Consider the following 57671-nt stretch of genomic DNA (forward strand, 5'->3'; position numbering starts at 1 on the left):
TTTCGTCTATGTGCCGCCGGGGGTGCGCTGCCCGATGGAGCTGTCGACCTATTTCCGGATCAATGCGGAAAACACCGGCCAGTTTGAGCGCACGCTGATCATCTGCGACAAGGAAGCTTATGTCAGCTACCTGGAAGGTTGCACCGCGCCGCAGCGCGATACCGCGCAACTGCACGCCGCGGTGGTCGAGATCGTGGTGCTGGACGATGCCGAGGTTAAATACTCCACCGTTCAGAACTGGTTCCCGGGCGACGAGAACGGCAAGGGCGGCATCTACAACTTCGTTACCAAGCGCGCCGATTGCCGGGGTGCGCGGTCGAAGGTGATGTGGACGCAGGTGGAAACCGGTTCCGCGGTGACGTGGAAGTACCCGTCCTGCATCCTGCGCGGCGACGACAGCCAGGGCGAGTTCTATTCCATCGCCATCACCAACAACTTCCAGCAGGCCGATACCGGCACCAAGATGGTGCATCTGGGCAAGAACACCCGCTCGCGGATCGTGTCCAAGGGGATTTCGGCGGGGCAGGCGCAGAACACCTATCGTGGTCTGGTCAGCATGCATCCCAAGGCCAAGAACAGCCGCAACTACACCCAGTGCGACAGCCTTCTGATCGGCGGCAACTGCGGGGCGCATACGGTGCCGTATATCGAGGTGCGCAACAACTCCTCTCGCGTCGAACATGAGGCGACGACGTCCAAGGTGGATGACGACCAGCTCTTCTATTGCCGCCAGCGCGGCATGGACGAGGAAGAGGCAGTGGCCCTTGTCGTCAACGGCTTCTGCAAGGAGGTGCTGCAGGCGCTGCCCATGGAATTCGCGCTGGAGGCCCAGCAGCTTGTCGCGATCAGCCTTGAAGGCAGCGTGGGCTAGGGCGCCGATGAATCCGTGGGAGAAGACAACCATGATCGTCACCACCACCCCCACCGTCGAGGGCAAGACCATCAGCGCCTATCACGGCGTTGTCGTGGGCGAAGCGATCCTCGGTGCGAACGTGTTTCGCGATATCTTTGCCGGGATCACCGACATCATCGGCGGGCGCTCCTCGGCCTATGAGCAGTCGCTTGCCGAGGCGCGGGAAACCGCCCTGCGCGAACTGGAAGAGCGGGCCGTCGCCAAAGGCGGCAACGCCGTGGTGGGCGTCGATCTCGATTACGAAGTCATCAACAACATGCTGATGGTGTCGGCCTCCGGCACGGCCGTCACGATTGCGTAAGGACCAGACCATGCTTGAAATCAAAAACCTCAAAGCGTCGCTTCAAGAAGAAGGCAAGGAAATCCTCAAGGGGATCAACCTGACGGTTGAAGCCGGCAAGGTGCACGCGATCATGGGGCCGAACGGCTCGGGCAAGTCCACCATGTCCTACGTCCTGTCCGGTCGTGACGGGTATGAGGTGACCGAAGGCACTGCGATGCTGGACGGCAAGGATATCCTTGAGATGGAACCCGAAGAGCGCGCCGCGGCCGGCCTGTTCCTTGCTTTCCAGTATCCGGTGGAAATCCCCGGGGTTGGCAACATGACCTTCCTGCGTACCGCGGTGAATGCCCAGCGTAAGGCCCGCGGGCAGGAAGAACTGGACGCTGCCGCCTTCCTGAAAGAAGTTCGGGCGAAGGCGAAAGACCTCAAGATCGATGCCGAGATGCTGAAGCGTCCGGTCAATGTCGGCTTCTCCGGCGGGGAGAAGAAGCGCAACGAGATCCTGCAAATGGCCATGCTGGAACCGAAGGTCTGCATCCTTGACGAGACCGACTCCGGTCTTGACGTGGACGCCATGAAACTGGTGGCCGATGGCGTGAACGCGATGCGCAGCCCCGACCGCGGGTTCCTTGTGATCACCCACTATCAGCGGCTGCTGGACCACATCGTGCCCGATATCGTGCACATCCTGTACAATGGTCAGATCATCAAGACGGGTGGCCCCGAACTGGCGCTGGAAGTCGAAAAGAACGGCTATGCCGACCTGATCGGGGAGGCCGCGTAATGGGATTGCCGCAGGCGAAACAGACCGCAACCGAAGCGCGGCTGGAGGTTCTGTCGCGGCCGGAGAACGCCGGCTGGACCAGCCTGCCGCGCTCTGCCGCCCAGGCGCGGGTCATGGCGATGGGCCTGCCTGCGCGGCGCGATGAATACTGGCGTTTCACCAACCCCGCCGATCTGATCGCGCCGTCCCCGATCCCGGCGCGCGTCGCCCCGCCGGTGGAGACGATGACCTTCGACACGATGGACCGGGTCAAGCTGGTCTTCGTGGACGGTGTATTCGATGCCGAGGCGTCGGACGATCCGGAATTGGCCGGGGTGGAGATCTCCCGCCTCGCCGATGCGCAGACGCAGGACATTCACTGGGCCTCGGCGCTCTATGGCACGCTGGAGGCGCAATCCCACGAACATGTGCACCGGCCGCTGGCGGCGCTGAACACCGCCTTTGCGACCGACGGCGTGCTGATCCGGGCGACGGGGCGGGCCGAAAAGCCGGTCAACCTCATCTACCTTCACAAGTCGGAGGCGTCCGACGCGATCCTGCACCACTGCATCCGGGTCGAGGAAGGCGCAGACCTGACCGTTCTGGAAAACGGGCCGGCCGCGGCGCGCTTCAACAAGGTGATGGAGATCGACATCGCCGATGGCGGTGCCTTCCACCATGTCCGCACCCAAGGCCGCGATCATGAGCGCAGGGCCGCGACGCATGTCTTCGCGCGACTGGGCAAGGAAAGCACCTTCAAGTCGTTCACCATGACCATGAACGGCGCGCTGACCCGCAATGAATGCGTGATCGAGTTCACCGGTGACAATGGGGTTGCCCATGTCGCGGGTGCCTGCATGGGCGATGGTACCTTCCTGCATGACGACACCGTCTTCATCACCCACGATGCGGAGCATTGCGAAAGCCGTCAGGTGTTCAAGAAGGTGCTGAAGAACGGCGCGACCGGCGTGTTCCAGGGCAAGATTCTCGTCCAGCCGGGCGCGCAGAAGACCGATGGGTATCAGATTTCCCAGTCTCTGCTTCTGGATGACGACAGCCAGTTCCTCGCCAAACCAGAACTTGAGATCTATGCCGACGACGTCGCGTGCTCGCACGGGTCCACAAGCGGCGCCATCGACGAGACGGCGTTGTTCTACCTCCGCTCCCGCGGGGTGCCGAAGAGTGAGGCACAGGACCTCATGGTGCTGTCCTTCCTTGCCGAAGCGATCGAGGAGATCGAGTCGGAAGAGATCCGCGAAGAGATCGTCGGACGCCTGGCCGCATGGCTGGGACGTCACCGGGGCTGACCTTGGCCGTCACCCGCGATATCGCCGCGACGTGGCGCGCACCCCGCGCCACGATCCGGCGGCTCTTGCAGGCAGGTCCGCGCGAAGACCGGGCCATCGTCTATCTGATGGTGGCCTGTTTCCTGATCTTCATCGCCCAATGGCCCCGCCTTGCGCGTGAATCCTTTCTGCATCCCGAGATTCCGCTAGAGGCGCGCCTGGGCGGCGCCCTGATGGCGTGGATGTTCCTGATGCCGCTCTTCTTCTACGGCTTTGCCGCCTTCAGCCACCTTTTGGCCCGTATGCTGGGTGGCAAGGGAACGTGGTTCGGGGCAAGGCTGGCACTGTTCTGGGCGTTGCTGGCGGTCTCTCCCGTGTGGCTTCTGCACGGACTTGTGGCGGGCTTCATCGGCGGAGGAATGGCGCTTTCGCTTGTCGCAACCGTCCTTGCGGTTGCGTTTCTGGCGATCTGGCTGTTGTCTCTGGCAGAGGCCGAGGCGTTCGGCCGTGCCTGACATACCGAGACATCCGCTCATGACAGACCCCCGCCCCTCTCTGCTTGCGCTGGCCCGTGACACGGTCAGCGATCCTGCCACCGGTGCAAGGCGCGTTCTGGCCCTTGCCCCCGGCGAAGGCGTCTTGTGGGAGGCGCTTGTGGCCATGGTCGCGGTCGGTGTACTGCTGAGCGAACTGAACAACTACCTGATCGGGTCTCCGACGGGGCTCGTCCCGCAGATGCTGGTGGCCAATCCACTCCTGACCGCGGTCAGCCAGTTCGGGCTGTTGGTCGTGGCAATCTACGCGATCCATTTCATTGGACGCGCGGTCGGTGGCACGGGGACCTTTGCCGGGGCCATGGCCCTTACGGTCTGGCTGCAATTCATCATGGTCTGCCTGCAGGTGGTCCAGATCGTGTTCCTGATCATAATGCCCCCCATTGCAAGCCTGATCGGGATTCTCGGCCTTGGCCTGTCTCTTTGGCTTCTCAGCCATTTCGTAGCCGTGCTTCATGGCTTTCCCTCGGTGCTGAAAACCTTCGTCGGTATCATCGCATCGACGGTGGGCATCGCTTTCGGCATGACCCTGATCATGACCATCCTTGGCATAACACTTGGCGGAGCCGTCTCCGATGTATGATGAAAAAGCACCGTTCGACGTGGAAAAGATCCGCGCCGATTTCCCGATCCTCTCGCGTGAGGTGAACGGCAAACCCCTTGTCTATCTCGACAACGGCGCGTCTGCGCAGAAGCCGCAGGTGGTGATCGATGCGGTGACCCGCGCCTATGCGGAGGAATACGCAAACGTCCATCGTGGCCTGCACTATCTGTCGAACCTCGCAACCGACAAGTATGAGGCTGTGCGGGGTATCATCGCGCGGTTTCTTGGGGCGGCGGATGAAGACGAGATCGTGTTTACCTCCGGCGCGACCGAGGGGATCAACCTCGTCTCCTACGCCTGGGCCGCCCCGCGGATGGAGCCGGGCGACGAGATCGTGCTGTCGGTCATGGAGCACCACGCCAATATCGTGCCGTGGCACTTCCTGCGCGAACGGCAGGGCGTGGTCCTGAAATGGGTGGATGTCGACGTCAACGGCAACCTCGACCCGCAGGCGGTAATCGATGCCATCGGCCCGAAAACCAGGCTGGTCGCCGTGACCCACATGTCGAACGTGCTGGGAACAGTCGTCGACGTGGCCTCGATCGTGAAGGGCGCCCATGACAAGGGCGTGCCGGTGCTGGTCGATGGCAGTCAGGGCGCGGTGCACCAGCCGGTCAATGTCGATGCCCTTGGCGCCGATTTCTATGTCATCACGGGGCACAAGCTTTATGGCCCCTCGGGGTCTGGCGCGATCCATATCAAGAAGGACCGGATGGCCGAGATGCGTCCCTTCCTTGGCGGGGGCGACATGATCCGTGAGGTGCACAAGGACATCGTCACCTATGCCGATCCGCCGATGAAGTTCGAGGCGGGAACCCCCGGCATCGTGCAGCAGATCGGTCTTGGCGTGGCGCTGGACTACATGATGGGCGTCGGGATGGAGGCCATTGCCGCCCATGAAAAGGCGATCACCGCCTATGCGATGGAGCGGCTTTCAGGGCTGAACTGGTTGCAGGTGCAGGGCCGGTCGGACAGCCGTGGCGCGATATTCTCCTTCGTTCTCGAAGGCCCCGCCCACGCCCATGACATTTCCACCGTTCTCGACAAGAAGGGCGTGGCGGTGCGCGCGGGCCACCACTGCGCCGGGCCGCTGATGGATCATCTTGGGATTTCGGCCACCTGCCGGGCATCCTTTGCGATGTACAACACCAACGCGGAAGTCGACAAACTGGTCGAGGCGCTGGAACTTTGTCACGAATTGTTCGCCTGATCGAGGTTCGATAGCGACTTGACCATGTCGCTTTCTGGCCTTTCCTGGCGCCCTTTGGTAACCTCCCCCTCAATCTGGAAACGCAGGGGGAAAGACCATGACGTCGCTGACCACGGCCGACGAGATTTCGGAAATTGCCTTCGGGTTCATGGGCTCGAAGGCGCTTTTCGCAGCCCTTGAGGCCGGCGTTTTCACCAGGATCGCCAAGGGAGCCTGCACGCCCGCCGCGCTGGCATCCGAGACGGCGCTTGAGGAAGATCGGGCGGAAACGCTTCTGACCGCGCTTGCGGGCATGGGGCTTGTGACGCCATCCGATGGCCGGTTCGAGAACTCCCCCGCGGCAGAGGCGTTTCTTGTGAAGGGCGCCAAGTACGACTTCGGCGACTACCTGCGCCTGCAGGTCGGCCAACAGATGTACGGCCTGCTTGATCAGATCGACGACGCGCTGACCGGCCGGCTGCCGGCGGAGGCCACGGCCTCCTATGCCGACTGGTTTTCCGACCCCGAGGAGGCACGGCTCTATTCAGAGTCGCAGCATGCCGGATCGCTTGGCCCTGCGCGCCAGGTGGTCAAACGGGTGGACCTGTCGGGCGCAAGGACGCTGCTGGATGTGGGGGGCGGGACCGGGGCGTTCGCGATCACCTTGTGCAAGGCCTTTCCCGACCTTTCCGCGACGATTGTCGATTTCCCGAACGTGGCGGTCCTTGGGCAGGACTATGTGGCAAAGGCCGGGCTGTCTGACCGCATCGCCTATGTCGAGGGCGACGCGTTGAAAACGGACTGGCCGCGGCAGCAGGACGTGATCCTGATGTCCTATCTCTTCTCCGGCGTTCCGGGCGAGGCGCATGATGGCCTGATCGCGCGGGCCTTCGAGCACCTGGCGCCGGGCGGCCGGCTGTTGATCCACGACTTCGTCGTTCACGCGGACCGCAGCGGGCCAAAGCTGGCCGCACTCTGGCAGCTTCAGCACACGGCGTTCACCCCTCGCGCGCGCTCGGTCGACGAGGCGTGGCTGGCCACGGCCCTGTCTGCCGCCGGGTTCGAACAGGTGGAGATCGGTCCGATGATCCCCGAGATGACGATGCTGGCGCAGGGTCGCAAACCGGCCTAGGCGCACGTCGAAACCGTTTGCGCCGCCCGTTTGATTCGCCTATGTAACACGGGCGGCACCCGTAGCTCAGCTGGATAGAGCGCTGCCCTCCGAAGGCTGATGTCAAGGGTCCGTTGTGTGAATGCGAGTAAAAATAAACGTTTTGGATCAGTGGCTTGCGGGTCTGCCGATCTTTGCTTTAATCCCGCGGAAAATTGAAGTAAGCACTGCGTAAGCAGTTTGCACCCATAGCTCAGCTGGATAGAGTGTCGCCCTCCGAAGGCGAAGGTCGTAGGTTCGAATCCTACTGGGTGCGCCATTCCACAATTTTGCGACTGAAAACCCGCTAACACCTTGAATGGAAAGGTAGTTTTTGGGGTTCGAAGCCCCTCTTTCCGGCTATAGGCAACCGGCTCCAAAAAGGCCAGTCTGAGGACTGTTTTTTGCCATGCCAAGCCCTGCTTTTTCCAAATATTCCAAGGACTTGAAAGAAAGCGCAGCGCGAGTTCGAACGACTCCTCCAGGGTGTGCTTCGGCTTGCCGGTCGTCGCCAGCTTCTCCTGAGCCACCAGCTTCTCGCGCTCCAGTGCCGAAATCCGCTTCTCATAGGCGGCGATCACGCTCGCATTCGTGGATTCGACGATGCGGTCGAGCAGCGCATCGATTTGCTTCTCGATCTTGTGGATATCTTTACGGCGCGCTTTCACGTCCTCGTCGGCCCGTGCAAGACGCAGGTTCCAGATATCGGTGAACATGACCTTTGCCAGCCGGAACAGCTTTCTGGACGGCTCCAGACGCTTCAGCAGCGTCTCAAAATCGCCTTCCAGTTCATCGCGCCGGATCGACTTGCGATAGCTCGCGCAGCCCTTGGTCGGGCAGAGGTAATACGGGTGCTTCTTACCCGTCTTGCTCTTCGACCAGCAGGCCGTGAGCGGCTTGCCGCAGTCATCGCACAGGATGAATCCGCGCAGCGGGAAATCCGCACTGATGTCCTTGCGTGCCGGAGCCTTCGCCGTCCCGTTCAGACGGTCCTGAATCCGGGTGAAGGTCTCGAAACTGATCAGGGGCTCATGATGGCCCTTGCGCAGGGGCACCTGCCATTTCGGGGCTTCCAACATTCCAGCATAGACGGGCCGCGTCAGCATCTCGTAAACACGCTGGTTGCGGATTTCACCGCCCGGCAGGTCTTTCGGAAAAGCGGCTTGCCCCTCCAGAAAGCGTTTCACCTCCACCTGCGTCTGAAACCGCCCGCTGGCGTAACCCTCCATCGCTTCGGCCAGGATCGAGGCCACAGGTTCGTCGCGCACCAGCAGATTGCCGTGCTCGCGAGTCTTTTCGTAGCGATAGCCTCGGGGGGCCTGGAACACCCAATACCCCTTCTCGACTCGCGCTTTCATCTTCTGGACTGTCTGGCGTCGGTTCTGTTCACGCTCCAACTCGCCTTGCGCCGCGAAGACCGTCTCGACGAATTTCCCCTCCGGCGTATCTTCAAAGCGGAAATTCAGGCACTCGATCCGTGCGCCGCGGCTCTGAAACTCCCGCCGCAGCTTGATATGAAACTCGGTATCCCGTGCAAAGCGCTTGAGATCGTCGAAGATGACCACGTAGTCCTTGTCCGGCTGCGCCTCGATATAGCTGAGCAGCGCCACCATGCCGGGACGTTTCATGAAATCGCCGCCGCCGCTCACATCGTCAGGGAAGACGGCTTCGACGTCATAGCCCTTCTCGCTGGCATACTGGCGGCAGCGATGCTCCTGACTGTCGAGGCCGCCGCCCGAGAGCTTTTGCTTCGTCGAGGACACGCGGCAGTAAATGACAGCTTTCTGGTCTGTAACAGTTTGATTGAAATGTAACTCCTGCAATTCACCCATCCTTTCTGGCGGCCCGCACGCCCGCCAATGTGTTGAAATCCTCGCTCAAGGCGTTCTGGCCCGAGTCTACCCCATCCGAATCGCCTTGAGCGGGCCTATCAATCACGTTTTCGACTTTTCCACAGGCTTCTTGCACCGGGTGAACGCCGAAGCCGAGATCGGCGAAGTTCACAAGAATGCCCCACAGCGCCAGGATGATCGCATCCTTCTCTGCATCCGGCAGGTCCGGGTCATCGAAAACTTCCCGGTACTTTGCCATATCGATGCCGACGCTGCACATCGGCGTTGTCTGGAGCGCCAGACCCAATGCCGAGGCCAAGTCCGGCGTGCCGTCAAATGTCTTGTTCATCGTTCACCACCCTTTCTATGAACACGCGACGGAGTTGCCCGACATTTGGTCGGACCGTTGTTCGTCTCCGTCGCTCTCTCGAAGGGTTGCCCCGCGATACTCGCGAGGTGGGCCAATCAGATCAATGCTGCGCCGCACCATGAAACCCCGCGGTTCCTGCGGCTTTTGCCCATATCCCATTTTACCACGCCCCCGAATTATCATGCAAATTCACCTCTCATGCTCTGACCCCCGGTAGTCCCTGGCTGTCCCGAAATCCCGCTGCGTCTTGACCGCGCCGCTGCGGAATTCCGCCCGCATCCGGTTGATCCGGGCGCGGTGTTCGTCTTGTGCTGCCGCCCGCGCGGCACCGTCGATTGCCGGATCGTCGATATGCAGCTCTGGCGCGGGATCGCTGGGCTCGCGGGCCGACAGCCAATCAAGGCTTTCGCGCGTGCGGATGCCGTGCCCCGCCAGCTTGGCGGGATCGGGCAGACCCTCACGACGCCAGGTAGATTTCGGGTCTGCCGCTTGATCGAACGCCTTCTTCACCGCCTACCGGTCGCGGCCATCATCCCGGTCCCGCGTGCGGGACCGGCGCGGCGGCTCTTGTTCGTGCTGCGCCTCGCGAAGTCCGCGCACCCGGTCGTAGGATTGCTCGGCCAGCCGTGAAAGGCGCAACAGGTCGGCTCCGAAGAAGCTGTCGGTATCCCGAAGCTGGCCCTCCTGGTCGCGGTAGCTTCGGCGGAACTGCACGCTATGCGTGGTCCGGTCTTCGCGGGTATTCTCCCAGATCGAGGCTTTCAGGTTGCCATCGCGCAGCGTGTCGACAGGGCGGTTCTTCTGATTGCTCATTGCTCGCTCCTGTCCTCAGACTTCCACGTAGCGCTTGAAGGCCTGCACAAAGGCAGCGAGCGCAAGGCCGCCGACGAAGGCTCCGCCGAGGTAGCTCCCGTCACCAAAGGCGAGGCCGAGGGCAAAGACGCCCAGGAGAAGCCCCAGCACAAAATAATAGATACGCAGTAGAAGGCTTTGCTCGCGCTCGACCTTCACACCCCTGCGTGCACGAATTTGAGGTTTTCTCATAGTCTTGGTCTCCTTTCTCACTTGAGTTTCGGGCGATAGCCCTCGATCCACTGCCACTCACCGTTTTTGTATTGGGGAAGGTCCCGGTAGGCGTCCGGCACCGGTTCCCGGATTACGCACCGCCGCCGGTAGCCGAGCCGCGCACGAACGCGCACGCTCTCCTGGTCGCGGTCGAAATACGGATTGGGGCCGTAGAGGCCCGCGTAGTCGCGGCGCGTGTAATAGGGCTCCTTGTCCGCCAGAAACGGGCGCAGGCCGTAGCCGGAGGCCAGCACGAGCGCCTTGTTGTGGGGCATCGCCAGCACTTCGTCGGCGGTGAGCAAAGCGCGTGCCTGCTTGCGGATATGGCCGCGCTCATAGTCGAGGGCTCGCATGGCAAGGCCGGTGCGCACCGGATCGGTCCCGCCGAACAGGGCGGCATGAATAGCTTCGCGCTTGGCCCGCGCGGCGCGTTCCTGCGTCAGCGTATCGGCCACGCCGAGCGTTTGGTTGCCCAGCTTGGCGCTCAGATGTTGCGCGGTTTCCAGATCGGAAATCCCGCCGCCGAGATAGATTTCCACATCGGCACTGGCCGAAAGCGTCATCACGCCCGTGGGGCCGAGGTTCTTCCGGATTTGCCCGATATCCTGGTAGACGCAGAGCGGCGACAGGCCAAAGCCCCGGCCCACAGAATAGAACTCGGAAATCTCCGGGAAGCGCCCGAGCTGGGCGGCCTCATCGATCACCAGATTGACGGTCGGGGCGCGGGGCTTGCGCTGCTTGTAGGTCCGCAGGCCCGAGAAGAATGCGCGTATCAATCCCGCGCATTGCTCGGTCATCTCCGGCGGGATGACGAAGAAGACGAAGACGGGCCGCATGCTGTCCTCGCAGAGCACATCGAGCGTGAAATCTGCCTGCGCCGTATTCACCAGCGCCGCTTGCAGCAACGGATCGGCCATGAAGGCGAGCGCGTTGGTGATCTCGCTCATGACGGAATCGAAGGTGCGCCTGCTTTTTTCGGCCAGCTCGTTCATCTCGGCGAAGGCGACCCGGAGGTCCGGCTCGCCAAGCGCGGCCATGGACTCCGACATCTCCGCCCAGGCCTCCGGCGCGGCGTGGATCATGCCCACCAGTTCGAACAGGCTTGTCGGCGAGACGCCGCCATCGGCATGGACGAGGCCGCGTTTCAGCGGATCGAGCCAGTTCTGGGCCTTGTGCTCGAAGAACCGCGCCTCTCCGCCGCCGCTTTCCGGCAGCACGGTCCTTGCTGTACGGCGCGAGTCCGCCACCAGCGTCGGCGCAGTTGGCACCAGATGACTGAACAGCGAGAGCGTCTGACCGGTCACGGCATGGACGCCAAAAGGGTTGAACTCGTAAACGGCGGCACCGATGGAGGCGAAATACGGCTCCAGTACCGCGCGCAACTCGCGCTTCGGATCGAAGATCGCATAGCGCGGCGCTTCGCCGTTCCGCCCCGGCGCGCCGATGATATGGGAGAGCATGGTCGTGAACTTGCCGGAGCCCGCACCGCCAATCAGCAGCATTCCGGCCTGCTTGGAATGGTAGAGCTTGCGGCCCCTGTAAAACCCGGCAGGCACGCCGCCGCGCTTGCGAAAGGCGCGCAGGATTTCCAGCGTGGTCGCAAAGCGGGCCGAACCGAAGGGATTGTCGTGGGCAAAGCTCATGGTAATTCCGATGGAATGAGAGAGGGATCGACAGCCCCGCTAGAAGCGGGGCTGTCAAGGGTCTTCAACCGAAGAAGAAGATCAGGGCTGCGAAGAATACGCAGACCATGACGACCTTCCCGATAAACTCCACGACATGGTCCCAGAAGGTTTTGACCTCGTAGGTCCGATAAACGTCTCCGATTTTTTCCCGAACTTGTTTCGGCATGGCTTTCTCCTTTTCTGCCGGGTGAGTTAGATGAAACGGTAGGCGAGATAGATGCCTGCCGCGGTGAGCGCGAAGGCGATGCTGGCCCGTGCCGCGAAGAACACGAACGGGAAGCAGCAAAGCATCCACGCAATCTCGAGAAACTGGACGATGTCCGCCGGGTAGGACCGCCGGGCAATTCCGATCACATAGGGGATCGTCATTTCATGGAGCGTCGGGGCGAAAATCATCGCCAGCATGGCCGCCGCCGTTGTGGCAAAGCCCCCTTTCACCGAACTTCGACAAAATCCGGGGGAATCTGCGTGAGCGCGTTCAGCGCAGGTATGGGATTTCAATAGCTTAAGGCGCGCGAGGTGGGCAGTTCGGCCGAAGTCGTGTAGTTACACGTTATGATGTTTAAGACCCTATGAATGCGCCCAAACGTGCGATATCCTGCATGCCATGTTCACGCGCATCACCGAGAGCGGCGGGCGTCGCTATCTGCAGATTGTCGAGTCCTTCCGTAACGAGGCGGGCAAGCCCCGGCTGCGCGTCGTGGCCAATCTGGGGCGCGTGGACGGGATGAAGGATGGCCAGCTCGATGCGCTGATCCGGGGGCTCAGTCGCGCCGCGGGTCGGGTCGAGCCCGAGAAGGCCGAGATCACCTACGAGGCGGCGCGCAGCTATGGCGACGTCTTTGCCCTGCACGAGTTGTGGAAGGACCTTGGTTTCGATCATGCCCTCGGCCGTGCGCTGCGTTCCGGCAAGCGGAAAGTCGACGTGGAGGCGCTGGTCCGCGCCATGGTGTTCAATCGGTTGTGCGACCCCACAAGCAAGCTTGGCTGCCTGCGCTGGCTGGAAACGGTCGCGATGCCCGCGATGCCGGACACCGTCACGCATCAACATCTGCTCCGCGCCATGGATGCGCTGATGGACCATGCCGAGCGGGTCGAGATGGAACTGGCCAGACAAATCCGTCCGCTGGTCGATCGGGACCTGGCCGTGGTCTTCTACGACCTGACCACGGTGCGCATCCATGGCGACGGAGAGGTTGACGACGACCTCCGCGCCTATGGCATGAACAAGGAAACCGGTGGCATCGCCCGGCAATTCGTGCTCGGCGTCGTGCAAACCGCCGACGGCCTGCCGCTCATGCACACGGTCCACCCCGGCAATGTCGGGGAGACGAAAACCCTGCAGGGCATGCTGCAGACGGTGTTGCAGCGGTTTCCCGTGCAGCGTGTCATCCTGGTCGCCGACCGTGGCCTGCTCAGCCTTGAAAACATCGACGAACTGACCGCCCTGGCCGATCAGGACGACCGCAAGCTGGAGTTCATCCTCGCCGTCCCCGCCCGTCGCTATGCCGATCTGGTCGAGACCTTTCGGGGCCTTGCCTTCGACGAAGGCGGCCTGGCGGAAAGCAATTTTGCCGGCCATCGCCTGATCGTCGCCCATGATCCCGTTCGAGCCGCCGACCAATCCGAACGACGTCGCGCCCGCATCGCCGAACTTGAAGCCCAGGCCGAAAAGATGGTCGCCAAGCTCGATGCGCAAGACGACGGCCAGACGGCGCGGGGCCGCCGCGCCTCCGACCGCGGCGCCTATAGCCGCTTCACGCGCGCCGTGGCCGAGGCCGAACTGACCCGGTTCCTCAAGGCAGACCTGCAGGCCGACCGGTTCAGCTACAGCATCGACGAAGACGCCGTCGCCCGAGCCGAACTCTTCGACGGCAAGCTCGCCCTGCTGACCAATGCCCCCGACCTGACGCCGACCGCAACCGTGACCCGCTACAAGTCGCTGGCCGATATCGAACGCGGCTTCCGCGTCCTGAAATCCGATATCGAGATCGCCCCCGTCCACCATCGGCTGCCCGACCGCATCCGCGCCCACGCGCTGATCTGCTTTCTCGCCCTCGTCCTCTACCGCGTCATGCGCATGCGGCTGAAGGCAAAAGGACATGACGCCAGCCCACGAACCGCCCTCGACATGCTCGCGCGCATCCACCGCCACGAAGCCCGGATCGCCGACCGAAAGCTCGACGGCCTCACCACCCCGACCCCCGAACAACTGGACCTCTTCGACACCCTGAACCTGCCAAAACCCGCCTGATCACCCTCGCGTAGTTACATTTTGGCCAATCTCGCCATAACGATATCAATCACTTACGCGTTTTACTGGTGAACTTGAGTTTGCAGATCGCGGCCCGGCCCGCCTCGATGGCCCCCGTTCTGGTGGTGGTTTCCGAACATCGGTGTCTCCCGTCAGCTTGCAAGAGAGAGCATCCCCGATTTTCGGAGGCAGGTCTTTTATCATAAGTTTCAATATGCTATCAGATCAGTTCAAGAACCGTACAAGCCGGTTGAAGGGCGTCCCGAACAGTGGAACTCGCATTCAACAAACCCAATCTCGTGATGCTGATCCTGGTCGTGAATCAGTATCGCAGCGACGGCCTGTTCTGGAACGGGCTCATGGAAACCTTGAAGAGAGAGGAAGACGCCAACCGTCAACCCCATGAGCCTCTCACCCCTTCAAAAGGCACATGGTACAACTACTTCGGCAATATCAAAGCGGCTTTTCCGGACGGCTATTGCAAGCAGCCGGTTTCACAGGTCGCCCATGATTTCGTGCAGGCGCACCCCAAGACTGCGGACAAGTTCTTCCGAAAGTTCACACCGGGCACCTTCACCTGTATGCGCGATTTCCTGATCGAGCGCGGCTATCTGGGTGGGCATTCACTGGCCGAGAGCGTCGCCAGTGTTCCGGGCAGCCTGTATTTCTCGTTAATCGACTTTGTAAGGCCCAACATTGCGCCTGAAGGTGACCACAAGAGCCTTCCCGGCGTGTATCGCGTCTACCGGCCCTCTTTGACTGTTCCCGGCAAGATTCTTGTGAGCGCAGCCCGCATCACATCACGCAGTGATGGCACACTCTACTACGCCGAGCGCATGCATTTCCGGCCCAGCTATGGCTGGCGCGAACAGCATCTCGAAGGCTATGTGCTGGGGATGGACGGCAAGGCCTTTCTTCTGACCAAGGACGACAACACCAAGCTGTTGCAGTTCACAATAATGAAGCCGCTGGTCCGGGAGCCCGCCAGCGATGGGGTCTACCGGATAAGGGTCATGGCCGGATCGTACACCGGCTCCAGCCCGGCGCGGGAAAGCGGGCTTTATTCAACGGGGATTGTCATGGCGCGCGACAACCTTCGCACGATAGAGGATCATCCCGTCCATCGCTGGAAGATCGGGCATCTGAAGACCTTTGGGCTTCAGGAACGCCACGACGTACCGGAGCAGTTTCTTCGGTATCTTCGCGAAGAGATAAACTAGACATTTCCCAAGCGAAAAGGGTGTCAAAAATAGACCATAAAGCACCTTTTCACATTAGGAATACTATCTTATTGATTTCGCTTCAGAAAAATGCGAGTTTTACAGGATGTCAAACTAATGGATACGCTATGCGCGCAGAAACAAACGACTCAAAGAGATTAGTATATGCAGTGACTGCGCTATCTTTTTTGACGGGATGGTACATCGCTCAAGATTTTGACGAGGGAAAGCTCGCAGCTATATTCTCAGAGTCCGCTGCCGCAAAAAACAGAACAGCAGTCTTGGATTGGCTTGAGGTCGCTGGCGTTGATATTGATAATCGGCGTCAAAGCATGCTCATTAGTGCGGCAGAAAACGGCGCGGAAAACACCGCTGCGTGGTTACTCACTCGGTACAACTATAGCCAGGAACGGCTTGACGATAGCCTAATAAGGGCATCGGCTTCAGGAGATGCCGCAACGCTATCAGTATTAATTGAAAATGGCGCAGAAATTCATCATGGAAATGAGGCGGCGCTTAATACTGCCTTCGCGTACGGAAAGCCGAATAACATTAACATGCTGGCTGAGAGAGGCGCATCGTTTATTGCAATGAAGAGGTTTCATCTTCTTGACGACTGCAAGTACGCAAAGATGGTGAACAATGATATGGCGAAAATCTTCGGCGAAGAATTAGGCTGTCAATAGTCGCCCCAATAAGTCACCGTCTGCCACGATTCTTCATGGTTGCCCGCCTTACGGTTTTTGTATAAGATTGCACATGGATCACTACTTATCAGAGTGTGAGCTTGATGCTTCTTAAGCATACGGTTGCTATTTTCTTTTGCGCTTCCTTTCCGGCCATATCTTGTGCGGATTGCACCGGCTCTGAACGTGACCCCTTCGATAGGATTGGGGGCGGTGCCGATTTTCGTTATCGGTCAGACGCGAGAGAAGAAACGATCTACGATGGATCTAAGTCCTGTCAAATAGATTACGAGTTTTGCAACATCCGCGCCGAGGGATCCAAATCGAAACTCTCGTTTGCTTGGGTGGCAGCAGGCTTTGGTATGCTCAACGGTTCTCCATTGGCGCCAAGTACGTGCGCCTATTTTGTTCGGGACATCGAGGCAACTCAGGTAGTGCAAAACTCAGAGCTCCTGCTTTCAAAAGGTCGGACAACAATTCCCAGAACAATTGTCAACTGTAGGGGGGATGGTTCGTGCGGCGACGTTGAGGCAGAGAGAAAAGACCTTTCAAATTTTGAGTTGAAATCCAGCATTTACAGGCCGCATGGCGTTCTCCCTTTCAGGTTCCGTATGGAGTCGCAGCCATTCCAAGAAAGTATCCTTGTAAGTAGTAGCTGGCAGCTCCCCGCCATGACAGTTGGTCTTGTCCTGAGTGAAAGTGCATTCGAAAATGATTTGGGGGGCTTGGAATCTTCGTCCAGCACACCGGTGAGCGAAATTTTGATTTCCCTCGAACCGCTCGACAATGTTTTCGGTGATAATGCACGTTTTTTTGAGCTATTTACGGTTGAGGATAACGATACGTCTTCCGGGGAGTTTCAGTTTGCGCTTCCGAAAGAGGTCGCCACTGTAGAAGGTATCTGGTTTGTTGGAGTGTCAACAACGGGTGATATGGCTTTTTATATTGAGGTTTTCGGTGCCCGGCAGTGAATCAAGCGGCGGCGATAATAACGGCGCCAAGAAGGCGAGCAATTTGCCTATTGCTGCATTTGAGTTAGCGGCTTTCTTGGTGTCTCTATTCTTAGGTATAAAAACGTTCCACCAGTACCACTATTATCGGATGAGACCGTTTTCGAAGCACTTTGGTGGGTTGGTGTAGCTTCGGGGGGAGCTATTTCTGCCATATGCCTTTCCTTTAGCGTGAATTCATTTCGCCGCAGCATTGTATTTGCCGGTATTGGATCGGTTACACTTGCTGCGGTAATGCTTGTATATTTTTCTTTCTATGCTGATGCAGAAAATCATCTTCTTCTTGTAAGAGTTTTGTACGCCATTGCTGTTGGGTTAATAACTTTTGTTGCGGCGTGGAGTCTTCCGGTGATCAAGAATATATTTGGCTTTTAGCGCGAAGGGGAGCCCCTTTCAGAGTGCATTTCTATTGTGGGCCTTTTGATGTTGCAAATCTGATGCTTTAGCGCCGAACGCAAGATGTGTGTTGTACTACAACACATCTTGGCAAGGGAGCCCGCTGCGCGCTCCCGTTGCATCCCTCCGGCGCTTGGCTCTTCCAGGGCATGCGAACCCATTCCAGAGCCACATGGGAGACTTCGCTCTCCCAAACCCATCGATCCTTTCACTCAAGTTCACCAGTAAAACGCGTAAGTGATTGATATCGTTATGGCGAGATTGGCCAAAATGTAACTACGCGAGGGTGATCAGGCGGGTTTTGGCAGGTTCAGGGTGTCGAAGAGGTCCAGTTGTTCGGGGGTCGGGGTGGTGAGGCCGTCGAGCTTTCGGTCGGCGATCCGGGCTTCGTGGCGGTGGATGCGCGCGAGCATGTCGAGGGCGGTTCGTGGGCTGGCGTCATGTCCTTTTGCCTTCAGCCGCATGCGCATGACGCGGTAGAGGACGAGGGCGAGAAAGCAGATCAGCGCGTGGGCGCGGATGCGGTCGGGCAGCCGATGGTGGACGGGGGCGATCTCGATATCGGATTTCAGGACGCGGAAGCCGCGTTCGATATCGGCCAGCGACTTGTAGCGGGTCACGGTTGCGGTCGGCGTCAGGTCGGGGGCATTGGTCAGCAGGGCGAGCTTGCCGTCGAAGAGTTCGGCTCGGGCGACGGCGTCTTCGTCGATGCTGTAGCTGAACCGGTCGGCCTGCAGGTCTGCCTTGAGGAACCGGGTCAGTTCGGCCTCGGCCACGGCGCGCGTGAAGCGGCTATAGGCGCCGCGGTCGGAGGCGCGGCGGCCCCGCGCCGTCTGGCCGTCGTCTTGCGCATCGAGCTTGGCGACCATCTTTTCGGCCTGGGCTTCAAGTTCGGCGATGCGGGCGCGACGTCGTTCGGATTGGTCGGCGGCTCGAACGGGATCATGGGCGACGATCAGGCGATGGCCGGCAAAATTGCTTTCCGCCAGGCCGCCTTCGTCGAAGGCAAGGCCCCGAAAGGTCTCGACCAGATCGGCATAGCGACGGGCGGGGACGGCGAGGATGAACTCCAGCTTGCGGTCGTCCTGATCGGCCAGGGCGGTCAGTTCGTCGATGTTTTCAAGGCTGAGCAGGCCACGGTCGGCGACCAGGATGACACGCTGCACGGGAAACCGCTGCAACACCGTCTGCAGCATGCCCTGCAGGGTTTTCGTCTCCCCGACATTGCCGGGGTGGACCGTGTGCATGAGCGGCAGGCCGTCGGCGGTTTGCACGACGCCGAGCACGAATTGCCGGGCGATGCCACCGGTTTCCTTGTTCATGCCATAGGCGCGGAGGTCGTCGTCAACCTCTCCGTCGCCATGGATGCGCACCGTGGTCAGGTCGTAGAAGACCACGGCCAGGTCCCGATCGACCAGCGGACGGATTTGTCTGGCCAGTTCCATCTCGACCCGCTCGGCATGGTCCATCAGCGCATCCATGGCGCGGAGCAGATGTTGATGCGTGACGGTGTCCGGCATCGCGGGCATGGCGACCGTTTCCAGCCAGCGCAGGCAGCCCAGCTTGCTTGTGGGGTCGCACAACCGATTGAACACCATGGCGCGGACCAGCGCCTCCACGTCGACTTTCCGCTTGCCGGAACGCAGCGCACGGCCGAGGGCATGATCGAAACCAAGGTCCTTCCACAACTCGTGCAGGGCAAAGACGTCGCCATAGCTGCGCGCCGCCTCGTAGGTGATCTCGGCCTTCTCGGGCTCGACCCGACCCGCGGCGCGACTGAGCCCCCGGATCAGCGCATCGAGCTGGCCATCCTTCATCCCGTCCACGCGCCCCAGATTGGCCACGACGCGCAGCCGGGGCTTGCCCGCCTCGTTACGGAAGGACTCGACAATCTGCAGATAGCGACGCCCGCCGCTCTCGGTGATGCGCGTGAACATGGCATGCAGGATATCGCACGTTTGGGCGCATTCATAGGGTCTTAAACATCATAACGTGTAACTACACGACTTCGGCCGAACTGCCCACCTCGCGCGCCTTAAGCTATTGAAATCCCATACCTGCGCTGAACGCGCTCACGCAGATTCCCCCGGATTTTGTCGAAGTTCGGCGCCCCCAACCTCGTCGCGCTGCGCACCAAGGACGGGGTCGCCTCGCTTTCCGATCTCGTCCGCTCCTCGCTGCGTCTGCGCCCCGACCGCATTCCCATCGGCGAGGTGCGCGGGGCCGAGGCGCTGGACCTCTTGAAGGCCTGGGGCACGGGTCATCCGGGCGGCATCGGCACGATCCATGCGGGCTCGGCGCTCGGGGCCCTGCGCCGGATGGAGCAGCTCATCCAGGAGGCGGTCGTCACCGTGCCGCGCGCTCTCATCGCCGAGACCATCGATCTCATCGCCGTCCTCTCCGGGCGCGGGGCCAACCGCCACCTCGCCGAGCTCGCCTGCGTCGAGGGGCTGGGACCGGACGGCGATTACCGCATCTCCCCGGCGGCGCCGCCGACCGGGATGGAAACTGAAACAGGAGACCCTTCATGACCCGACCGCTTCACCGGCTGCGCGCGCAGGCCGCGCACGCCGTCACCTACGCCACCGTCACCCTGATGCTGGCCGGACCCGCCCGGGCGGCAGGCTCCTCCATGCCCTGGGAAGCGCCGCTGCAATCGATCCTCGAGTCGATCGAGGGGCCGGTCGCCAAGATCATCGCGGTGATCATCATCATCGTAACCGGCCTGACGCTGGCCTTCGGCGACACCTCCGGGGGCTTCCGCCGCCTGATCCAGATCGTCTTCGGCATCTCCATCGCCTTCGCGGCGAGTTCCTTCTTCCTGAGCTTCTTCAGCTTCGGCGGCGGGGCGCTGATCTGATGGATAGCACCTTCGAGCAGTTGGCGGACGTGCCGGGCTTCAGCGTCCCGGTGCATCGTGCGCTGACCGAGCCGATCCTGCTGGCCGGTGCGCCGCGTGCCTTCGCGATCCTGAACGGAACGCTGGCCGGGGCCATCGGGCTCGGGTTGCAACTCTGGGTCGCGGGAATCGTCATCGGCCTTCTGGGCCACGTCGTGGCGGTCTGGGCCGCCCGGCGCGATCCGCTCTTCGTCGAGGTCGGGCGTCGGCACCTGCGGCTTCCCGGTCATCTCGAGGTCTGAGGGCGCGCCCATGATGAACCTCGCGGAATATCGGCGGAAAGGGACGCGGCTCGCGGATTACCTGCCCTGGGCGGCGCTGGTGGCGCCCGGCGTGGTGCTGAACAAGGATGGCAGCCTGCAGCGCTCGGCCCGCTTCCGGGGGCCCGATCTCGACAGCGCGGTCGCCGCCGAACTTGTGGCCGTGGCGGGCCGTAGCAACAACGCCTTCCGCCGGCTCGGCTCCGGCTGGGCGATCTTCGTCGAGGCGCAGCGCGTCCCGGCCGCCGACTATCCCGACAGCCGCTTTCCCGATCCGGCCTCGGCGCTCCTCGATGCCGAGCGCCGCGCGGGCTTCGCCGAGCAGGGGGCGCATTTCCAGTCAGACTATCTTCTGACCTTCCTTTACCTGCCGCCAGCCGAGGAGGCCGCGCGGGCCGAGACCTGGCTCTACGAAGGCCGCGACAAGACCGGCATCGATGCGGGCGAGGTGCTGCGTGTCTTCATCGACCGCACCGACCGGGTGCTAGCGCTGTTCGACGGCATCATGCCCGAATGCCGCTGGATGGATGACAGCGAGACACTGACCTACCTGCATTCGACGATCTCGACGCAGCCGCACCGGGTCCGCGTGCCGGAAACGCCGGCCTATCTCGACGCGCTCCTGGCCGACCAACCGCTGACCGGCGGGCTCGAGCCCCGGCTGGGGAGCGCCCATCTACGCGTCCTGACCCTCTCGGGCTTCCCGACCGCCACCACGCCCGGGATCCTCGATGACCTCAACCGGTTGGCCTTTCCCTATCGCTGGGCGACCCGCGCGATCCTGATGGACAAGATGGAGGCCGCGCGGATTGTCGCCCGCATCCGCCGCCAATGGTTCGCCAAGCGCAAATCCATCGCCGCGATCCTGAAGGAGGTGATGACCAACGAGCAATCGGCGCTGGTCGACACCGACGCCGCAAACAAGGCCGCCGATGCCGACATGGCGCTGCAGGAACTCGGTGCCGATATCGCAGGCGAGGCCTATGTCACGGCGACGCTCATCGTCTGGGACGAGGACGCGCGCCGCGCCGACGAGAAACTCCGTCTCGTCGAGAAGGTCGTGCAGGGCCGGGACTTCACCGCCATGGTCGAAACGGTCAACGCGGTCGATGCCTGGCTCGGCTCGCTGCCAGGACACGCCTATGCCAATGTCCGCCAGCCGCCGATCTCCACCCTGAACCTCGCCCATATGATCCCCCTCTCCGCCGTCTGGGCCGGGGAGGAGCGGGATGCGCATTTCGACGGTCCGCCGCTGCTTTACGGCAAGACCGAGGGCGCGACGCCCTTCCGCCTCTCGCTCCACGTGGGCGACGTCGGCCACACGCTGGTCGTGGGTCCCACCGGGGCGGGCAAATCCGTGCTCCTCGCCGTCATGGCTCTGCAGTTCCGCCGCTACCCGGGCGCACAGGTCTTTGCCTTTGATTTCGGGGGCTCGATCCGCGCCGCCACCTTCGCCATGGGCGGCGACTGGCATGATCTGGGAGGCGAACTCACGGAGGGTGCGGAAGCGACGGTCGCCCTCCAGCCGCTCGCGCGTATCGACGATCCCACCGAGCGCGGCTGGGCCGCGGGCTGGATCGGCGCGATCCTCGCCCGCGAAGGCATCGCGATCACGCCCGAGATGAAGGAGCATCTCTGGTCCGCGCTGAGCTCGCTGGCCTCCGCCCCGGTCGGCGAACGCACGATCACCGGCCTCGCCGTCCTGCTGCAATCCTCCGACCTGAAACAGGCCCTGCGCCCCTATTGCCTGGGCGGCGCCCATGGGCGGCTGCTCGATGCGGAGACCGAAGAGCTCGGCGCGGCCTCGGTCCAGGCCTTCGAGATCGAGGGGCTGGTCGGCACCGCCGCGGCGCCCGCGGTCCTCTCCTATCTCTTTCACCGGATCGGCGACCGGCTGGACGGCCGACCGACGCTTCTGATCATCGACGAGGGCTGGCTCGCGCTCGATGACCAGGGCTTCGCGGGCCAACTCCGCGAATGGCTGAAGACGCTGCGGAAAAAGAACGCCTCGGTGATCTTCGCCACCCAGTCGCTCTCCGATATCGACGCCTCGGCCATCGCGCCCGCCATCATCGAAAGCTGCCCGACCCGGCTGCTCCTCCCCAACGAACGCGCCATCGAGCCCCAGATTACCGCGATCTACCGCCGTTTCGGCCTCAATGACCGGCAGATCGAGATACTTGCCCGGGCCACACCCAAGCGCGACTACTACTGCCAGTCGCGGCGCGGCAACCGGCTTTTCGAGTTGGGCCTTTCGGAAGTGGGCCTCGCGCTCTGCGCGGCCTCGTCCAAGTCCGACCAGACGCTGATCGCGGAGATCCTCGCGGCGCATGGGCGCGACGGCTTCCTCGCGGCCTGGCTCGAGGCCTGCGGTGTCGGCTGGGCCGCCGAGCTGATACCCGACCTCACCAATCTCGCACCGGAGCCCGCGGCGCCGGACGCCCCGATCCCCCAAGCCCCCGAACCCGTATAGGAGACCACCCCATGACCCATGCCGCCCATCGCCTGACCAAGCTCGCCAGCGCCTCCGCGGTCGCCTTGGCGCTCGCCGCCCCCATCAGCCTTTCGCCGATCTTCGCGACGCCCGCCCAGGCCTTCCTCTTCGGCGGGGGCGGGCGCATCGTCTACGATCCGCGCAATCACGCCGAGAACATCCTCTCCGCCGCCCGGGCGCTCGAGCAGATCAACAACCAGATCACTCAATTGCAGAACGAGGCGCAGATGCTGATGAACCAGGCGCGCAATCTCGCGAGCCTGCCCTATTCCTCGCTGCAAGCGCTGCAGCAGAATGTCGACCGGACCCGACAGCTCCTGTCCCAGGCGCAGAACATCGCCTTCGACGTCGCTCAGATCGACCAGGTTTTCCAGCAGGACTATGCCAATATCCCTATGGCCGCGCCCGAGGCGCAGCTTCTGGCCGATGCGCGCTCCCGATGGAAAAACACCGTCGGCGGGCTGCAGGACGCGCTGCGCGTGCAGGCGGGCGTCGTCGGCAATCTCGACGGCCAGCGCGCCGAACTCTCCGCCCTTGTCGGCGAAAGCCAATCCGCCGTCGGCGCCTTGCAGGCGACCCAGGCGGGCAACCAGCTTCTGGCCCTGCAGTCCCAGCAGATCGCCGACCTGATCGCTGTCGTGGCCGCCAATGGCCGCGCGAGCGCGCTGGTCGAGGCTGAGCGGTCCGCGGCCGCCGAACAGGGCCGAGTCCAGCGCGAACGCTTCCTCACCCCGGGCGCGGGCTACCAGCCCGGCAATGCCCGGATGTTCAATAACTGAGGGAGGCAGGCCCATGGAGGGATCCGTCCTCGCGCGCATCGCGGCCGTCGTCTTCGTCGCCATCGCGATCACCGCGGCTTTGGTGGAGATGGGCCGGGACGAGGCGGGGCAGGCGGCGCGTCCGGCCGCGCCCCTCACGCCGGAGGCCGATCCCTTGCGCGCCGAACAACGGCGGTGCCAGGAGCTGGGCGAGGCCGCGGCTTCCGATCCCGACTGCCTCGCCGTCTGGGCCGAAACCCGCGACCGCTTCCTCGGCCGCGACCGGGCCGGGGGCGAATGAGCCATGGGCGGCACCGGCGTCATCGACACCTTCCTCGGGGTCTTCACCTCTTACATCGACAGCGGTTTCGGGCTGCTGGGCGGCGAGGTCGCCTTCATTGCCAGCGCGCTCATCGTGATCGACGTGACGCTGGCCGCGCTCTTCTGGGTCTGGGGTGCGGATGACGACATCATCGCCCGCCTCGTGAAAAAGACCCTCTTCGTCGGCGTCTTCGCCTGGCTCATCTCGAACTGGAACAGCCTCGCGGCCATCGTTTTCGACAGTTTCGCGGGGCTGGGTCTCTTGGCCTCCGGCACCGGCTTCTCGCCCGCCGACCTCCTGCGCCCGGGCCGCGTGGCGCAGACCGGTCTCGATGCCGGGCGGCCGCTTCTGGAGTCCACCGCCGATCTCATGGGCTTCGTCGCCTTCTTCGAGAACTTCATCCAGATCGCCTGCCTGCTCTTCGCCTGGGTGCTGGTGCTCCTGGCCTTCTTCCTCCTCGCCGTGCAGCTCTTCGTGACGCTGATCGAGTTCAAGCTGACGACCCTCGCGGGCTTCGTGCTGATCCCCTTCGGCCTTTTCGGCAAGACCGCCTTCATGGCCGAGCGGGTGCTCGGCAATGTCGTTTCCTCCGGCATCAAGGTGCTGGTGCTCGCCGTGATCATCGGCATCGGCTCGACGCTCTTCGGCCAGTTCACCGCCGGGTTCGGCGGCGTGACGCCCACGATCGACGAGGCGATGGCGATCGTTCTGGCCGCGCTGTCGCTCCTCGGTCTCGGCATCTTCGGCCCCGGCATCGCCACGGGCCTCGTTTCCGGCGGGCCGCAACTGGGCGCAGGCGCGGCCGTCGGCACCGGGCTTGCCGTGGGCGGCGCGGCCGTCGCGGCGGGTGGCGGAGCTCTGCTCGGTGCCCGCGGAGCCGGGGCGCTGGCCTCGGGCGGGGCCGCCGCCACGCGCGGAGCTGCTGCCGCCACCGGGGCAGCGTCCACCGCCTACAGCCTCGGATCCATGGGTCAGACTGGGGCCAGGGGTGTGGCCTCCGGAGTCGGCGGTGTGGCCCGGGCCGCGGGATCCGCGGCCGCATCACCCCTGCGCCGCGCCGCCGCCTCGGCCTCCGAAGCGGTCAAGGCAAGCCACGCCGATGGTGCCCGCGCGGGCTTCGCCGCCACCGGCGGTGCCTCGTCGCTCGGTAGCGGGACAGGCGCGTCGACCGCCATGTCCGCCCCGACAGGCAGTCCACCGGCCTGGGCGCGCTCGATGCGCCGCAGCCAGGCCATGAGCCACGGTGTTTCCGCCGCCACCCATGCGTTGCGGGCCGGGGACAGCCCCGGCTCAGGCACCTCCGTTTCCCTTTCCGAAAGTGACCGCCCATGAGCCTCTTCAAACGCGCCGCCGCGCATTACGGCAAGACCCCGGACCCCGAGACCCCGTACCAGAAGGCCGCCCAGGTCTGGGACGAGCGCATCGGTTCCGCCCGGGTGCAGGCGAAGAACTGGCGCCTCATGGCCTTCGGCTGCCTGATCCTCGCGGGCGGGTTGGCCACGGCGCTGGTCTGGCAATCGGCGCGCGGAACCGTCGTGCCCTATGTCGTCGAGATCGACCGGCATGGTGAGGCCCGCGCCGTCGAAGCGGCCAGTGCCGGGTATCGTCCGAGCGATCCGCAGATCGCCTGGCATCTCGCCCGTTTCATCGAGGAGGTCCGGGGCCTGCCCGCCGATCCAATCGTCGTCCGACAGAACTGGCTCCGCGCCTATGAATTCACCACCGACCGCGGCGCGCTGGCGCTGAACGACCATGCCCGGGCCAATGATCCCTTAACGCGGGTCGGCGAGGACCAGGTCTCGGTCGAGGTCTCGAGTATCCGTCTTGATCAAGCAGTTTTGGGGGTCCAAACGCGGTCTGCTTTGACGAGTGCGTTTGCGGTTTCGATCAGCTTGCGCATGATCGCGACGATGGCGACTTTTGCGGGTTTGCCAGCCGCGCGCAGGGCGTCGTATTTTGCCTTCAGATCCGGGTTGTATCGCATTGCCACAAGCGCCGGCATGTAGAGGGCATCGCGCAAGGGTTTGCGTCCGCCGCAGATGAAGGACCTGCCCTTCCACTGCCCTGAATCGCGATTGTAGGGCACCACGCCCGCAAGGCTGCCCACCTGGCGGCGGTCCAGCGTCCCGATCTCGGGCAGGTAGGTCACGATTGCGGCGCTGGCGACGCTTCCCAGACCGGGAATGGAGGTGACGATCTCGCGGCGCCGCGCGGTGGTTTTGTCGGCCTGGATCAGGGCATCGATTTCCCGGTCAAGCTCGGCAATGTGCTTTTCCACCAAGGCCAGACGCGCTTTCGTCTGGCGCTTCAACACTGTGTTCGTTTGCACATATGCGCGGTTTTTCAAGCGCGTGCGGTCCTTGATCAGGGCCGTGCGCGCAACCTGCAGGTCTTTGAGAACACGTGTTGTTTTCGCAACCGGAGTGTCCGGTTCCAGCTCCAGGGCCACCCCCATGCGGGCCAGGCCTTGCGCATCCAACGCATCGGTCTTGGCCCGTGTGCCACAGGCCTCGGCGAACCGGCGCGCCTGCAGCGGGTTGACCTTTACCAGGGGAAGCCTGTCGCAAAACCGCTCTTCGAAAGCGCGATGATACGGGCCGGTGGGTTCGTACACCACACGGGCGATGGGCGCCTTGCCCAGCCATTCTTCAAACGCCCGAAATCCGCTGGTCGAGGTGTCAAAACGCGTCGCAGCGCCGCGTTCTGCGTCGAAAACATCCAGATGGGATTTCGAAATGTCCACGCCGATGGTATGGTCTGTCATCTTCTCCACGTCCTATGCTTGTCATGCGTGCAGCCACACGCGTATCCGTTCAGGCCCAGGGGGAAGACGGCGGTCGATCAAACTCGAGAACGGTCCTTCAAAAGACCCAGCACCTTACGATCCAACCGCCGCCACTGCACGCCATAAATGGCGTGGCGTGCAGTGGCCTCCAATCCTTCGGAAGCCTGCGGTTTTGATAAGACAAGCGTCATCCGCGCCTCGCCCGACAGTTTCCGGGTCGCCTGGTCCGAGCGGCACTACGAGAACGGGCAGCTCGCCCGCACCGAACGCTGGACCGCGATCCTGACCATCGTGATCGACCCGCCGCGCACGGCCGAGCGCCTGCGCGCAAACCCCCTCGGCATCTATGTAAACGCGATCAACTGGTCGCGGGAGATGAGCCAATGATCCGACCGATCCTGCCCACCGTGCTCCTCGCCACTACGCTTCTGGCCGGCTGCGCCCGCGACCGCCCGCCCGACTTCGCCTATGACGACGTGGTCCCACCCTTGCCGTCACCCCCCGTGACCGCGCCCGATGACCGGCCGCGCCCGCTCCATGTCCCGCCCGCCTGGACCCCGAGCCGGGGCGGCGAGGCCGCCGCCACCCCTGTCGCGCAGGTCGGCAATGCCAATGCCGCCGCCCGCGTCGAGCCGCGGCAGGCGGGGTATTTCAACGGGATCCAGATCTATCCCTGGTCCGAGGGCGCGCTCTATCAGGTCTACGCCGCCCCCGGTCAGATCACGACCATCGCGCTCGAACCCGGCGAACGTCTCGCCGGCACCGGCCCGATCGCGGCGGGCGACACCGCGCGCTGGATCATCGGCGACACCGAAAGCGGCGCGGGCCGTGACACCCGCGTCCTCGTCCTCGTGAAGCCCACAAGGCCTGACATCAGCACGAACCTCGTGATCTCGACCGACCGACGCACCTACCTGATCGAACTCAACGCGAGCGAAGAGACCTGGATGCCCGCCATTTCCTGGGCCTATCCGCGTGCGCCCGACGCACCAAGCGTCGCGCCGGCCACGCCGCGCATCCCGCCGGCGCATGCCCGCAACCATCGCTACGGACTGCAGGGCGACAACCCGCCCTGGCGGCCGGTCTCGGTCTTCGATGACGGACGCCGTACTTACGTCGTCTTCCCGCGCGGTATCGCCCAGGGCGAGATGCCGCCGCTCTTCGTGCTCGGCGCCGATGGCGAGTTGGAGATCGTAAACTCCCGCATCCACGGCAATGTGCTGATCGTCGATCGGCTCTTCGGTGCGGCCGAGCTGCGCCTTGGCCGCGGACCCCGGCAGGAGGTGGTCCGCATCCTGCGGATCGAATCCCAAACCGAGGCGACGGTGGTGCGGCAGCACGCGGAGCAGGGGACATGAGCGAGACACCAACCGACACCACCGCCTCCATGCGCCTGAGCGCCGATCCGCCGCGCGTCACGCGGATTTCGCGCAAGGTGATCATCGGGCTCGGCGTCGTCGCGGGCCTCGGCATCGGTGCCGCGCTGATCTACGGGCTGCAACGTCCGGACCGGACGGCCGCCCCGGAAGAGCTGATCACGACGGACCGCCGCCAGCCCGCCGATGGCCTCCGCGATCTGCCGGGCAGCTATGACGCGATCCCGCGCCTAGGACCGCCGCTGCCGGGCGACCTCGGTGGTGGCATCCTTGACGCGCAGCAACGCGGCCAGCCGATCGCGGCTCCAAGTCTCGCTCCGCCGACCATGGACCCTGCGGAACAGCAGCGTCTCGCCGAAATGGAGGCCGCCCGTGTCAGCGATCTCTTCTTCCAGACGCGCCCCGGCGCGGCGCAAGCTTCCCCGGGCTTTCAGATGCCGCCTGCGGCACCCGGGGGCGGGATGGTGGCCACCCAGGAAACCGACCAACGTCAGGCCTTCCTGACCGCACCCACGGATCGCCGAACGATCGCGCCCGACCGCCTGCAGCCGCCAGCGTCTCCTTACCTCCTGCAGGCCGGCTCCGTCATCCCGGCCGCGCTGATCACCGGCATTCGCTCCGACCTTCCCGGTCAGATCACTGCGCAGGTCACCCAGAACGTCTATGACAGCCCCACGGGAAGACTGCTCCTGATCCCGCAAGGCACCCGGCTGATCGGCGCCTATGACGACAGCGTCACCGTCGGCCAGCGCCGCGTGCTCCTGGTCTGGACCCGGCTGATCTTCCCCGATGGGCGATCTCTTGTCCTCGAACGCCAACCCGGTGCGGATACGGCGGGCTATGCCGGTCTCGAGGACCGCGTCGACAATCACTGGGCCAGCATCCTGCGCGCCGCAGGGCTTTCCACCCTGCTCGCCGTCGGCGCGGAGCTCTCCCTCGACGAGGAAGACGGCCTCGCCCGCGCGCTCCGCGACGGAGCCCTCGACACGATCAACGAGGTCGGCCAGCGCATCGTTCAGCGTCAATTGGAGGTCCCGCCGACCCTCACCATCCGCCCGGGCTTCCCCGTCCGCGTGATCGTCACGCGGGATCTTGTCTTCGCGCCACCCGGAGACTGACATGACCAAGCTGAAACTCGGGCCGATCCCGGACGACAAGCCTGTGAAACTCACCGTGGACCTGCCCGCAGAGCTGCATCGCGACCTGATCGCTTATGGAGAACTTCTCGGCCAAGAGGCAGGGCAGGGACCCATCGAACCGAAGAAGCTGGTGGGTCCCATGCTCGCGCGCTTCATCGCGACGGATCGCGGGTTTGCGAAGGCGCGTCGATCGCGCCTCACATTTGAGGGAGCGAAGCGCATACCTTGATCAGCTTCTCTTCGTTCCGAGGAGAACCGCGTCGCGCTGCCCGGAAAATGCAGAAATCGGTCTGGGGACGGATGGTGGCGATTGTGAAAGGATTTCAATAAGTTGTAGATTCTCGTGTCTAGTGGGTGTTCATGTCTCGATCGCGTGATTTCGTATTGCGTCGCGTTACCTAGCGAAAGCGTTACGCAAGTCGTCGCTTGACGTCGTAGACTGGCTACGGTGCCTAAGGAGCTGGTAGCGCTGTTTGGATCGAACAAATTCCGCCTTGTGGACTTCGCCGACGGCCGCACCTTCTTCGACGGTTGAGTGTTGATAGCGCCAAATGCATCTCTATCAGCTGCGCCTGCTGCGACGACAGCTATGTCGGTTCAGAGACCTGGACGAGGGAACGGGCTGAACACCACCGACCAAACGATTAGGGCGCGTTCGACGCCGCAAACAATCTCTTCGCGGCGCCGGTCGAAGGCACCTACCTTTTCAGCGCCACGCGTCTCTACATGGACAACGCCAACGCGATCGCGCGCATGCGGGTGCGGCTCGTCCTCTACGGCACGAAGGAAATCTGTGGTTCCATCGGCGAGAACTCCGCGAACGACGTCTAGCCCGAACTTGGTTGCAGATAATGGTGCCTCTGACGGTCGGCGATGCCGCTGAGCTTCAGGGGTATTTCCGGTACGCGGACGGCTACTTCACCACTGACCAAAGGTCGTTCTAGGGCTGCAGGGTAGCTTGAATGGATACATCATGAGTGGGACCGCCGAACTTCGACAAAATCCGGGGGAATCTGCGTGAGCGCGTTCAGCGCAGGTATGGGATTTCAATAGCTTAAGGCGCGCGAGGTGGGCAGTTCGGCCGAAGTCGTGTAGTTACACGTTATGATGTTTAAGACCCTATGAATGCGCCCAAACGTGCGATATCCTGCATGCCATGTTCACGCGCATCACCGAGAGCGGCGGGCGTCGCTATCTGCAGATTGTCGAGTCCTTCCGTAACGAGGCGGGCAAGCCCCGGCTGCGCGTCGTGGCCAATCTGGGGCGCGTGGACGGGATGAAGGATGGCCAGCTCGATGCGCTGATCCGGGGGCTCAGTCGCGCCGCGGGTCGGGTCGAGCCCGAGAAGGCCGAGATCACCTACGAGGCGGCGCGCAGCTATGGCGACGTCTTTGCCCTGCACGAGTTGTGGAAGGACCTTGGTTTCGATCATGCCCTCGGCCGTGCGCTGCGTTCCGGCAAGCGGAAAGTCGACGTGGAGGCGCTGGTCCGCGCCATGGTGTTCAATCGGTTGTGCGACCCCACAAGTAAGCTGGGCTGCCTGCGCTGGCTGGAAACGGTCGCCATGCCGGCGATGCCGGACACCGTCACCCATCAACACCTGCTCCGCGCCATGGATGCGTTGATGGATCACGCCGATACCGTCGAAGGCGCGCTTGCCAAACAGATCCGTCCGCTGGTCGATCGCGATCTGGCCGTGGTCTTCTATGACCTGACCACGGTGCGCATCCATGGCGACGGGGATGTCGCGGACGACCTCCGCGCTTTCGGGATGAACAAGGAAACCGGCGGCATCGCCCGGCAGTTCGTGTTGGGCGTGGTCCAGACCGCGGACGGCCTGCCGCTCATGCATACCGTTCACCCGGGCAACATCGGCGAGACGAAAACCCTGCAGGGCATGCTCAAGACAGTCTTGCAGCGCTTCCCCGTCCAGCGTGTCATCCTGGTGGCCGACCGCGGTCTGCTCAGCCTTGAAAACATCGACGAGCTGACCGCCCTGGCCGATCAGGACGACCGCAAGCTGGAATTCATCCTCGCGGTTCCCGCCCGTCGTTATGCCGATCTGGTCGAAACCTTCCAGGGCCTTGCTTTCGACGAGGACGGGTTGGCGGAAAGCAGCTTCGCCGGCCACCGCCTGATCGTCGCCCATGATCCCGTTCGAGCCGCCGACCAATCCGACCGGCGCCGCGCGCGCATCGCCGAGCTTGAAGCCCAGGCCGAAAAGATGGTCGCAAAGCTCGACGCGCAGGACGGCGGCCAGACCGCGCGAGGTCGCCGTGCCTCCGACCGGGGCGCCTATAGCCGCTTCACCCGCGCCGTCGCCGAGGCGGAAATGACGCGCTTCCTCAAGGCAGACCTGCAGGCCGACCGGTTCAGCTGGAGTGTTGACGAGGACGCCGTCGCGCGCGCGGAGCTCTTCGACGGCAAGCTCGCGCTCCTGACCAATGCCCCCGACCTGACGCCGACCGCAACCGTGACCCGCTACAAGTCGCTGGCCGATATCGAACGCGGCTTCCGCGTCCTGAAATCCGATATCGAGATCGCCCCCGTCCACCATCGGCTGCCCGACCGCATCCGCGCCCACGCGCTGATCTGCTTTCTCGCCCTCGTCCTCTACCGCGTCATGCGCATGCGGCTGAAGGCAAAAGGACATGACGCCAGCCCACGAACCGCCCTCGACATGCTCGCGCGCATCCACCGCCACGAAGCCCGGATCGCCGACCGAAAGCTCGACGGCCTCACCACCCCGACCCCCGAACAACTGGACCTCTTCGACACCCTGAACCTGCCAAAACCCGCCTGATCACCCTCGCGTAGTTACATTTTGGCCAATCTCGCCATAACGATATCAATCACTTACGCGTTTTACTGGTGAACTTGAGGGACCGCTCTCTTAATGACTTGACCATCCACAGATGCTAATGGCAGTCTGGAGTGTTAGAGACGTAAATGATCAAGGGTGATTTAGCATGCACGAGACCTTGTCTTCGAAGCTTGCCGACTTCGGATGGGAGGTGCTTTGCATGCCCACCAGTCCTGACAAGGACCTCAAAATACTCCTACGCAATCGTGCGGAGCAAATAATTGAAGAGTCGACACAAGTTGTTTCCGATGTATCAGGAAATTTTCAAGAACAAAATGTTTTGCCTGCGAATTCAACTCTCCGTCGGCTTGTACGGAACGGGAAGGCGAGTACTCTTGGGCCGTTCAGCGACGCCGTGAAGCCGTTTCATGAAGAAGCGACCGACTTGCTCACCGACTTCATTAAGGAAGACCTTAGTTCTGACAAGCCGGAGAGATCGAAGCTGATGGGGGCACTATCACGCTACAGTGAATTCCTTTCGGAGTACAGAATATAGAAATTGGCGTATTTTGATGATTTCCGAGAGGGAGTTTATTGTACAATGGAGAGCGCAACTTCTTGAAAAGTCTTTGCGTCTTTCTCAAGTGCTTAAGTCAATCACTGCAAGCGCGCCCCAGTACGAATCGGGCGAGGCGCCCGCTCTTAAAGCGCTCCGAGACACCACTCACTACCAAGTCGCAGACTTTCGCCGGAAGCTCAACTTAGCGATAACACACCTACCTGAAACTCTTTCTCCCGATGAGACGCGTATGGCAGCGCAGTCATGCCGTTCAGACGTTTCTAGATTTGTGAATTTGCACTCGAAACTGGTACACTTCCCACGGGAGTGGGTGAGACCCGAGATTGATCTTTTTGTGAATGAGTTGAGCGAACGTCTTTCCGAAGCCTCTCGTGACGCATTGGGCTACAACTTAAGCCTCCTCGAGAACCTTACAATTACCTCTTCTGCGAATTTCAACTTCGGGAATCTATCTGGGAGCCCAGAATATCTGGCTGGTACTTTTGAGTATGATGAAGCCTTCCTCGAGCAGTTTTCGGATGAGGCGGACATAATCAAACTGCCCGAAACGGAGCAACAAGACATCTGCGCTTGGCCTGCAATTGTCCATGAACTAGGCCACACTGTTTTTCGAGAATTTGATCTTTATCACGACAGTGAGTTCCAGAGCATTCCAGAGAACCTGTCGAAAGAGCGAATCCAGCAGCTTAGGGATCGAGGAGTTCGCCTCACCGATGAGCAGGTTAAGGCTATTTCAGTCTACTACGGGGAATGGGCGCAGGAGATCTTCTGCGACCTATTTGCTGCGTCCGCACTCGGACCAATGTTCCTAATTTCGCTTGCACAGCACGCGCTCTTTTGGACAACCCATAGCGTCCAAAAGCCGTCAGAGCACTACCCGCCCATAGCGCTCAGGCTTGAGGAGTTAGGCAAATTCCTGATGAGAACAAACTCCGAAATTTCCAAAGACGCCGTAAGTAGTGTATCTGGAATAACATCTGCAAGGTCCTTGATTGACAGAACGTTCAGAAGCGACGATGCGCGAATTATCGAGTTAGACGGCGTTGGCGAGATGCCGTCACGGGATCACGTTGCAAAGATTTTCTCGTCAATCAGTGGTACCGGTGTCTTCAAGAAGATTTGTGGGGACCGGCCAGAAATCTGTGCCGACCGTGTAGCCGATCTTTACGCAAGGGTGGGTCAGGGGCAAAATATTGCTGCTAGCCGTATCCAACGCGCTGGTAAGAATGAGGATGATGGAATAAGTGACAAGTATGCCCAGATTGCAGAGCATCCCAGTGACTTCTTCGAGATGATGACGGCCGCTGTCTTCTTTCAGGGTGGAGTGAAGATGTCGCGAACTACCCAGACAAGGGACATGTTTAGGGGCGACACTGACCCAAACTCATATCTTGATCGCCTAGCAAGATCTTTTTCTCTTTCTGATTTGGGTCAGGGCGACTTCCTCTCAGCCGCAACCGGCTTCATACATAACTCAGATCATCTTATTATTCGGTCCTTGGAGGCTAATATGATAATGAGACAGCTAATTTCCGGACGGGGTGAGGTGTAGACGTTCTATGTCTCTCCCGGTTTCTCCTACCATCTTGTCGGATATGGAGATCGCTGATGCGATCTTGAGTGGTGATCTAGTCGTCACACCGCTGGTGTCGACTGAGCAACTGGGACCGACTATTGACCTTAGGCTTGGCACAGAGTTCTCGGTCAAGCGTATGGATAAGCTGCCATTCTTCGACGTGTTCAGGTTTCGTGAGGACGCGAGCAGAAACGGAATAGAGGCTCAACGATATAATGAGAGGGTTCGAATTGCCAATCTTGGCAAGCCGTTCTTCCTGCACCCTGGGCAACTCGCGCTTGGATCTACTCTAGAGCATATTGAACTCGGGCCCTCGATTGGAGCGTTGCTTGAGGGGCGCAGCAGCTGGGCGCGCGAGGGCCTAAATGTACATACCACTGCCGGCTTCATTCATCCCGGATCTAAAGGCGTGATTGTGCTGGAACTCTTCAACAATGGTCAACATGCGCTTCCATTGTATCCGGGAATGCGCGTGGCGCAACTTCTGCCCTATAGACTTAAGCACGAAACCCGGAAACCATACTCATTAAATTCACGCTACCATGGCATGACAGAAACGCGAATTGGGGTCCCATGGGAAGATTGGGAGTTCGATGTCTTTTCAAAGTACAGAAAATAACTTACGGCGGCGCCGATATAGAGAACGAGAGGGTGGATAACACGCTCGGTAGATCGGGATGTTTTAGTAGTGGAGTGACTGAACTACTTTCAGCTTTGTGGATCGCTCTGTCAAATATGCAGATGCACTCGCCAATCGTATGTCGTGACTCCCAGATGAAACCGTCTACGTCGGAATAGTTCTCGTAGATGAATCGAGAAAATCGACGTCCACGGGTGTGAGATCCCGCGCGCGATAGGTCTGTATGAAGACCTAGATATGCCAGCCCCGGACCCGTGAGGTCTACTAGCGTCATGCGCGCGTGGGCACTCGAATTTGCAACGACAACCGAGCGTGAGTTGATTTCTGTGAAACGAATGCTGCGAGTTCTTTCATACACGCCTCCACTTCCAAAGCGTACGGAATATCGGCCGCGAACCAAGACCTCGGCGAATGCAGTTGTGAGCGAATCTGCAAAGTAGGTCACAGCATACTTCGGGTCTTTGCCGTCACAATACCTTGACTCATAAGGAACGCTCTGAAGCGGCGTTGCAGAATACGCCGTTCGGACAATACGAATTTCGTTCGCGAGGGTGCGTTGCTTTAGCCGATCTTGTAGGCGATCTTCGAACGCCATCAGTCGTATCCTTCAATATACGCGGTGGCTAGTTCAAGAACCAAATCCAATTTGCCCTCTAAAAGGAGTTCCATCGGACGCCGTTCTGGAGCCTTGTCGGAGTGTGTCAGCGGCTCATTCAAGAAATCCCAAGCTTCCTCGTGGCTGGCGAAAAATTCGATGACCCGTGGGATGCCTGGCACGATTCGACGTTGTCCACGTATCTGCTCAATTGGAACTAGGTAATTCTTTCCCGCACTCTTGAATCCCAATATCTGGTTCTTGCTGATCCAAGAAGTTACGGTTGCTGTCGACACTCCTAGTCGGTCCGCTGCGGTTCTCGCGCTCACCAATACTTCCATACCCGACACTTCGGGAGCCGGCACTATGAACGGATGTAAGTCGTTGGGGATTGACGCTAGAAATTCTGGCGAGACATAACCTTGAGTATTTGCATCGGCAGCATCTCTTCCGGAGTCAAGGAGCTTGCGGACCCCGCGTCTATTCGTAGGAAGGATCATTCGACCCTCACTATAAGATTGATTTACGGTAGGGACCATTGACGCCTCGCTCAATGCTCGGCTCACAACGTGCTGCGCCAACTCAGGGTTGGCTGCGAGCCATCTGAGAGTGTCTCTTGACAGTCCCTCCAATCGCAAAGTGAATTCCGTCGCGTCTTTCTCTTCAGCCATCGCACTCTCCTCGGTCCTTATACCACATGTTGTTTAATATAGACAATGTGTTTAGTGTGTTCAAGATGTTTAGCCATGTCAGAGCATCGGGTTTCTGGGCCTTGGAGCAGCTACCGTTGCCAAGAGGTACTCCGGCATAGTCTGCCCGGTCGAAACCGGCGTCCGGCAGCTCCGTGCCAGAAGCACCGCGATATCCGTCAATTTATTTGTGGAGAACGTCAGATCTCGGACGCGTCGCCTCCGGGATTTGGTTGCATGTGGAGCGTTTCCTCAGATTGATGGAGGATCGTGCCGAAACCCGAGGCGTCTGAGACGTCTGAGCCATTTGTGTTTACGGATCATGTGCACAGGGCGTATCGGCGTGCGCCTCTGCACTCGAAAAAGCTGAAATCGCGTAGCCCGCACCTTTTCACTCCGCGCCTGCCAATTCTACGCCGCAATCCGTGGGACCACGCTCTCAACCAATCGCAGGAATCGTGAGTTGCGAGCCCCCCTAACCAAATAGCTATGCGTTTCCATATACGTAAGCTCGGCCCTCCGAGGCGGCGCTCGCGTTTCCAACACGCGTGGAAGCATGAGGAGCCGAAACCCCTCGCGCCATTGCGAAAAGCAGTACTTGGTCCTGCTAGCGCACCTCTCTTGCGCCGTCGCGGTTCACTGAACCCAGCCGTTGGCCACTGATTATCGCTGGAGGATAAACCGCTTCGTGCCTATTCGTTCTTCATGGATAACGAGGAAACGAATCTGGAAGCGGGCCCAAAGGGAGCTGAAGTAGCGACTCTCGGGCGCACAATCAGCAGTAACCAGGATCTGTTGGTGGCGATCATGGATTTCTATGCCCGCAACCCGAACGTCATCGGCGGCGGCGATATTCTTGCCATCACCGGGAGCACGCCCGCCGCCCGCGCCGGCATGGTTGCTGCGTCGCTCGCCGGCATTGTGATCAAGGGCGACGAGCGCGCGATCCAACGCGTCGTTGTGGTGATTCCGCCTGGAGGGGATGTCGCGCAGGCAGACGGTCTTGTCTGGAGCAGCTTTGTACAATCCTTCGAATCGCTCGCCCGCCGGCCGCTTAGTCAGGACGAGGAGGCGTGGTTCCGTAATCGCCTGATTGTCCATGCCGCTCCAACCGGACGTCATGCCAACCTACTAGAGCTGGTTGCCGGTCAGGTTGAAAGGACCGCACTGATCGTGGTCGAAGCGGCTGGATATCGCGACGACACGATCGCACCGTTCGTGCCCTCTGGTGCGCGGACCCCTCTAATCCCGGAAGACGTCTGGGTGCCGCAGGTGCATGCGCTCGCGGTTGCAGCCGCGCCCTTAGCCTTAGAGCGGAAGCTCTACGTCGTCCTCGATATCAATGAGAGCTCGCCGATCCGACCAGAGCTTGGCGACCTCCTGCTCTCAATCGACGCATTCGGCGTAATGGGATCGACGGCGGACGAAAGCGCAGAGGCCGTCATTACGCAACGCATTGATGATTGGGAGCGGTGGGTCGCACGAGGTCAAGCTGGCCGCGCCCTTGCCGACGTTGACGCTCTTCCACCCGTAGCGGAGGCACAGAAGCCATTTCTCAAGGTCCAACTGCTCCACAAGGCGGGTCTTCGCCTTGAGGCGTTGAACATGATCCGGACCGAGCTCCTCGCGCGACCCGACCTTGATCCGTCTACCCGCGTGCGGCTCGGCCGTATCGCCGGGGATGCTGGCGCAACGCGCCTCGCTGGCGAGCTCATTGGGTCCTGCATCGATGCGTTGGAGAGTCGTGAGGACCTCGAAGCCGCGCTCAACACGTTCGAGCATTGCGACCGAGACCTTGCGGACCTCATCGCGGCACGGCTCGAGGCTCGGTTTCCTGATGCCCAAGGCGTCCGCCGCCATCAGCGTCAGCAACTTCTTCGTGTCCGCGATCACGCGGGTATCGCTGAGTTGCTGCGCGACGACGACCCTCCGCGATCCGCCTTCCATGCGCGCCTTGCCAAGGAGTTCGCTGGCAAAGGTGTCCCAGACTATGTCGAGCTCATCCGTTCTGGCGAGACGGCGCAGGTATCGGAAGAATACCGTCTGGCGAGCGTGCAGGACGCACTGGCGCGCGGACTCATCGTGCATGCCTTTGGGCTTATCGGCGCCATCCCCAAGTCCGATGCACAGGCTCATCGTTGGGAAGGGCTCGCGCTCCAGGTACTCGAAGGCGGGTTCCTCTTGGCTGGGCCAAACGGCGAACCTGCCGCCGGTATCGACACAGCGAAGGAGTTGCTTTCCCAGCTGATCGGGCGCCTCGCCGCCGATCCGATGAACGCGGGTCTGCGCTTCGGCCTCATTGAGGTGCTCAAGCCAGAGGTCGCCGGCGCGACGGGGCTGGCTTTGATAGCCAAGCTCGTCCTCGACCTTGCAGGTAGGCCCGTGGCCGTCGACAAGAGCCCACTAGAGGTCTCGGCGAGCATGGACTGGCTGTTGGCGCACAAGCCATTCCTCCAGCGCGCGCTCAACTGGCTCCAATCCGAGCAACCAATCATCATCGGTAAGCTGGCGCTGCCCACGGAACTCCTTACCGAGAGCGCCGATGAGGCGATCTCGGCTCTGTCATCCTACATCGAGCGGGCACCGATCTCCAATGACAGCGATATCCACGCACTACAGCTCTATCTCGCAGTTGCAGCTGCCATCGCGCCGCATGCCGCAGACCCCGACATCGACCTCAGACTCTACCGGCTGGCCGCTGGCAAGATCGCGACCAGCAACTTTGCGCAGACAGGCCGCGATCTTGTAGAGGCAGCGCTTCAGGCGGGAGTGGCGACGCCTAGACGCAGACGCTTGGCCTGGTTTGCCGTGGCTGACACCTATCATCGGACGCGTGATCATTTAACCTCGCTGGTGGCGCTTGCCTGTGCCTTTGCGGCGGACAATTGCGCTGACGAGGAGGAGTTCTGGCAGGAGGTCTACGGATTGACCCGCCTTCTTCGCGACATCGGCCTGCTAGACGCAGCGCTTACCATGGTCGACACGGGACGCGAACTGTTGGAGCGGATGGAGCTCGCCGAGGCATATGGCCATCGGCTTGAACTTCTGAGCCTACAGGTGCGACTGTCCCGACGGGCCCGTGATGACCCCGCTGAACTCGCGACCATGCTCGCCGAGGCCACCGCAATCGGGCACACTGTTCTTGATCGCAGTGACGAGACCGCGCCTAGCGGCATCGTCTTGGGGCAGCTCATCCGCGACGCGCGCGTGCGGGGAGTCGAGGTGCCTCACGAGGCAGATGAGGTCTTCGCCGAACTCAACAAGTCGGCAGGTGGGGCACTTGCAGCGATGATCGAAGCTACCGCCGCGCAGGTACCGACGCCCGCTCAACTTGCCGGTCTTGTCGCAGCCATGCCTCCAGCACGTTATGCGGAGGACGTTGGTTATGACATGGGGAATATCGCCACCCTCGCGCAGCGGAGCCTTGCGGATGAGACAGTACTAGATGTGGCTCAGGACGCGAGCTTCGTACTTGAGCTTCTCGCAGACCGAGGAACAGCGCTTCCCAACTGGGACGAGGCGGCCGCACCACCAGCGCCTCAGGGGCAGGGCCAGCCAGCCGCAATCGCGCGCTCAATCTCGGCGGATGGGCTCGATGTCCTGCAGTTGGGTTTCGATGCCACAGGCCGATTGATCCGTCTCGCTACAAGCAACGGCGAGCTGGGCAAGCCGATCGTGGAGGATGGCGACAAGTTCTCTCGCCCCGCGTTCCAGGCTTGGTCACAATCCTTCCCGTTTCGCTACGGCGTTGATGACAGCCCAAACCTCTTCTACCGCACTACGGAACGTCTGCAGTTGGGATGGTCAGCCGCGCGCCCGACGATTGTCGCAGCGTCGAGCGAACTTCAGGCATTCCCGCCCACGATCCTCTATGACGGGACGGAGTTCTTGGGCCGAAAGGTTGCGGTAACCGCTGTACCATCTCTCACCTGGCTGAACGGGGCGCGCGAACGCGCCCATAAAGGCGATGGTCGCCGCGTCGCATGGATATCGACTGCGGAAGGCGAGGACGGCCGCTCCACCCTGACGCTGCTCGCGCAGCGCCTCGATGGACCGTTCACCGATTATGGCTTCGCGGTTGATAATGGTGGCGTCCTGCCAGAGCGCTTCGCCGGCGCTTCTATGGCGGTCCTGACGGCGCATGGTGGCATTCACCCGGATGGACGCTTCTTCCAGTTGGTCTCCGACGAAGGAGCCCTCAAGGTCTCGGCGGCGGACCTTGCCGCGGCCGTTCGGAACGTGGGCGTCGTGGTCCTTTTCATCTGTAGCGGCGGCCGTGCGGACAAACATCCGATGGCCAACACCACCCTGGGCCTCGCTAAGCAGGTCCTCGACCGTGGCTGCAGTGCCGTGATTGCCTCGCCATGGCCGCTCGACTCTCAAGTGCCACCTCATTGGCTCGAGGCATTTCTCGCGCGGTGGGAGGACGGCGACCGTTTGATGGACGCGGCTTTTGCTGCGAACCAAGCGGTCGACAAACGCTTTGCCCTGGATCCCGCGCGCGGTCTCGCGATGATGACCTACGGCGACGGACTTCTGACGAAGCCCTAAATTTCACTCTCGGCCAAAATGTTACGATCGGCAGGCCGGAGGCGCTGGAGCGGCCGGTTCCCTATGCCGCAGTGAGGTTGAGTTCAATGATTCCGACCGTGGCATTTCTTAAACTTCTTTCCTGATCCACAGGGGCAACGCTCATTCCGTCCAATTTTTCGTCCACTGGAACGCATGGACGTCGTTGTGATGGGCTCTACTCCACCTAGATGCTTCGCGACGTTGTCATGTGTGCTTGCAGGAGGCATCCGCTGCGGAGGTGGGCCGTACCTCCGAAGCTGGGCGATCAGCTCCCGCTGGTTCTCGAGTTCCTTCTGTACCAAGGGGGGAAGGCCGGCCTTATAGGGCTCCAGACGGGCCATTTCGGCTTCAGCATCGGAGAAGCGTTTGCAGCAGGCGAGCACGACCGCGTACTGAGAGCGCACCGTGATCATGTAGTCGGCGGGCTTCCACTGCCGGAGTTGAGGCAGGATAATGGTGTCCATGATTTGCAGCGCCCCGTCGAAGTCGCGCATGCTGATGAACTGATCGACAAGATCCTGCCCCACACGGAACAGGGATTCCGGAGCACGCGCCAAATCGTAGAACTTCAGAGCATGAATGCGGGCAAACGGTGAGGTTCTCCCCATTGCGTCACTGGCTTTGGCGAGGACGTCGAGAGAGTCAGCAAGGTGCTTAATGTCGTCGACATCGGTTCCCTCTTTCATCATGAGCGCTAATTCAGGGGCATTATTTCCGATCACTTTTGCCGGAGTCAGGCCAATCAGCTGGTAGTATTCTTGAATGACCGGCTGCACCCGTTTGGACGCCGCATCTGGATCGCCGAGAGCTAGTTCGGCGCACGCGACATTGTAGCGAAATACACGCTGGTGACTCGGAGGAAGAACTTCGACGATGGGCGTGAGCTCCGAGATCAGACGCATCGCGCCTTGCCTGTGACCGTTGCTGGCTAGGAAGCTCATCCTCTTCATGCCCACGCGAAGCCGTTCCTCAGCTCCCAGATCGTGTGCATTGATCAGAGCGTCCATTCGGTCGAGCCAGGATGCGGCCCGGTCGGAACCAGCTCTGATGTCAGCGAAAGCCAGTGCATCGAGCGCCTTTATCTGCTGATCGGGAGGAATAGTGTCGTCCTGTGCACCGCGGACGAGAAAAGCTTCGACTTCGGGCCAAACACCCATTTCGTGAAAGAGCTCGTCGGTCCCCATCTCGACCAGAATATCTAGGCGCCCAACCTCACCGGTGAGCCGGAGAAAAAGGGATAGCTTTGTCGGGTGCCAGCTCTCCAGGAGGCTCTGCTGAACTACAGTTCGCAGCTCCTCCTTTCGCGCTTTCATGCTCTCAGCGCCACGGAGAAGCAGCCGTCCCTTGCCTACGACACGTGCTGCATCGTGGAGCTCGATCCGGTCGTCAGCAAAGACCTGGAGCAATCCGTGACCAATCAAGTGTCGGAGAGCGGCGTCGAAGACTGCCGGATTGGCATCTCCCGCTGCAGCAAGATAGGAGCGCACTTCCTCGCGTGTGAGAGGCGCATCGCATAGGCTGAGCAGCTCGGCCACGCCAGCCACTGCCACGGGTAGACGATCGAAGATCCGTCCGAGAATGAGGTCTTGGGCGATCTCCCTGGTGTGTGCTGAACGTGAGAGATCCGCACACAGCCGCCTCAAAGAACCATCGTAGTCCGATTTTGCAACCGAGATGGCGTTGAGAACGAAGAGAGGTAGGCCGCCGGTGAGATCGATTAGCCGCTGGCAATCCGCGGCATCACCGTGGCAACCTTCATCGTGGGCAGCGGCCGCGACCGTATCGGGGGCCCATCCCAACAGGGACTCGCGCGCAACTCCGAGAACAGCCTCGAGGGTGGAGACTTCTCCTTCGGGACGTCCCAGAAGCACAAAGCGCATTTCCCGGCCGGCTTCGATGACGCCAACCAGATCATCCGCCAGCAACTGGTGAACATTGTCGAGGGCGACCGTGACGGCTTTACCCTGATCGGCCAGACGCCGAGACAAAACCCGGAAGATCTCTCGCCCGGACGCACCGGGTAGGAAAATCTCTCCAAGGCGGTAACCTGTTTCGAACATGCGACCTGCGACCTCACGTGCGACCGCATTGGCGAGGGCGGAACCAGGTATTTCCGCGACGTCTAGGTAGACCAACGTTTCCGGAGCATGCTGCGCTGACTGAGCCAGCCATGAAGTCTTGCCGGCCCCCGAATAGCCGACGATTAGTCGGACCCTCTCTCCTGTCAGCAGTTCTGGTTCGTGTTCCTGAACCCGGTAGGGAGACGGAGGTAGGGGCAGGTCCTGTAACTGCAGAACCATTTGCTCGAACAGGCTAGGAAGCTCTCCGACCTGAAAGGCATGATCAAGGACCGCGTCTTCGCCGGTAGCCGCAAGGGATACGAGACCCGCCAGCTTCCAAACGAGCGTTTCCGGAGCGAGCGTTGCGAACGGCAGTCCTTCCGCCATCTGGTAGGCCGCTTCAGCCGCTTCGAGAAGCGATGCTTGGGGAGCCGGAAGGATACGGCCGTCGGGATCGGCCGCTGGCCAATCAATCCGCACATCGGCCGGCCAGTCGGCCGCGGCGAGCTTTGCGGCGAGAGGGCCGTTCGGCGCCGCGTTGCTCACGATGAGGAACGCGGCGTCTCCGTCGCGCTCTCCCCTTTCGTGAGCCAAGCGCAATTCGCCAAAGCGCGTCAGGGCTTCCTCAATATCGTTCCATGCGAGCGGTCCTTTCCGGTGCTTCACCTGGATGTAGATGCAGCGCCCATCCAGTTGCACCTCGACATCTTCGTCGTTCTCAACCTCGACCCGCTGAATCGACAACGACGCTGCCGATAAGAGGCACTGCACTGTGTAAAGATGTTGAAACAGGAATCCGCGATGAACGGCTTCGATACGAACGAGCTGGGCTGGATCCAGCACGTTGGCTCGTTTCTGCGCTGCCGAGGTCAAATACAAGGCCTCCGGCGATCCGAGCTCTGTGGTCGATAGAAGCCATATCCCATCAGGTTCTTTCTACCCAGAAGTGCAGATGACCGATGCGTTGCCCATGCCATCAACCGACGCAACATCTCCGTCAAAGTGGGTCCGTCCCTCAACTTAGAATGTCGAGGTAGTCGCTGCAAACATACATTCTGCCGCGCTGCTTTCCCGTCACCTCCCGCTCGATACCGAAATCCTCGAGGTGTTGGATCGACTTCGCAATTGTCCAAGTGGATCAGCAGACGTATGGCGGCCCATCGACGAAGCCAACCCTCAGTATTGGTCGATGTGAAGCGACGGAAGCTTGCGTCGAAATCGTCACCGATGGAGGATAGGGTTGAAACCCAAACTGCCTGAGGCGGTTGGGGAGTTTCATGTTCGGATCGCCTGTAAAAGGCGTATCGGCGCGCTTCTCTGTTGTCGAGAAGGCTGAAATCGCGCGACCTTGACCTCTCTACGCCACGCCTGCCCATCCTACGCCGCAAGCTGCGGGACCGCGCTCTCCACCAACCTTAGTTGCGAGCCCCCGCAACTAAGGTTGGTTGCGATTTGCTCGGTTTCATTTGCGCAGTATCAACTACCCGAGTCACGATACTCTAGCAGCTTTGGCTTAGGCGCAGGCCGCGACTCGATCAGCATGTGCTCGATGGCTGACTTTCGCGACTCCCGGTCTAGCGTGTACGTGTTCCGCCGGAACTCGACGCCCTCCAGCAAGGCCTTCAGATATCCCGCCACCGTGTCTGCCGCCATGATCAGCGTCGAGTCGAGCGTGTGCACGTAGCGGCTGGTCACGGAGCCTTTCGCGTGGCCGATCAGGGCAGCGATTGTGATCTCGGTGAAGCCCAGATCGTTCGCGATGCTGGCGAAGCTGTGTCGCAGTACATGCGGTGTCACATCCCAGAGCGGCGTGTCCCTCAGCAGCTTCTTCCAGCTTTGTGGAAAGTTGCCCACCGCGTTGTCGATGCCCTGGCCGGGAAAGACATAGGTGCCGGTCCGCTTAGACCGCTTGCTTTCCAGGTACTCGATCACCGGAAGGCCGATCGGCCGCACGGATGCGCCTTCCTTGCTGTCGATCAGGCGCAGGCAGCTGCCTTCGATGTCGACCTCGCTCCATCTGAGATTGATGATCTCTCCGCGCCGGCATCCGGTCACTGCAAGAATCCAGAGGATCTCGGCATGCAGGCGATAGTGGTCGCTCTTCTGCGCCCGTCGCAGGATGCCGCCCAGGATCCGGTATTCCGCTTCACTCAGCCTCCGATCGCGCACCTGGTATTTCGGCTTGCGCAATCCGTGGGTCGGGTTGTGATCGATCACGCCGGCTTCCACTGCATAGGAGAATATGCCGCCAAGCAGACCCATGGTGCGGATCGCCGTTCCGCGACCGCCGCGGACGATGGCCTTGCCGCGCAGCTTCTCGGTCTTCATCACGACGCGGGTCTTGCCCGCGATGATGTCCTTCATGAGATTGTTCATGTCCGGCTTGGTGATATCGCGTACGCGGCGGGTGCCGAGGAGGGGGATGATGTGGCGGCGGATGCGGCCCACGTCGATCTCGATCGTCGAGGCTCTCTTGGGTCGGCCGCCCTTGCCCATGATCAGACCGGCCTCCATGTCCTCGATATATTGCTCGCAGAGCTGCCTGACCGTCAGCGCCCTCCGGTCCTCCTCTCGTTCCTCGGCCGGATCGTTGCCTCGGGCGACGTTACCGAGCAGGGCCTTCGCCTCCCGCCGTGCCGTCTCGGGCGTCCAGATTCCATGCCGGCCGATCGTGTAGCGGCGGCATCGTCCCCGCGCGCGGTACTGGATGATGTAACTGCGCTTCCCAGAGGGGTAAACGCGGAGCCCGAAGCCGGTCACCTCATCATCCCAGACCGCCGTGCCCTTCGGCCCCGGCTTGACCGCTTCGACAAATCGCTTTGTGAGCTTCGGCATGCTCAAGCCCTCTTTTTGGGCCCGGTTTCACGAAAGCAGGACGCAACCACGCGGCCGGAAACCAAGGCGTATTCTCGGATAGAGCTTTCGGCGCGGCGGTTGGCCGTGTCTATGATTATTCAATGATTATAGCGCTCTAGCGGGCTCTATCGCATGTTTAGGAAAGCCCATTAGACCCGCTCCGAAGGCAGAGGCCACAGGTTCGAATCCTGTCGGGTGCGCCATCCCTTGCGCCTCAGACTGCATTTCATGGTACCCTTTGGGCGGGTGCCCGTGTTGGCTTGGTGCCGGCTGGCGCGAGCGGGTTTCCGGACTTTCTGGCATGAATAATGATCGTGCCGCGGGGACATCCGCCCTTCTTCTGCTGAAAATCTATGCGTTTTGGCGCATTTGGTGCGCAAATATGCGCCATGCTTTCGCATCCGATGGCACGTTTGCCGCAGGAAGGCTGAATGGCGCGGCATTTCCCTGTATCCGGGGCGCGTGGTGTAAGAAAGCCGGGGAACCGCGTGTGTTGGGTTTCGAGCGGGGAAGAATAAGATCGGAAACAGGGGGGCGGATTCCGCCCGGTTCCGGTCGCGCAGGCCCGCTCCCAAGTTCTTCGTTGCACTCAAACGCGCACCTGCTACCTTTTCGAGCAGCGGACCAAGAGCCGCATGTGGTTCCCGAAAGGGATGCTGCGCAATAACGGGGAGTGAAATTTGGCCGTCGCAACGGACAAGGGCTTCGTGGTCTTCGACCGCGTGCAAAAGAGCTATGATGGGGAGACACTGGTCGTAAAGGACCTCAATCTCTCGATCGGGAAGGGCGAGTTCCTGACGATGCTGGGACCGTCGGGGTCGGGGAAGACCACCTGCCTGATGATGCTGGCGGGGTTTGAGACCGCCACCCATGGCGACATCCTGCTGGACGGCAATCCGATCAACAATATTCCGCCGCACAAGCGCGGGATCGGCATGGTGTTCCAGAACTACGCGTTGTTCCCGCACATGACCGTGGCCGAGAACCTCGCCTTTCCGCTGGAGGTCCGCAAGATCGGCAAGTCGGAGCGCGAGGCGAAGGTGCAGCGCGCGCTGGAGATGGTGCAGATGGGCGAGTTCGGCGGGCGCCGCCCGTCGCAGTTGTCAGGCGGGCAGCAACAGCGGATCGCCTTGGCCCGGGCGCTTGTGTTCGAGCCGGAACTGGTGCTGATGGACGAACCGCTGGGCGCGCTCGACAAGCAGTTGCGCGAACATATGCAGTTCGAGATCACGCGGCTTGCGCACAACCTGGGGATCACGACGGTCTATGTCACCCATGACCAGACCGAGGCGCTGACCATGTCGGACAGGGTTGCCGTGTTCAATGACGGACGCATTCAGCAACTGGCACCCCCCGATGTGCTTTACGAACAGCCCGAGAACAGTTTCGTGGCTCAGTTCATCGGCGAGAACAACACGCTGATGGGCAACGTCAAGGAAATCAACGATGGTGTTGCGCTGGTCGAACTGGACGACGGCGAAGTGATCGACGCCAAGCCCGTGAATGTGGGGGCGCCGGGTGAACGAACGCTGGTGTCGATCCGGCCGGAACGGGTCGAAATCAACAAGGAACGGCTGTCGCCCGATGCCCATTTGATCCATGCCGAGGTGCTGGAGTTCATCTATATGGGCGACATCTACCGCACCCGGTTGCGCGTGGCGGGCAACGACGATTTCGTCATCAAGACCCGAAACGCCCCCGACCAGCGCCGGCTGAAGCCGGGCGAGCATATCGAGATCGGCTGGCTGCCGGAAGACTGCCGCGCCCTAGACGCCTGAGCGCGCGGCAAGCCCCGCCGCTGGCCGGAAGGGTGGGGCGCCAAATACGAAATGAGCGATAAACCAAGGAGAGATATCGCATGAAACTGAAAAGCATCCTGCTGACGACAGGTGCGGCGCTGCTTGCCGCGCCCCTCGCCCATGCCGAGGATATGGCGGACTCCATGACGCTGGTGTCCTGGGGCGGCGCCTATCAGGAAAGCCAGAAGAACGCCTATACCGAACCCTACAAGGCCATGCACCCCGAGGTCGAGGTCATCTGGGATTCCAGTTCCAACGAGGCGGTTGCCAAGCTGCGCGCGATGAACGAGGCGGGCAACGTCACCTGGGATTTGGTGGACGTGACCGGGGCTGACGCGATGCGGCTTTGCGATGAAGGCCTCGCGATGGAAATCGATGCCGACGAGGACCTTGCCCCTGCGCCGGACGGCACCCCGGCGTCGGAAGACTTCGGCGACATGATCATCAGCGACTGCTTCATCCCGCAGATCGTCTATTCGACCACCTTCGGCTACCGTACCGACATGGTGGGCGACACGCCGCCCGAAAGCGTCTGTGCGATCTTCGACACCGAAACCTACCCGGGCAAGCGCAGCCTTGAGAAGCGTCCGATCAACAACGTCGAATGGGCCCTTGTCTGCGATGGCGTGCCCGCCGACGAAGTGTACGACGTGCTGGAAACCGAGGAAGGGCAGGACCGCGCGCTGGCCAAGCTCGACACGATCAAGGATGACGTGATCTGGTGGTCTGCGGGTGCCGACACGCCGCAGCTTCTGGCCGATGGCGAAGTCGTGATGGGCTCCACCTACAACGGTCGTCTGTTCAGCCTGATCGAAGAGCAAGACCAGCCGGTCGCCATGCTGTGGGACTATCAGGTGTTTGACCTTGACGGCTGGATCATTCCCGCCGGCCTGCCCGCGGATCGTCTCGCCCGCGTGATGGACTTCCTCTATTTCGCGACGGACACCCAGCGCCTTGCCGATCAGGCGAAGTACATCTCCTACGGTCCGGCGCGTGCGTCGTCTGCGCCGCTGGTGAGCAAGCACGCCACGCTTGGCATCGAGATGGCACCGCACATGCCGACCGATCCGGCGAACGCCAAGACGGCCGTTCTCTATAACTTTGAGTTCTGGGCGGACTACCGCGACGACTTGGACGCCAAGTTCCAGGCCTGGCTGGCGAAGTAAGCCTGACTGGCGCGTGCCCATCAGGGGGCGCGCCACACTGACAACGGCCCCGGCGCCCGGTGCGCCGCGGCCCCGATGTACGGCAGGGGGAACGCGCAATGCCCAAGGGCTATATCATCGCCCACATCACGGTGAACGATCCGGACGCCTATCAGGAGTATATCCGGCGCGATACGCCGATCCTTGAGGCAGCCGGCGGACGGTTCGTGGTTCGCGGCGGGCAGGCGCAGGTGATGGAGGGCACGGCCCACGACCGCCATGTCGTCATCGAGTTCCCCAGCTATGACGCCGCCCTTGCCGCCTATAACGATCCTGCCTATCAGGAGGTCGCGGATATTCGCCGCCGGACCGCCGACAGCGTGATCCTTGTCGTGGAGGGTGCGTGATGGCGACCCTGAGCGGCACAGGCCCTTCGACGGCAGACTCTCCGACACCCGATGATGCCTTGCATGAGGCCGCGGCCCTGAAGAACCGCGAAACCGCGCCGCAGCATGGATCGGGCGGCAATGGCAATGGCCCGGTTCTGGCGGCCGATGGAACCCCCTTGAAGAAGAGCCTGCAGCGGGCCCTGCGTGCCGAGAAACTGCGCGCGCTGGCCCTGATCGCGCCGCTTCTGATCTTTATCCTCGTTACCTTCATCGCGCCGATCGCGGACATGCTGTTCCGCTCGGTCGAAAACCAGATCGTGTCCGAGACGCTGCCGCGCACCGCGCAGGTCATTCAGGAGTGGAACCCCGACGATAGCGACCTGCCCCCCGACGAGGTTCTCGCCGCATTCACCTATGACCTTGTGGCCGCGGCCGAGCGCAAGCAGCACAGCCGCCTTGGCACCCGCCTGAACTATGAACAGACGGGCCTTTCCTCGCTGTTCCGCAAGACCGGGCGGAGGGTGGACGATTTCGGTGAGCTTTACATGGATCAGTTCACCGACCTCGACCCGGCGTGGGAGGCACCCGCGACATGGATGTCCCTGATGGCGGCCCCCGGCTGGCAGGCCGACTATCGGGCGTGGGAAGCCTCCGCCGACGCCGCGAAAGAGGCCGGGCGCGCCTTTGACACGCCGCAGCCCCTGTTCCGCGTCAAGGCCGGTATGGCCGACGTCCTGCCCGAGACGGCCGATGCCTACGGCGAATTCGCCCGGATCGTTCAGGTCGAGGACAACGACAACCCGGCCGCCGAGGAACCCTGGGCACCGGTCTATCTCGCGCTCTACCGTGACCTGATGTCGGTCGGGCCGGGGGCCATAGGAAAGCTGGATGCGGAAAGCCGTGCGATCCTCGACCCCGCACATGACGCGGTCGAAGGTTTCGAAACCGTTCCGCTGTTCGACCTGTTCACGGATGTAGACAAGGACTGGGCCGATCCGGAGGCGTGGTCGACCATCCGCACCTTCATGCCCGCCTATACCAGCGGCTATTTCCTGAATGCCGTCGACCTGCAGATGACGGCGGATGGGGTTGCGGCCCAACCCGAGAACCAGCAGATCTATATGCTGTTGTTCAAGCGCACGCTGATCATGAGCCTTGTGATCATGGGAAGCTGCGTGCTGCTCGGCTATCCCATCGCCTACCTGTTGTCGAACCTGCCGCTGCGCACCTCCAACCTGCTGCTCATCCTCGTGCTGCTGCCGTTCTGGACATCGCTCTTGGTGCGCACATCGGCGTGGAAGGTTCTGCTCCAGCAACAGGGGGTGATCAACGATATCCTTGTCTGGGCGGGGCTGGTGGACGATGCGAACCGCCTGATCATGATGAACAACCAGACGGGCACCATCATCGCGATGACGCATATCCTTCTGCCGTTCATGATCCTGCCGCTTTATTCGGTGATGAAGACGATCCCCCCCACCTATGTCCGCGCGGCGAAATCGCTGGGCGCAACGAACTGGACGGCGTTCTGGCGGGTCTATTTCCCGCAAAGCGTGCCGGGCATCGGGGCGGGCTGTATCCTCGTCTTCATCCTTGCCATCGGCTACTACATCACGCCGGAGCTGGTTGGGGGGACGTCGGGGACGTTCATTTCCAACCGGATCGCCTATCACATTTCCAGCTCGCTCAACTGGGGCTTGGCCGCGGCGCTGGGCACCATCCTGCTTGCCGTCGTCTTGCTCCTGTACTGGGTCTATGACCGGCTGGTGGGCATCGACAATGTCAGCCTGGGGTAACGCGCATGTCTCAACTTGACCTTCCCCCCTATGCCACGACCGGCCAGAAGATATGGCACTATGCGTTCCTTGTGATCTGCGGGCTGATCTTCTTCTTCCTGATCGCGCCGATCATGGTGATCATACCGCTCAGCTTCAACGCCGAGGATTTCTTTACCTTCACGCCGGAGATGCTGGCCTTTGATCCCGACGGGTATTCGCTGAAACACTACCGGGATTTCTTCACCAACCCCGACTGGCAGCAGGCGCTGTGGAATTCGGTCAAGATTGCGCCGGCCGCGACGGTCCTGTCGGTTTCACTGGGCACCCTGGCCGCGGTGGGGCTGTCTCAGGACCATGTCCCGTTCCGCCGGTCGATCATGGCGATCCTGATTTCGCCGATGATCGTTCCGCTGATCATCTCGGCGGCGGGGATGTACTTCTTCTATTCCCGGATCGGGTTGCAGGGCACCTATGTCGGTGTTGTGCTGGCCCATGCCGCGCTGGGGATTCCGTTCGTCATCATCACCGTGACCGCCACGCTGGTGGGTTTCGACCGGTCGCTGACGCGGGCCGCGGCAAATCTGGGTGCGGATCCGGTGACGACGTTCTTCAAGGTGCAGATGCCGCTGATCCTGCCCGGCGTGATCTCTGGGGGGCTTTTTGCCTTCATCACCTCCTTCGATGAGGTCGTGGTGGTGCTGTTCGTCGGCTCGGCCAACCAGCAGACGCTGCCGTGGCAGATGTTCACCGGCCTGCGGGAACAGATCAGCCCGACGATCCTGGCGGTGGCCACGATCCTTGTGACGATCTCCATCCTGCTGTTGTCGGCGGTGGAAATCCTGCGCCGCCGGTCTGAAAAGCTGCGGGGGATGAGCCCGGGCTGACAGGCTAGCCCTCTTGCGCAATGGGGGGCTACCTTGAGGTGTTCTGAAGACGACAAGGGAAGCTACCCGGGCGGCGGCTTGGCCCAAGTCTAGACCTCCCTGCGCGACCAGAAGCGCTGCACTTTCGGCAATGATGTTCTGGTGCTCACCGTTCCGGAACGGACGCGCGGCAAATACGCGCGCTTTGCCATGGCTGCGCCGCCCAAGGTGTTGTGAGAGTTGCGAAATCGACTTGGCGGCCCTTTGAAAGACGCACTTGCCGCCAATCTGGACAAGGATATCGTGCGCCTTGCGGCAGCGGATCTTCCGCACCATTTCAAAGACAAGATCCTGTTCTGAACCGGGGCGCGTTCGGGCGCGCGGCGGGCCCCGGAACCAACCCCGGAGGCATAGAGATGTCTGATACCCCCTCATCGCAAGACAAGCCGGCAGCCGCTTCGGCAGCCGTGGAAAAGGCCCTGAAAGGCGATGACCGCGCAATCTGGGCGCGCGGTGGCTGGATGCTGGTTCTGCTGATCCTGTTCTCGGTCGCACAGACCCTGCTTGTGGTCACCGCGGTGCTTCAGTTCGGCTGGCTGCTGTTCACCAAGAAGAGCAACCCCTACGTCAAGGATTTCGGAACGAAGCTGGGCAACTGGATGGCGATGAACGCCCGCTTCCAGGCGCTGGACAGTGACGAAAAGCCCTTCCCATGGAGCGCGTGGAAATAGGCGCTACGCCGGCATGAGAGACGCCCGGGTTTTTGGCCCGGGCGTTTTTTTGGTTTGCGGGTGCGGCGGTGGCTCAGTCTTCCATCGCCTCCAGTTCGTCGATCAGGCCCGAGATCATCGAAAGCCCCTTGTCCCAGAAAGCCGGGTCGGAGGCATCAAGCCCGAACGGTGCCAGCAACTCCTTGTGGTGCTTGGACCCGCCGGCTTTCAGCATCTCGAAATACTTCTCCTGAAAGTCTGCGCCACTTTCCTCATAAACGGCGTAGAGCGCGTTCACGAGACCGTCGCCGAACGCATAGGCGTAAACGTAGAAGGGCGAGTGCACGAAATGCGGGATATAGGCCCAGAAGGTCTCGTACCCGTCCATGAACTCGAACACGGGGCCGAGGCTTTCGCCCTGAACGCTCATCCAGATCTCGTTGATGTTCTCCGGCGTCAGTTCGCCCTCGCGCCGGGCGTCGTGCAGTTTGCATTCGAAGTCATAGAAGGCGATCTGCCGGACGACCGTGTTGATCATGTCCTCCACCTTGCCGGCGAGCAGTGTCTTCTTTTGCGCCGGTGTCGCGGCGGACGAAAGCAGTTTGCGGAAGGTCAGCATCTCGCCAAAGACGCTCGCCGTTTCGGCCAGTGTCAGGGGCGTTGAGGACAGAAGCTCCCCCTGATCGGCGGCCAGCACCTGATGCACGCCGTGGCCGAGTTCGTGGGCCAGCGTCATCACGTCCCGCGGTTTGCCAAGGTAGTTCAGCATCACATAGGGGTGGACATCCGTCACCGTGGGATGGGCAAACGCACCCGGGGCCTTGCCCGGCTTCACGCCGGCATCGATCCAGCCCTTGTGGAAGAACGGCTCCGCGATTTCGGCCATCTTCGGCGAGAAATCGGAATAGGCATCCAGAACCGTGGCCTTGGCCTGTTCCCAGTCCACGGTCTTGGGCTCTTCGATGGGAAGGGGTGCGTTCCGGTCCCAGACCTGCAACTTGTCGAGCCCCATCCATTTCGCCTTCAGCGCATAGTAGCGGTGCGACAGCTTCGGGTAGGCCGCCACAACGGCATTGCGCAGCGCTTCGACCACTTCGGGTTCGACATGATTGGACAGGTGCCGCCCGGTCTGCGGTGTCGGCATCTTCCGCCAGCGGTCCTCGACCTCCTTTTCTTTGGCCAGCGTGTTGTGGACGCGGGCGAAGATCTTGATGTTCTCACCAAAGACCGTGGCAAGCGATTTCGCCGCGGCCTCGCGCTTTGCGCGGTCGGGGTCGGTCAGGAAGTTCAGCGTTCCCTCGATATTGAAGGTCTCGCCGTCGACGTCAAAATCAAGACCCGCGATGGTCTCGTCGAACAGCTTGTTCCACGCGGTCGCGCCAACGACGGACTGATCGTGCAGGAATTTCTCCAACTCGTCGGACAACTGGTGGGGCCGCATCGCGCGCATCCGGTCGAAGACGGGCTTGTAGCGGGCCAGATCGGCATTGGCCTCGAACAGCGCATCGAGTTTTGCATCCTCGATCCGGTTCATCTCCAGCGTGAAGAAGACCAGCGGCGTGGTGAAGGTGGTGATCTTGTCCTGCAGATCGGACAGGAACTTGGCGCGTTCGGCATCGACCGTGTTCTGGTAATAGCGCAGGCCCGCGAACGACATGATTCGGCCAGAGACCTGGCTGATCGCCTCGTACCGGTGGACGCATGTCAGCATGCCCGCGGCATCCAGATCGGCCAGTTTGCCCTCGTAGTCCTTGGCGAAGGCCGCGCATTCGGTTTCCAGCCAGTCGAGGTCGCGGGCGATTTCCGGTGCGTCGGGGGCGGCGTACAGATCGCTCAGATCCCATTCGGGCAGGTTGCCCAGCTCTCCTCCGGCGCTGGCATTGGCATCGAAGACGGGGGTGGGCGGGGTCAGGCGCATGGCGGGTCCTCTCGGTTCGTTTCGGCTAGAGATAGAGTGCCGGGGCAGGGGGCTTCAAGCGCAGGCTGGGAAGAAGGATACCGGAAGCTGGCTGCCCGGGATCTTTTTCCTGTATCGGCGATCGCATGCGGACACAGGCCCGGTCGGTCTGCGGCAAATCGGCGTTCGTTCCGCTTCCGCAGACTCTTCGCTTGACCCGTCGATTTTGCAAGCCCTAGCGTTTTCTGGCGGTGGTGGTCACCGCCAGCTTTGGCGTTCGGGTGTGTGCGTCCGAGCTTTGTGAGTTGTGAGGGGGAGTTCGATGAAACGTTTGTTGGCCATGGTGTCGGTACTTGGTCTTTCGGTCGGTGCTGCAGACGCTGCAACGCGGACGTTTGAGGCCGTATTTTCGGGGCTGAACGATTACGGAAGTGGCGCTCTGGCGGCGCTTGGGGCGGCCGGGGCGACGGAAATGGTGTTTACCTGGACCGTCGATGATAGTGCGACGCCGCTGGCAGGCCCGTACAACACGTCTACTGCAAGTGGGGTGTATGATCGTGTGTATCTGCCCTACCAGTCTTTGAGCGTGGTAATTGGGACCGTTACCCTGCCCGGAGCAGCATCGATAGCAACGAGCGATAGTATCGAGATTTTTGACGGGGTTGCAGATGGTAATCTCGACATCTACGACCAGATTAGCGTTGCCAGTCGCTCTGATCGTGCCGGACCGAACGGGACGACGATCACCAGCACGCGTTTTGCCGTCTTCGACTCCGACGAGACGGTTTTCGGCCGGGCGCCAGGCGATCCGCTTTACAGCGGTTTGGCGTATCCTTCGGCAAGCGAGCTCAACGCGTTTGCAGATGCGGTTGCCCATATCACCTTGACGAAGTCCGATGGGGCCTATGCTGAAATTTACAGCTATTCTGCGACTTTTGTTGAACAGACTGCGCCGGTGCCGCTTCCCGCAAGCTTGCCGCTTCTGGGGGCCGGGATTGGGATGATCTGGGCAGCCCGTCGCCGCAAGGCGGTCTGAGCGATCCACGGGACGAGATATTCGTGGGAACGGGCGGCCCCTGCCGCCCGGCCCGCCCAATTGACGTGAGTTTGACCGGGCTCAGTCAAGCGTCCGGCGGAACCGCAGCAGCGCCGCCCCGGCCAAGACCACTACGAACAGCCCAAGCGCGAGGAAAGACCCCGACACCGTCGCCGCATCCGCGCCCTTCAGCATCACCGACCGGATCAGCCGCAGGAAATGGGTCAGCGGGAAGATCTCTCCAAGCGTTTGCGCCCAGCCGGGCATGCCGCGAAACGGGAACATGAAGCCCGACAGCATCAGCGAGGGCAGGAAGAAGAAGAAGGTCAACTGCATCGCCTGCATCTGCGTGCGCGCGACCGTCGAAATCAGGTAGCCGAGGATCACCAGCGCGAGAACGAAAACCAGAACCCCGGCAAGGATCAGCGGTAGGCTGCCCACGAAGGGAATGCCGAAGACCGCCTTTGACGCGACCAGAACCACCACCACCTGCACCGCGCCCACGGCCAGATAGGGCACGATCTTGCCCAGCATGATTTCCAGGGGCGTCGCGGGCATGGACAGCAGGTTCTCCATCGTGCCGCGCTCGGTTTCTCGCGTCAGGGCCATCGAGGTCATCATCACCATGGTCAGTTGCAGGATCACCCCCAGAAGGCCGGGCACGATGTTGTATTGCGTGATCCCTTCGGGGTTGTAGCGGCGGTGGACGATCACCGACAACTGTCCGGCATCGGCCTCTTCCGTCGCGGCATCGCCCCCGGTTTCCCGCGAAAGCGCCTGCGCCGCGACCGTGCCCAGCGTCGAGATCGCGCCAGAGGCGACGGAGGGGTCCGTCGCGTCGGCATCGATCAGGATCGTGGGGTGATCGCCCCGAACCACGCGGCGCCCGAAATCCGACGGGATGGTCACGACGAACGAGACATCGCCGCGGGCGATCAACTCCTCCGCCTCACCCGCGGTCGCATTGGGGGCGACGAAGCGGTAATAGCCGGTCAGTTCCAGTGCAGACACCATGGCGCGGGTGAACCGGTCCTGCGTCGGCGCGACAAGGGCGGCGGGCAACTCCTTGGGGTCGGTGTTGATCGCGAAGCCGAACAGCATCAGCTGCAAAAGGGGGATGCCCAGCATCATGCCGAAGGTCAGCCGGTCGCGCCGCATCTGGATGGTTTCCTTGCCCAGAAGCGCCCAGAGCCGGCGGAGTGAGAAAAACCGGCCGATCATCGCGGGTCCTCCCCGTTGCCCATCAGCTTGATAAAGACGTCCTCAAGGCTGGTTTCGGCGGGCGCGACATGGGTGTTCGTCTCAGCCGCGACCTTGTCGACAGCCCGGCGCAGGGCAGCCGCGTCCCGCCCGACCACATGCAGCGTATTGCCGAAGGGCGCCACCTGATCGACCCCCGGGGCCTCGCGCAGCCGCCGGGCGGCCTCGGCACTTTGCGGCCCCGAGACGACAAGCGTGGTCAGCCCCGCATCGCGCACGACTTGCGGAACCGTGCCCTGCGCCACCAGCGTGCCATAGCTGATATAGTTGATCCGGTGGCAGCGTTCGGCCTCGTCCATGTAATGGGTGGAGACCAGAACGGTCAGCCCGTCCGCCGCACGGGTGTGGATTTCATCCCAGAATTCCCGCCGGGCCTTGGGGTCGACGCCTGCGGTCGGTTCGTCCAGCATCAGAAGGTCGGGGTCGTGCATCAGGCAGGCCGCCAGCGCCAGGCGCTGCTTCCACCCGCCCGACAGCCCGCCGGCCAGTTGTGTGCGGCGGTTGGAAAGGCCGAGGTCTTCCAGCGTGTCGCGCACGACCCGGCGCACCTGCCGCATGCCGTAAAGCCCGGCGACGAAGTGCAGGTTCTCCTCGACCGTCAGATCCTCGTAGAAGGAAAACCGCTGGGTCATGTAGCCGACCTTGCGCTTGATCGCGCGGCGGTTGCGGCGGATATCGTATCCCAGCACGCGGCCCTCGCCCCCATCGGGTTCCAGCAGGCCGCACATCATCCGGATGGTGGTGGTCTTGCCCGATCCGTTCGGCCCCAGAAACCCGGCGATCTCTCCTCGCTGGACCGACAGCGACACCCGGTCGACCACAGTCTTTTGCCCGAACCGTTTGGTCAGGTCGGTGACGGAGATCGCCGGATCGGTCATTCGCCCGGCCGCACCACGTCGACGATCTGCCCCGGCTTCAGCCCGCTGCCGGGATCGGGTCGAGCCTCTACGAGGTAGACAAGCTTTTGCCGGTTCTCCAGCGAATAGATCACAGGTGGGGTGAACTCGGCCTCATTGGCGATATAGGTCACCCGCGCGGTCAGCCCGGGGGCGCAGCCGTCGCACCGCACCGACAGGTCATCGCCGGTGGCGAGCGTCGAGAACGCGGTTTCGGGGATGTAGAGCCGCAGC

Annotated in this window: 51 protein-coding genes, 1 tRNA gene and 4 pseudogenes (2 of these 56 only partly in view); 38 read left to right on the forward strand and 18 right to left on the reverse strand. The window is 61.7% G+C overall.

Annotated features, from left to right (window positions below):
* The 9 genes from sufB to RGUI_RS16885 all read left to right on the forward strand — a co-directional run.
* Positions 1-871, forward strand: partial view of a Fe-S cluster assembly protein SufB gene (sufB, locus tag RGUI_RS16845; protein WP_081535077.1) — the 3' portion only. It extends 668 nt beyond the left edge of the window; only the last 871 of its 1539 coding nucleotides appear in the window; its start codon lies beyond the left edge, outside the window; its stop codon occupies positions 869-871.
* A gap of 31 nt (positions 872-902) precedes the next feature.
* A complete protein-coding gene (locus RGUI_RS16850) occupies positions 903-1214 on the forward strand; it encodes a heavy metal-binding domain-containing protein (RefSeq protein ID WP_081535079.1) in 312 nt (103 codons plus the stop codon).
* 10 nt (positions 1215-1224) lie between these two features.
* Positions 1225-1980, forward strand: a complete 756-nt coding sequence (gene sufC / locus RGUI_RS16855) for a Fe-S cluster assembly ATPase SufC (RefSeq protein WP_081535081.1) — start codon at positions 1225-1227, stop codon at positions 1978-1980.
* Positions 1980-3266 carry a Fe-S cluster assembly protein SufD gene (gene sufD / locus RGUI_RS16860; RefSeq protein ID WP_081535083.1) on the forward strand — a complete coding sequence of 429 codons (1287 nt, stop codon included), beginning with the start codon at positions 1980-1982 and terminating at the stop codon, positions 3264-3266. The genes sufC and sufD overlap by 1 nt, the downstream gene beginning before the upstream one ends.
* Before the next feature lie 2 nt (positions 3267-3268).
* Positions 3269-3760 carry a YIP1 family protein gene (locus tag RGUI_RS16865; protein ID WP_081536147.1) on the forward strand — a complete coding sequence of 164 codons (492 nt, stop codon included), beginning with the start codon at positions 3269-3271 and terminating at the stop codon, positions 3758-3760.
* 19 nt (positions 3761-3779) lie between these two features.
* Positions 3780-4382 (forward strand): YIP1 family protein, encoded by a 603-nt coding sequence (locus tag RGUI_RS16870; protein WP_081535085.1) that lies wholly within the window; start codon positions 3780-3782, stop codon positions 4380-4382.
* The gene (locus RGUI_RS16875; protein WP_081535087.1) at positions 4375-5613 is read left to right on the forward strand and encodes a cysteine desulfurase; all 1239 of its coding nucleotides are present in this window, start codon (positions 4375-4377) and stop codon (positions 5611-5613) included. Before RGUI_RS16870 ends, RGUI_RS16875 begins: the two co-directional genes overlap by 8 nt.
* A gap of 97 nt (positions 5614-5710) precedes the next feature.
* Complete coding sequence (locus RGUI_RS16880; RefSeq protein ID WP_081535089.1) at positions 5711-6724, forward strand: methyltransferase; 1014 nt, start codon at positions 5711-5713, stop codon at positions 6722-6724.
* A 221-nt stretch (positions 6725-6945) separates the two neighbouring features.
* Positions 6946-7022: transfer RNA gene (locus RGUI_RS16885), tRNA-Arg, on the forward strand.
* Positions 7023-7566: 544 nt separating this feature from the next.
* On the opposite strand, the pseudogene RGUI_RS22545 reads toward RGUI_RS16885, so the two are convergent.
* The 8 genes and pseudogenes from RGUI_RS22545 to RGUI_RS16920 form a co-directional block, all read right to left on the reverse strand.
* Positions 7567-8574 (reverse strand): annotated as a pseudogene (locus RGUI_RS22545) (recombinase family protein); the annotation flags it as partial.
* Positions 8567-8923 carry a hypothetical protein gene (locus RGUI_RS16895; RefSeq protein ID WP_081535091.1) on the reverse strand — a complete coding sequence of 119 codons (357 nt, stop codon included), beginning with the start codon at positions 8921-8923 and terminating at the stop codon, positions 8567-8569. The gene RGUI_RS16895 and the pseudogene RGUI_RS22545, both read right to left, overlap by 8 nt.
* A 210-nt stretch (positions 8924-9133) precedes the next feature.
* The gene (locus tag RGUI_RS16900; protein ID WP_081535093.1) at positions 9134-9454 is read right to left on the reverse strand and encodes a hypothetical protein; all 321 of its coding nucleotides are present in this window, start codon (positions 9452-9454) and stop codon (positions 9134-9136) included.
* 3 nt (positions 9455-9457) lie between these two features.
* Positions 9458-9757: a hypothetical protein gene (locus RGUI_RS16905; RefSeq protein WP_081535095.1), complete on the reverse strand. Its 300-nt coding sequence runs from the start codon at positions 9755-9757 to the stop codon at positions 9458-9460.
* A 15-nt stretch (positions 9758-9772) separates the two neighbouring features.
* Positions 9773-9988 (reverse strand): hypothetical protein, encoded by a 216-nt coding sequence (locus tag RGUI_RS16910; protein WP_081535097.1) that lies wholly within the window; start codon positions 9986-9988, stop codon positions 9773-9775.
* Between the two features lie 17 nt (positions 9989-10005).
* Positions 10006-11652, reverse strand: coding sequence for a type IV secretory system conjugative DNA transfer family protein (locus RGUI_RS16915; RefSeq protein ID WP_081535099.1), 1647 nt, complete (start codon positions 11650-11652; stop codon positions 10006-10008).
* Positions 11653-11716: 64 nt separating this feature from the next.
* Entirely contained in the window at positions 11717-11860 is a 144-nt protein-coding gene (locus RGUI_RS21530) for a hypothetical protein (protein WP_156883010.1), read from the reverse strand.
* Between the two features lie 26 nt (positions 11861-11886).
* Positions 11887-12099: a hypothetical protein gene (locus RGUI_RS16920; RefSeq protein ID WP_081535101.1), complete on the reverse strand. Its 213-nt coding sequence runs from the start codon at positions 12097-12099 to the stop codon at positions 11887-11889.
* A 202-nt stretch (positions 12100-12301) separates the two neighbouring features.
* Here RGUI_RS16920 and RGUI_RS16925 point away from each other — a divergent pair, with 202 nt between their 5' ends.
* The 5 genes from RGUI_RS16925 (at position 12302) to RGUI_RS21545 (ending at position 17239) form a co-directional block, all read left to right on the forward strand.
* Entirely contained in the window at positions 12302-13948 is a 1647-nt protein-coding gene (locus tag RGUI_RS16925) for an IS1634 family transposase (RefSeq protein ID WP_081532493.1), read from the forward strand.
* A gap of 269 nt (positions 13949-14217) precedes the next feature.
* Positions 14218-15168: a hypothetical protein gene (locus RGUI_RS16930; protein ID WP_081535103.1), complete on the forward strand. Its 951-nt coding sequence runs from the start codon at positions 14218-14220 to the stop codon at positions 15166-15168.
* 128 nt (positions 15169-15296) lie between these two features.
* Positions 15297-15854, forward strand: coding sequence for a hypothetical protein (locus RGUI_RS21535; RefSeq protein WP_156883011.1), 558 nt, complete (start codon positions 15297-15299; stop codon positions 15852-15854).
* Positions 15855-15949: 95 nt separating this feature from the next.
* Positions 15950-16825: a hypothetical protein gene (locus RGUI_RS21540; RefSeq protein WP_172841177.1), complete on the forward strand. Its 876-nt coding sequence runs from the start codon at positions 15950-15952 to the stop codon at positions 16823-16825.
* A 210-nt stretch (positions 16826-17035) separates the two neighbouring features.
* A complete protein-coding gene (locus RGUI_RS21545) occupies positions 17036-17239 on the forward strand; it encodes a hypothetical protein (protein ID WP_156883013.1) in 204 nt (67 codons plus the stop codon).
* Positions 17240-17550: 311 nt separating this feature from the next.
* On the opposite strand, the gene RGUI_RS16940 is transcribed toward RGUI_RS21545, so the two are convergent.
* On the reverse strand, positions 17551-19197 hold the full coding sequence (locus RGUI_RS16940) for an IS1634 family transposase (RefSeq protein WP_081532493.1): 1647 nt from the start codon (positions 19195-19197) through the stop codon (positions 17551-17553).
* Between the two features lie 171 nt (positions 19198-19368).
* Between RGUI_RS16940 and RGUI_RS16945 the strand changes: the two are divergent.
* The 8 genes and pseudogenes from RGUI_RS16945 to trbF all read left to right on the forward strand — a co-directional run.
* Positions 19369-19791 (forward strand): annotated as a pseudogene (locus RGUI_RS16945) (ATPase, T2SS/T4P/T4SS family); the annotation flags it as partial.
* Entirely contained in the window at positions 19788-20120 is a 333-nt protein-coding gene (locus RGUI_RS16950) for a TrbC/VirB2 family protein (RefSeq protein ID WP_050532553.1), read from the forward strand. The pseudogene RGUI_RS16945 and the gene RGUI_RS16950, both read left to right, overlap by 4 nt.
* Positions 20120-20401 (forward strand): VirB3 family type IV secretion system protein, encoded by a 282-nt coding sequence (locus tag RGUI_RS16955; protein WP_081535107.1) that lies wholly within the window; start codon positions 20120-20122, stop codon positions 20399-20401. The genes RGUI_RS16950 and RGUI_RS16955 overlap by 1 nt, the downstream gene beginning before the upstream one ends.
* A gap of 10 nt (positions 20402-20411) precedes the next feature.
* Entirely contained in the window at positions 20412-22892 is a 2481-nt protein-coding gene (gene trbE / locus RGUI_RS16960; RefSeq protein WP_081535109.1) for a conjugal transfer protein TrbE, read from the forward strand.
* A gap of 11 nt (positions 22893-22903) precedes the next feature.
* Positions 22904-23692, forward strand: a complete 789-nt coding sequence (gene trbJ / locus RGUI_RS16965; protein ID WP_081535111.1) for a P-type conjugative transfer protein TrbJ — start codon at positions 22904-22906, stop codon at positions 23690-23692.
* Positions 23693-23705: 13 nt separating this feature from the next.
* Positions 23706-23972 carry a putative entry exclusion protein TrbK-alt gene (gene trbK-alt / locus RGUI_RS16970; protein ID WP_081535113.1) on the forward strand — a complete coding sequence of 89 codons (267 nt, stop codon included), beginning with the start codon at positions 23706-23708 and terminating at the stop codon, positions 23970-23972.
* A gap of 3 nt (positions 23973-23975) precedes the next feature.
* Positions 23976-25325, forward strand: coding sequence for a P-type conjugative transfer protein TrbL (gene trbL, locus RGUI_RS16975; protein ID WP_081535115.1), 1350 nt, complete (start codon positions 23976-23978; stop codon positions 25323-25325).
* Entirely contained in the window at positions 25322-25999 is a 678-nt protein-coding gene (gene trbF, locus RGUI_RS16980) for a conjugal transfer protein TrbF (protein WP_216640083.1), read from the forward strand. The genes trbL and trbF overlap by 4 nt, the downstream gene beginning before the upstream one ends.
* Before the next feature lie 5 nt (positions 26000-26004).
* Here trbF and RGUI_RS16985 read toward each other — a convergent pair.
* Positions 26005-26757: pseudogene (locus RGUI_RS16985) on the reverse strand (IS110 family transposase); the annotation flags it as partial.
* Positions 26758-26958: 201 nt separating this feature from the next.
* Between RGUI_RS16985 and RGUI_RS16990 the strand changes: the two are divergent.
* The 8 genes and pseudogenes from RGUI_RS16990 to dcd all read left to right on the forward strand — a co-directional run.
* Positions 26959-27165: pseudogene (locus RGUI_RS16990) on the forward strand (VirB8/TrbF family protein); the annotation flags it as partial.
* Positions 27162-28136, forward strand: coding sequence for a P-type conjugative transfer protein TrbG (trbG, locus tag RGUI_RS16995; protein WP_081535117.1), 975 nt, complete (start codon positions 27162-27164; stop codon positions 28134-28136). The pseudogene RGUI_RS16990 and the gene trbG, both read left to right, overlap by 4 nt.
* Complete coding sequence (locus RGUI_RS17000) at positions 28133-29272, forward strand: TrbI/VirB10 family protein (RefSeq protein ID WP_081535119.1); 1140 nt, start codon at positions 28133-28135, stop codon at positions 29270-29272. The genes trbG and RGUI_RS17000 overlap by 4 nt, the downstream gene beginning before the upstream one ends.
* A 1-nt stretch (position 29273) precedes the next feature.
* Positions 29274-29522: a DUF2274 domain-containing protein gene (locus RGUI_RS17005; RefSeq protein ID WP_081535121.1), complete on the forward strand. Its 249-nt coding sequence runs from the start codon at positions 29274-29276 to the stop codon at positions 29520-29522.
* A gap of 927 nt (positions 29523-30449) precedes the next feature.
* Positions 30450-32096: an IS1634 family transposase gene (locus RGUI_RS17015; RefSeq protein WP_081535123.1), complete on the forward strand. Its 1647-nt coding sequence runs from the start codon at positions 30450-30452 to the stop codon at positions 32094-32096.
* Between the two features lie 166 nt (positions 32097-32262).
* Positions 32263-32652, forward strand: a complete 390-nt coding sequence (locus RGUI_RS17020; RefSeq protein ID WP_081535125.1) for a hypothetical protein — start codon at positions 32263-32265, stop codon at positions 32650-32652.
* A 334-nt stretch (positions 32653-32986) separates the two neighbouring features.
* The gene (locus RGUI_RS17025) at positions 32987-34228 is read left to right on the forward strand and encodes a hypothetical protein (RefSeq protein WP_156883014.1); all 1242 of its coding nucleotides are present in this window, start codon (positions 32987-32989) and stop codon (positions 34226-34228) included.
* A gap of 43 nt (positions 34229-34271) precedes the next feature.
* Positions 34272-34871, forward strand: a complete 600-nt coding sequence (dcd, locus tag RGUI_RS17030; RefSeq protein ID WP_172841178.1) for a dCTP deaminase — start codon at positions 34272-34274, stop codon at positions 34869-34871.
* Position 34872: 1 nt separating this feature from the next.
* Here the strand turns inward: dcd and RGUI_RS22550 are convergent, their stop codons facing one another.
* Positions 34873-35487: an RES family NAD+ phosphorylase gene (locus RGUI_RS22550; protein WP_081535131.1), complete on the reverse strand. Its 615-nt coding sequence runs from the start codon at positions 35485-35487 to the stop codon at positions 34873-34875.
* A complete protein-coding gene (locus RGUI_RS21550; RefSeq protein WP_156883015.1) occupies positions 35487-36158 on the reverse strand; it encodes a hypothetical protein in 672 nt (223 codons plus the stop codon). The genes RGUI_RS22550 and RGUI_RS21550 overlap by 1 nt, the downstream gene beginning before the upstream one ends.
* A 723-nt stretch (positions 36159-36881) precedes the next feature.
* Between RGUI_RS21550 and RGUI_RS17040 the strand changes: the two genes are divergently transcribed.
* Positions 36882-40727, forward strand: a complete 3846-nt coding sequence (locus tag RGUI_RS17040) for a hypothetical protein (RefSeq protein ID WP_081535133.1) — start codon at positions 36882-36884, stop codon at positions 40725-40727.
* Between the two features lie 83 nt (positions 40728-40810).
* Here the strand turns inward: RGUI_RS17040 and RGUI_RS17045 are convergent, their stop codons facing one another.
* Both RGUI_RS17045 and RGUI_RS17050 read right to left on the reverse strand, forming a co-directional pair.
* Positions 40811-43681 carry a YecA family protein gene (locus RGUI_RS17045; RefSeq protein WP_156883016.1) on the reverse strand — a complete coding sequence of 957 codons (2871 nt, stop codon included), beginning with the start codon at positions 43679-43681 and terminating at the stop codon, positions 40811-40813.
* Positions 43682-44284: 603 nt separating this feature from the next.
* Positions 44285-45643, reverse strand: coding sequence for a site-specific integrase (locus RGUI_RS17050; protein WP_081535137.1), 1359 nt, complete (start codon positions 45641-45643; stop codon positions 44285-44287).
* Between the two features lie 701 nt (positions 45644-46344).
* Here RGUI_RS17050 and RGUI_RS17055 point away from each other — a divergent pair.
* The 6 genes from RGUI_RS17055 (at position 46345) to RGUI_RS17080 (ending at position 52369) form a co-directional block, all read left to right on the forward strand.
* Complete coding sequence (locus tag RGUI_RS17055; RefSeq protein ID WP_081535139.1) at positions 46345-47442, forward strand: ABC transporter ATP-binding protein; 1098 nt, start codon at positions 46345-46347, stop codon at positions 47440-47442.
* A gap of 80 nt (positions 47443-47522) precedes the next feature.
* Entirely contained in the window at positions 47523-48629 is a 1107-nt protein-coding gene (locus RGUI_RS17060; RefSeq protein ID WP_081535141.1) for an extracellular solute-binding protein, read from the forward strand.
* A gap of 98 nt (positions 48630-48727) precedes the next feature.
* Positions 48728-49015, forward strand: a complete 288-nt coding sequence (locus RGUI_RS17065) for a DUF1330 domain-containing protein (RefSeq protein ID WP_081535143.1) — start codon at positions 48728-48730, stop codon at positions 49013-49015.
* Positions 49015-50793: an ABC transporter permease gene (locus tag RGUI_RS17070; RefSeq protein WP_081535145.1), complete on the forward strand. Its 1779-nt coding sequence runs from the start codon at positions 49015-49017 to the stop codon at positions 50791-50793. Before RGUI_RS17065 ends, RGUI_RS17070 begins: the two co-directional genes overlap by 1 nt.
* Positions 50794-50798: 5 nt before the next feature.
* Positions 50799-51659, forward strand: coding sequence for an ABC transporter permease (locus tag RGUI_RS17075; RefSeq protein ID WP_081535147.1), 861 nt, complete (start codon positions 50799-50801; stop codon positions 51657-51659).
* Positions 51660-52054: 395 nt separating this feature from the next.
* Positions 52055-52369, forward strand: a complete 315-nt coding sequence (locus RGUI_RS17080) for a DUF4389 domain-containing protein (protein ID WP_081535149.1) — start codon at positions 52055-52057, stop codon at positions 52367-52369.
* A gap of 73 nt (positions 52370-52442) precedes the next feature.
* Here the strand turns inward: RGUI_RS17080 and RGUI_RS17085 are convergent, their stop codons facing one another.
* Positions 52443-54266 (reverse strand): M3 family oligoendopeptidase, encoded by a 1824-nt coding sequence (locus tag RGUI_RS17085; RefSeq protein ID WP_081535151.1) that lies wholly within the window; start codon positions 54264-54266, stop codon positions 52443-52445.
* 301 nt (positions 54267-54567) lie between these two features.
* On the opposite strand from RGUI_RS17085, the gene RGUI_RS17090 reads away from it, so the two are divergent.
* Positions 54568-55281, forward strand: coding sequence for a VPLPA-CTERM sorting domain-containing protein (locus RGUI_RS17090; RefSeq protein ID WP_081535153.1), 714 nt, complete (start codon positions 54568-54570; stop codon positions 55279-55281).
* 81 nt (positions 55282-55362) lie between these two features.
* On the opposite strand, the gene RGUI_RS17095 is transcribed toward RGUI_RS17090, so the two are convergent.
* The 3 genes in view from RGUI_RS17095 to RGUI_RS17105 are tightly spaced (each overlapping or abutting the next) and all read right to left on the reverse strand, a layout consistent with a single transcriptional unit that may run on beyond the window.
* Positions 55363-56499 (reverse strand): ABC transporter permease, encoded by a 1137-nt coding sequence (locus RGUI_RS17095; RefSeq protein WP_156883101.1) that lies wholly within the window; start codon positions 56497-56499, stop codon positions 55363-55365.
* Entirely contained in the window at positions 56499-57419 is a 921-nt protein-coding gene (locus RGUI_RS17100; protein WP_081535171.1) for an ABC transporter ATP-binding protein, read from the reverse strand. Before RGUI_RS17100 ends, RGUI_RS17095 begins: the two co-directional genes overlap by 1 nt.
* Positions 57416-57671 carry the end of an HlyD family secretion protein gene (locus RGUI_RS17105; protein ID WP_081535173.1) on the reverse strand. 692 nt of this gene lie beyond the right edge of the window, so only the last 256 of its 948 coding nucleotides appear in the window; the start codon falls outside the window, past its right edge; the stop codon is at positions 57416-57418. Before RGUI_RS17105 ends, RGUI_RS17100 begins: the two co-directional genes overlap by 4 nt.

The organism is Rhodovulum sp. P5, assembly GCF_002079305.1.
Classification (GTDB): domain Bacteria; phylum Pseudomonadota; class Alphaproteobacteria; order Rhodobacterales; family Rhodobacteraceae; genus Rhodovulum.

What these genes read in the sequence shown, in the direction of transcription:
- RGUI_RS17040 (WP_081535133.1), top strand. Translation starts at nt 36,882, where the DNA reads ATGGATAACGAGGAAACGAATCTGGAAGCGGGCCCAAAGGGAGCTGAA.
- RGUI_RS16950 (WP_050532553.1), top strand. Translation starts at nt 19,788, where the DNA reads ATGACCCGACCGCTTCACCGGCTGCGCGCGCAGGCCGCGCACGCCGTC.
- RGUI_RS17060 (WP_081535141.1), top strand. Translation starts at nt 47,523, where the DNA reads ATGAAACTGAAAAGCATCCTGCTGACGACAGGTGCGGCGCTGCTTGCC.
- RGUI_RS21535 (WP_156883011.1), top strand. Translation starts at nt 15,297, where the DNA reads ATGCGCGCAGAAACAAACGACTCAAAGAGATTAGTATATGCAGTGACT.
- RGUI_RS17080 (WP_081535149.1), top strand. Translation starts at nt 52,055, where the DNA reads ATGTCTGATACCCCCTCATCGCAAGACAAGCCGGCAGCCGCTTCGGCA.
- trbF (WP_216640083.1), top strand. Translation starts at nt 25,322, where the DNA reads ATGAGCCTCTTCAAACGCGCCGCCGCGCATTACGGCAAGACCCCGGAC.
- RGUI_RS17070 (WP_081535145.1), top strand. Translation starts at nt 49,015, where the DNA reads ATGGCGACCCTGAGCGGCACAGGCCCTTCGACGGCAGACTCTCCGACA.
- RGUI_RS16875 (WP_081535087.1), top strand. Translation starts at nt 4,375, where the DNA reads ATGTATGATGAAAAAGCACCGTTCGACGTGGAAAAGATCCGCGCCGAT.
- RGUI_RS16905 (WP_081535095.1), bottom strand. Translation starts at nt 9,757, where the DNA reads ATGAGCAATCAGAAGAACCGCCCTGTCGACACGCTGCGCGATGGCAAC.
- RGUI_RS21530 (WP_156883010.1), bottom strand. Translation starts at nt 11,860, where the DNA reads ATGCCGAAACAAGTTCGGGAAAAAATCGGAGACGTTTATCGGACCTAC.
- trbJ (WP_081535111.1), top strand. Translation starts at nt 22,904, where the DNA reads ATGACCCATGCCGCCCATCGCCTGACCAAGCTCGCCAGCGCCTCCGCG.
- RGUI_RS16910 (WP_081535097.1), bottom strand. Translation starts at nt 9,988, where the DNA reads ATGAGAAAACCTCAAATTCGTGCACGCAGGGGTGTGAAGGTCGAGCGC.
- RGUI_RS17005 (WP_081535121.1), top strand. Translation starts at nt 29,274, where the DNA reads ATGACCAAGCTGAAACTCGGGCCGATCCCGGACGACAAGCCTGTGAAA.
- trbL (WP_081535115.1), top strand. Translation starts at nt 23,976, where the DNA reads ATGGGCGGCACCGGCGTCATCGACACCTTCCTCGGGGTCTTCACCTCT.
- RGUI_RS16895 (WP_081535091.1), bottom strand. Translation starts at nt 8,923, where the DNA reads ATGAACAAGACATTTGACGGCACGCCGGACTTGGCCTCGGCATTGGGT.
- RGUI_RS17000 (WP_081535119.1), top strand. Translation starts at nt 28,133, where the DNA reads ATGAGCGAGACACCAACCGACACCACCGCCTCCATGCGCCTGAGCGCC.
- trbK-alt (WP_081535113.1), top strand. Translation starts at nt 23,706, where the DNA reads ATGGAGGGATCCGTCCTCGCGCGCATCGCGGCCGTCGTCTTCGTCGCC.
- RGUI_RS21550 (WP_156883015.1), bottom strand. Translation starts at nt 36,158, where the DNA reads ATGGCTGAAGAGAAAGACGCGACGGAATTCACTTTGCGATTGGAGGGA.
- RGUI_RS17050 (WP_081535137.1), bottom strand. Translation starts at nt 45,643, where the DNA reads ATGCCGAAGCTCACAAAGCGATTTGTCGAAGCGGTCAAGCCGGGGCCG.
- RGUI_RS16915 (WP_081535099.1), bottom strand. Translation starts at nt 11,652, where the DNA reads ATGAGCTTTGCCCACGACAATCCCTTCGGTTCGGCCCGCTTTGCGACC.
- RGUI_RS16870 (WP_081535085.1), top strand. Translation starts at nt 3,780, where the DNA reads ATGACAGACCCCCGCCCCTCTCTGCTTGCGCTGGCCCGTGACACGGTC.
- RGUI_RS16925 (WP_081532493.1), top strand. Translation starts at nt 12,302, where the DNA reads ATGTTCACGCGCATCACCGAGAGCGGCGGGCGTCGCTATCTGCAGATT.
- RGUI_RS17100 (WP_081535171.1), bottom strand. Translation starts at nt 57,419, where the DNA reads ATGACCGATCCGGCGATCTCCGTCACCGACCTGACCAAACGGTTCGGG.
- trbE (WP_081535109.1), top strand. Translation starts at nt 20,412, where the DNA reads ATGATGAACCTCGCGGAATATCGGCGGAAAGGGACGCGGCTCGCGGAT.
- RGUI_RS17085 (WP_081535151.1), bottom strand. Translation starts at nt 54,266, where the DNA reads ATGCGCCTGACCCCGCCCACCCCCGTCTTCGATGCCAATGCCAGCGCC.
- RGUI_RS16850 (WP_081535079.1), top strand. Translation starts at nt 903, where the DNA reads ATGATCGTCACCACCACCCCCACCGTCGAGGGCAAGACCATCAGCGCC.
- RGUI_RS17065 (WP_081535143.1), top strand. Translation starts at nt 48,728, where the DNA reads ATGCCCAAGGGCTATATCATCGCCCACATCACGGTGAACGATCCGGAC.
- RGUI_RS16955 (WP_081535107.1), top strand. Translation starts at nt 20,120, where the DNA reads ATGGATAGCACCTTCGAGCAGTTGGCGGACGTGCCGGGCTTCAGCGTC.
- RGUI_RS17015 (WP_081535123.1), top strand. Translation starts at nt 30,450, where the DNA reads ATGTTCACGCGCATCACCGAGAGCGGCGGGCGTCGCTATCTGCAGATT.
- RGUI_RS22550 (WP_081535131.1), bottom strand. Translation starts at nt 35,487, where the DNA reads ATGGCGTTCGAAGATCGCCTACAAGATCGGCTAAAGCAACGCACCCTC.
- dcd (WP_172841178.1), top strand. Translation starts at nt 34,272, where the DNA reads ATGGAGATCGCTGATGCGATCTTGAGTGGTGATCTAGTCGTCACACCG.
- RGUI_RS17075 (WP_081535147.1), top strand. Translation starts at nt 50,799, where the DNA reads ATGTCTCAACTTGACCTTCCCCCCTATGCCACGACCGGCCAGAAGATA.
- sufD (WP_081535083.1), top strand. Translation starts at nt 1,980, where the DNA reads ATGGGATTGCCGCAGGCGAAACAGACCGCAACCGAAGCGCGGCTGGAG.
- RGUI_RS17090 (WP_081535153.1), top strand. Translation starts at nt 54,568, where the DNA reads ATGAAACGTTTGTTGGCCATGGTGTCGGTACTTGGTCTTTCGGTCGGT.
- RGUI_RS17020 (WP_081535125.1), top strand. Translation starts at nt 32,263, where the DNA reads ATGCACGAGACCTTGTCTTCGAAGCTTGCCGACTTCGGATGGGAGGTG.
- sufC (WP_081535081.1), top strand. Translation starts at nt 1,225, where the DNA reads ATGCTTGAAATCAAAAACCTCAAAGCGTCGCTTCAAGAAGAAGGCAAG.
- RGUI_RS16880 (WP_081535089.1), top strand. Translation starts at nt 5,711, where the DNA reads ATGACGTCGCTGACCACGGCCGACGAGATTTCGGAAATTGCCTTCGGG.
- RGUI_RS16920 (WP_081535101.1), bottom strand. Translation starts at nt 12,099, where the DNA reads ATGCTGGCGATGATTTTCGCCCCGACGCTCCATGAAATGACGATCCCC.
- RGUI_RS16940 (WP_081532493.1), bottom strand. Translation starts at nt 19,197, where the DNA reads ATGTTCACGCGCATCACCGAGAGCGGCGGGCGTCGCTATCTGCAGATT.
- trbG (WP_081535117.1), top strand. Translation starts at nt 27,162, where the DNA reads ATGATCCGACCGATCCTGCCCACCGTGCTCCTCGCCACTACGCTTCTG.